Raw genomic sequence first — 55,552 nt, 5'->3', positions numbered from 1 at the left:
CAGCAGAATGAAGAAGTGCCCCAGGCGGGTCATGCCGTTGGAGTCTGCAATTTTTTGCATCAATTTCATGGCCTGGCGAATCGTGCGCTTACAGCGAAATTCGATGCCGTACTGCGCCCGCTCCAGTAACGGAGCCAGGGTCTTGAGCTCGGCGAACACTTGGTTGCCGCTTTCCAGCAACTCCTCGGTGAAGTTGACCAGCATGTCGCGCTTGGGCACCACCTCATCCTCCTCGACCTGGCTGATCCAGTTATGCGGCAGGTTGGGGCCGGTCAGAAACAGCGTCTCCGGGTAGAAGTTGCCGATGTAGTCCCCGACGAACACCTTGCCGGAACTGGCCACGATCAGGTGCAGCTCGTACTCCTTGTGGAAGTGCCAGCGCACCAGCGGGCAGGGAAAGCCATGCTCGCGGTAGATGATCGACAGACCGTTGTGGTCGTCCATCAGCTCATAGGAAGGGTCGGTGACTCTTGTTGTTTTGGTCATGCGGGTGCCGGGAGTCCGGGAATTGCCAAGGCCTTAATGTGCACCATTTACAGGATCGAGAACAGTCGGGTTCTCAAACGAACACCACCTGGACCCGACCTTCCTTGCGTGAGCGTGGCGCCGCCTTCACCACGATCTGCACATCACGGCCCAGACGGGTCAGACAGTCGATCATTTTCGTTTCACTGATTCCGCGAAACTGCCCCCGGAGCATCCCCGACACTTTGGGCTGCGGCATCCCGAGGATTTCGGCGGCCTGCGCCTGGGTCAGGTGCCTGGCCTTGAGGATACTGCCGATCTTCGCCGCCAGTTGGGCCTTGACCAGCATTTCGCCTGCGTCGGGCAGGCCCAGGTCGGCGTAGACATTGCCGCTGCCGTGTTCGATTTCAGTCATGTTTCAGTCCTTCCCAATGGGATTGCGCGGCCATGATTATGATTGAATTATACCTATATGGGTATCAAGTCAACCTGTCGCGGTCACGACGACAGCCCAGGACGGTGACTATCCGGGGCTGGGGTCATGAGTGCCATTGGGGAACTGTTACGTGATGCAAGCGCGAGTGTTTCAGGCCCGCTGACGGGCTCAGTGGGTGCGATTCTTCGCCTCGATCCACTGCGCCATGTACTGCGTGCTCTTGTGCTGATGGTGGCGCAGCATGGCGCCGGTGAAGTTGGCGGTGCGGTGGGCCTGCAGGTTGTCGCGGATCTGTTCGATGCGCTCGATCAGCGTTGCGCAATGGCGCTGGAAGCGGAATCGCTCGTCGAGGACTCGCCAGCCTGCGCGTTGCGCCTGTTCCCACAGGGTCCGGTCCTGATACAGGCGTACGGCTGCGTCGGCCAGGCCCTGGGCGTCGGTGGCGATGGCGCCGGGGAATGGCAGCTCGCCGTACATGGCTTCGGCGCCGATCGGCGTGGTGACGCTTGGCGTGCCGCAGGCCATGGCGTCCATGATCTTGCCCTTGATGCCGGCACCGAAACGTATCGGCGCCAGTGACACCCTGGCTGCGGACATCACCTGGAACGCATCTTCGGCCCAGTTCATGATGTGGAAACCCTGGGCGGCGTTATGCAGCGCGGTGGCCTTGGGCGGGGTGTAGGCACCGTAGACGTGCACCTGGGCCGTCGGCAATTGCTGGCGGATCAGTGGCCAGATTGCGTTTTTCAGCCAGAGCACGGCGTCCCAGTTCGGGGCGTGGCGAAAGTTGCCGATGGTCAGGAAGTGCGCGCGCTCATCGAACGGCTTGCCCTGGCTCGGTACATCGTGCACCAGCAGCGGGGCCCAGAGCAGCAAAGACTCGGACATGCCGAATTGCCGCGTCAGAAGCTCGATCTCCATGTCCGAGACCATCAGGCTCAGGTCGCTGCGGTAGATGGCGGCGATTTCCCGCTGGGCGATGTCGGTCCCGGCCATGTGCGAGAACAGGTTGTCCCGTGACATCGCGAAGTAATCGTTCAGCTCGGCATCCGGCTTGCCTTGCAACAGCTCCTTGACCAGTTGGTGGCGGGTGTGACGCATGCTCTGCAGGTCGGAGGTTTCAAGTACCCGCACGGCATTGGGGCAGTGGGTCTCCACTCGCCAGCCGAACTGTTCCTGCATCACGTATTGATCGAACAGCACGACATCGGGTTGAAGCTCGCTGATGAAGGTGTCGAAGCTGCTGTCATTGAGCTTGATCGCTACTTCGGTGATGCCCAGTGCCGCAAGGTCGGCCTTGTGCTCGCCTTCGGTGGCGGGGCTGGCGAAGGTAATCTGCCAGCCTTGCGCGAGAAAACAGTCGATCAATTGCATGACATGCCCGCTGGCCGCCGACGAGCGAGGTTCGGGCCACACGTAGCCGATGATCAGGACGTGGGTGTGGCGGGTCCGGGAGGGAGAGTCACTGGCCAAGGATGCTGTTCACTTTGTCGCGCAACTGGTCGATGGAAAAGGGTTTGCCGATCAGGTGGGTGCCTGGCGGAGTGTCGATGTTTTCCGCGTAGCCGCTGGCGAACAGGATCGGCAGGGCAGGGCGCAGGTCGGCCGCTTTGCGCGCCAGGTCAGTGCCCGGCATGTCGGGCAGGCCCTGGTCGGTCATCAGCAGGTCGATGGCCTTGGTCTGGTCTTGCAGAAACGCCAGGGCTTCGCCGCCATCGGCGGCCTCGAGCACATTGAATTCGAGCTCTTCGAGAACGTCGACGATCAGCATGCGGACGATGCTGTCATCTTCAACCACCAGGATCGTGCTGGCTGGGTCGGACATGAAAATTTCCTTGAGCATGAGGGCGCCGGACCGGGCGATTGATGCCCGATCTGCTAAACAATTAGGCCAGCGATTGTGACAAGTTCTGAGCGTCAACGACACAATTCAATTGAGTGTAGTGGCGAGATAAAATCATTCAAACGTATAGTAGTCATACTTTTGCGCCTGACCGAAGGTGGGAATGTTCTACCTTGTGTGTCAGAAACTGGAGTTTTTTGCCGACGATTGCGGCACACTCCGTCGTTTAGACGAATTTGTCCGGGCCTTTTGCGATGATCCAAACCTCTGCAGTCGATGAGCAACGTTTTCGCAAGCTGTTGAGCCGTAACGTCGGTCTACCCTTGGGGGTCGGCGTACTGAGTGCGGTGTTCTTCGTCGTCCTGATCAGCTACCTGCTGTCTGCCATCCAGTGGGTGGAGCACACCGACCGGGTCATCAACAACATCAACCGCTCGCTCAAACTGTCGATTGACATGGAAACCGGCATGCGCGGTTACCTGCTGACCGGCGACGAGCGCTTCCTGGATCCCTACGAAGTCGCCAAACCAGGGATCACGGCAGAATTGATCGGGCTCGAAGAGCTGGTGGCGGACAACCCGGATCAGGTCGACCGCCTCAAGCGCCTGGCCGCCCTGCAGAACACCTGGAATGACTTCGCCCAAGAGATGATTGACCTGCGGCGCAACAACGGCGATTACATCACCGCCGTGCAGACGCGCAAGGGCAAGCGCCTGACCGACGAAATTCGCGAGCAGTACGACCAGGCCGAAGCGGTGGAGCATCAGTTGCGTCTTAGCCGCAACGCCGACGTGACGCGCACTACGATCTGGACCGTATCGGTGTACATCGCCTTCATCCTGCTGGTCAGCGGGGTGCTGGCCTGGGTCGGGCGCCGCGACATGTCGGCGCTCTCGCAAAGTTACGCCGCTTACTTCAAGGCCCAACAGGAAGACGCCGAGCGCCTGGCGCACGTGGCCTGGCTGCGCAACGGGCAGAGTGAGCTGGCCGAACAGGTCATCGGGCAACTGACCCTGAACCTGCTGGGGCGCAACGTGCTGCATTTCTTTGCCCATTATCTGGGCGCGGTGGTCGCGGCCGTGTACGTTCGCCAGGAGCACGGCGGCCTGTTGCGCGTGGCGTCCTATGGGTTCTCGCGCCAGCAGGAGTTGCAGGAGCAGTCGATCTTCAGCGGCGAAGGCATGGTCGGCAAGGCCGCCGAGCAGAACCAGATCATTACCCTGCACGACCTGCCTCCCGATTACTTCAAGGTCACGTCGGGCCTGGGGGAAGGCTCGCCGCGCAGCGTCGCCGTGGTCCCGACCCGCAACGATGACCAGGTCAATGGTGTGGTGGAGTTGGGCTTCCTGCGCGAGCTGACGCCGCGCGACCTCGAGTTCCTGAAACTGGTGGCCGAAAACGTCGGCACCTCGATCGAGGCGGCGCGCTACCGTCAACGTCTTCAGGAAGTGTTGGCCGAAACCCAGCAGCTCAACGAAGAATTGCAGGTCCAGCAGGAAGAACTGCGCACCGCCAACGAAGAGCTCGAAGAGCAGTCGCGGATCCTCAAGGAGTCCCAGGCCCATCTGGAAACCCAGCAGGTGGAGCTTGAGCAGACCAATGAGCAACTGGCCGAACAGAGCCGGGCGCTGGCCGACCAGCGTGATGCGCTGGATCGCAACAACGAGGAGCTGAGCATCGCCCAGGTCGAACTCCAGGCCCGTGCCGACGAGCTTCAGCGTTCGAGCAAGTACAAGTCCGAATTCCTCGCCAACATGTCCCACGAGCTGCGCACGCCGCTCAACAGCTCGTTGATCCTGGCCAAGTTGCTGGCGGAGAACCCGCAGGAAAACCTCACCAACGAACAGGTGGTGTTCGCCGAGTCGATCTACTCGGCCGGCAACGACCTGCTGAACCTCATCAACGACATTCTCGACATCGCCAAGGTCGAGGCCGGCAAGCTGGACGTACGCCCGGAAAACGCCAGCATCAGCCGCCTGGTCGACAGCCTGCGCATGACCTTCGAACCGCTGGCCGCCGACAAGCACCTGCAGTTCTCGGTGGAGGTCCAGCCGGGCGCCCCGGTGGCGCTGTACACCGACCGCCAGCGTCTGGAGCAGGTGCTCAAGAACCTGCTGTCCAACGCCGTCAAGTTCACCGACACCGGCGCCGTCAGCCTGACGGTGTCGGGCCAGCCGGGCGGGGGCATTGCCTTCACCGTGCGCGATTCGGGCATCGGCATCGCCGAGCATCAACAGCAGATCATTTTCGAGGCCTTCCACCAGGCCGACGGCACCACCAACCGGCGTTTCGGCGGGACCGGCCTGGGCCTTTCGATTTCCCGTGACCTTGCCCATCTGCTGGGCGGTTCGATTTCCGTCACCAGTACGCCGGGGCAGGGCAGCGTGTTTACCCTGATCATGCCTGAGCAGTATGCCGAGAACGCCTCACCGCTGCCTGCGCAGACTGCACCTGTGGCATCGGCGCCGACTCCCGCGCCGGCTGCTCCTGCGCGCGAAGCGCAGGTTGTTGCCACTGCCGTGCCGGATGCCGAGTCGATCCCGCGCTTTGCAGATGACCGTGACAAGGTGCCGTTCACCAAGCGGTGCATTCTGGTGATCGAGGACGAGGTGCGTTTTGCCCATATCCTCTACGACCTGGCCCACGAGCTGGGCTATCACTGCCTGGTGGCCCATGCTGCCGACGAAGGCTTCGAGCTGGCGTCGGCCTTCATGCCGGATGCCATCCTGCTGGACATGCGCCTGCCAGACCATTCCGGGCTGACGGTCCTGCAGCGCCTGAAGGAAATGCCAAGCACCCGGCACATTCCGGTGCACGTGATTTCCGTCGAGGATCGCCAGGAAGCGGCGCTGCAAATGGGCGCCATTGGCTATGCGGTCAAGCCGACCACCCGCGAAGAACTGAAAGACGTGTTCGCACGTCTCGAAGCCAAGCTAACGCAGAAGGTCAAGCGGATCCTGCTGGTGGAAGACGATGCCCTGCAGCGCGACAGCATTGCCCGGCTGATCGGCGACGATGACATCGAAATCACCGCCGTGGGCTTCGCTCAGGACGCCCTTGAGCTGCTGCGCGAAAACGCCTACGACTGCATGATCATCGACCTGAAACTGCCGGACATGCTCGGCAATGACCTGCTCAAACGCATGTCCACCGACGAGATCTGCTCGTTCCCGCCGGTCATCGTGTACACCGGTCGCAACCTGACCCGCGAGGAAGAGGCCGAGCTGCTCAAGTACTCGCGCACCATTATCATCAAGGGCGCGCGCTCGCCGGAGCGCCTGCTCGACGAAGTGACGCTGTTCCTGCACAAGGTCGAATCGCAGTTGTCCAACGAGCGCCAGAAAATGCTCAAGACCGCCCGCAGCCGCGACCGCGTGTTCGAGGGGCGCAAGATCCTGGTGGTGGACGACGACGTGCGCAACATCTTCGCCCTGACCAGCGCGCTGGAGCACAAGGGCGCCGTGGTCGAGGTCGGCCGCAACGGCCTTGAGGCCATCGAAAGGCTCAAGGCGGTTGATGACATCGACCTGGTGCTGATGGACGTGATGATGCCGGAAATGGACGGTTACGAAGCCACCATTGAAATCCGCAAGGACCCGCGCTGGCGCAAACTGCCGATCATCGCCGTCACTGCCAAGGCCATGAAGGACGATCAGGAGCGCTGCCTGGCCGCAGGCTCCAACGACTACCTGGCCAAACCCATCGACCTGGACCGGCTGTTCTCGCTGATTCGTGTGTGGTTGCCAAAAATGGAACGTATCTGAATGGATTCGATCAACTGGATCACGCCCGTAGAAAGACCAGGTTTTACTGATGGCCCTTGAGCGAAACATAGACATTGAATTGCGCTTGCTGATCGAGGCGATCTACCTGAAATACAGCTACGACTTTCGTGACTACTCCGGCGCGTCGATCAAGCGACGCGTCGGCCATGCGTTGCGTCAGTTCGAGGTCAAGACCATTTCGGCGTTGCAGGAGCGGGTGCTGCACGACCCTTCGGCGTTCATGCAACTGCTGCAATTCCTGACGATTCCGGTCAGCGAGATGTTTCGCGACCCGACCCATTTCCTGGCGATCCGCCACGAAGTGGTGCCGCTGCTCAAGACCTACCCGTCGTTGAAGATCTGGATTGCCGGGTGCAGCACCGGGGAGGAGGTCTATTCGATGGCGATCCTGTTGCGCGAAGAAGGCCTGCTCGACCGCACCATCATCTATGCTACCGACATCAACCCCGCGTCCCTGGAGAAGGCCAAACAAGGCATCTACTCCATGGAGAACGTGCGCGTGTACAACGAGAACTACCTCAAGGCGGGCGGCAAGCGGCGGTTTTCCGAGTACTACACTGAAGCCTACGACTACGCGATCTTCGACAAGACGCTGCGGGAAAACGTGACCTTCGCCGATCACAGCCTGGCCACCGACAGCGTGTTTTCCGAAACACAATTGATCTCGTGTCGCAATGTGCTGATCTACTTCAACAAGAAGCTTCAGAACCGGGCATTCGGGCTGTTTCACGAATCCCTGGGCCATCGGGGCTTCCTGGTGCTGGGCAGCAAGGAAACTCTGGATTTTTCAGACTTCAAGGACCGGTTCGAGCCTCTGGTCAAGCAGGAACGGATCTACCGCAAATCATGAGAACGTCCTTTCCCGGCGCCGATGCCGATGCAGGTGTAGACAGGCCCGCGTTGCCAGCGGTCGATGCCATCGTGGTAGGCGCCTCCGCTGGCGGTGTCGAGGCCTTGCTGAAGATTTTCCGCCTGTTGCCCAAGGGCTATCGCTTGCCGATCATTACCGTCCTGCACCTGCCCGATGAGCGCCGCAGCCTGTTGGCCGATGTGTTCAGCGCCCATGTGCCGATCCCGGTAAAAGAAGCGGCCGACAAGGAACCCATCGCGCCGGGCACACTCTATTTCGCCGGGCCCGGGTATCACCTTTCTGTGGAGGCGGACCTGAGCCTGTCGCTGAGCCAGGAAGAGCGGGTTTTCTTCTCGCGTCCGAGCATCGATATCCTCTTCGAATCGGCCGCCGATGCTTACGATTCCAGGCTTGCGGGGGTGTTGCTGACCGGTGCCAACAACGATGGTGCGCAGGGCATGGCACGAATCAAGGAGTACGGTGGTCTTACCGTAGTCCAGGACCCGGCCAGCGCGCTGGTACGTACCATGCCCGATGCCGCGCTGGCCCTGCGCACACCTGATTTTCTCTTGCCCTTGCCCGATATCGGGCGGTTGTTGGTTGAGCTGGAACGAATTGCATGCTGACTGAAACCACTGCCAAACTGCTGATCGTCGACGATCTGCCGGAAAACCTGTTGGCCCTTGAAGCGCTCATCAAGCGCGAGGACCGCCAGGTCTTCAAGGCGCAGACCGCCGTCGAGGCGTTGTCGCTGCTGCTGGAGCACGAATTCGCCATGGCGATTCTCGATGTGCAGATGCCGGGCATGGACGGTTTCGAACTGGCCGAGCTGATGCGCAGCACCGAGAAGACCAAGAGTATCCCGATCATTTTCGTCAGCGCCGCCGCACGCGAGTACAACTACGCGTTCAAGGGTTATGAAAGTGGCGCGGTGGACTTCCTGCACAAGCCGCTGGATATCCATGCGGTCAAGAGCAAGGTCAACGTGTTCGTCGACCTGTACCGCCAGCGCAAGGCCATGAAGCAACAGGTCGAGGAACTGGAACGCAGCCGCCAGGAGCAGGAGGCGCTGCTGCGTGAGCTCAAGTCGACGCAGAATGAACTCGAGCACGCGATCCGCATGCGCGACGATTTCATGTCCATCGTGTCCCATGAAGTGCGTACGCCGCTCAACGGGTTGATTCTCGAAACCCAGTTGCGCAAGTTGCACCTGGCCAAGGACAACGCGTCGGCGTTCACCATGGACAAGCTCAAGGCCATGGTCGAGCGCGATGAACGGCAGATCCAGAGCCTGATTCGCCTGATCGAGGACATGCTCGACGTATCGCGTATCCGTACCGGCAAACTGTCGATCCGCACCACCGCGTTCGACCTGTCGGAGCTGGTGGTCAACCTGCTGGAAAGCTACGGGGCGCAGATCGCCGCCGCCGAAAGCGTGGTGACCCTGCATGCCAGCGAGCCGGTGATCGGGGTGTGGGACGAGTTCCGCCTTGAGCAAGTGGTGGCCAATCTGCTGACCAACGCCCTGCGATACGGCGCCCATAAGCCCATCGAGGTTCGGGTGTACTGCGAGGGTAACGAGGCGCGTGTTGAAATTCGCGACCAGGGCATCGGCATCAGTCCCGAGAACCAGAAACGGATCTTTCAGCAATTCGAGCGGGTGTCGGCCAGCCATGTGGTTGCGGGTCTGGGTCTTGGCCTGTTCATTTCCGACCAGATCGTCGCCGCCCACGGGGGTTCGATCACGGTGGAAAGCGAAGAGGGCAAGGGTTCGATGTTCCGCATCAGCCTGCCGCTTTGAACGCCTTCGGGCACCGGAAACATCGGGCCAGAGCGCTGCCGTCAGGTTGCCAGCACGCTCGCTTCGATCTGTCATGACCGCTGAGGTAAATAACTGATTTTTCTGCGCAACCTCCAGCGCGGGCCATGGTCGTAATGGCAGCTATTTACAAGATCGAAGGCGTCCCAATGAGCTCTGATGCAGAAAATGTCGTACTGATCGTCGAAGACGAGCCGCTGATTCTGATGCTGCTCTCCGACTATCTGTCCGGAGAAGGGTATCGGGTGTTGCAGGCGGAGAACGGTGAGCAGGCATTCGAAATCCTCGCCACCAAACCTCACCTGGATCTGATGATCACTGACTATCGCCTGCCGGGCGGTGTGTCAGGTGTGATGATCGCCGAGCCCGCGGTCAAGCTGCGACCGGAGCTCAAGGTCATCTTCATCAGTGGGTATCCTGCGGAGATTGTCGAGTCCGGCAGTCCGATTGCGCGCAAGGCGCCGATTCTGGCCAAGCCGTTCACAATGGACAGCTTGCATGCGCAGATCCAGCGGTTGCTCAATTAGTTGTTATTGATCGTTGTTTTGATCGTTCCCACGCTCCGCGTGGGAACGCCGGTTTTGACGCTCCGCGTCGGCTGGCGCCTTGACGTCGCACTCTGCGCCGCCTGAGCCATCGCGCACTTGAATCAACACCTTAAACACGCCACCTTCCCGTAGCAACGCGGTCTCTGTGCCTGGCCCCAATCCTGTAGGAGCGCGCTTGCCCGCGACGGCGTCCTTGAAATCGCCCGCCGGCAAGCCGTGCTGCTACAGGGCAGGGTGGTGGCGGTGTCGGCGACCGGGCCGGTCAATCGTCCAGGCTGATGATGCGTTCCCGGACGCAGAACAGGACCAGGCCCGCAACGTCGTAGATCTGCAGGCGTTTCATGATCTGGGAGCGGTGGGTTTCGACGGTCTTGACGCTCAGGCTCAGGCCGTTGGCGATTTCGCGGGTGGATTTGCCGCGCACGATCAGGCGCAGGATCTCCAGTTGGCGAGCCGTCAGGTTGTGGTTCTCCACCGGTTCCGCCCTGGTGTTCTGGGCGCTGACCAGTGCCTGGTTGATCACCGTGTGGGCAATGGCGGGGCTCAGGTAGCGCTCGTCGTTGCGCAGCGCGTCCAGTGCCTGCTCGATCTCGGTGGCAGTGGCATCCTTGAGCAGGTAGCCGTGGGCGCCGCCTTCCAGTGCGCGCATGATCATCTGCGGATCGGTGTGCATCGACAGGATCAGCACCTTGCTGTCCGGCAGTGCCTTGTGCAGGCGTTCGAGGGCATCCAGGCCGTTGCTGTCTCGCATCGAGATGTCGAGCAGGATGATGTCGGGTTTCAGGTCCAGGGTCATTTCCAGCAATTGCGCGCCATCGGCGGCTTCGCCGATGACCTGGTAACCGGGAATGTCAGACACCAGTGCGCGTACCCCCGCGCGGATCAGGGCGTGGTCATCGACCAGAAGAAGATTGCAGATCATGAATGCTTACTTATGTCAGCGCGTTCGCGGGCGCGGGGCGCCCAGGGGAACAGGGCTTGTATATGAGTGCCGTGGCCGGGCTGGCTGTCTACGGTCAGGTGGCCGCCCAGAAGCGTCGCGCGTTCGATCATGCCCGCCATGCCGCGCTGGCCTTGCTGGCCAGGGTTGCTGGCCGGGGAGAACCCCAGGCCATCGTCCGATACGCTCAACGCAAGGCCTTCGGGACGGCGCTGAATCCGCACCAGCAGATTGCGGGCCTGGGCGTGGCGCAGCATGTTGGTCACGGCTTCCTGGGTGATGCGAAACGCCGCGACGGCCATCTCCTCGGGGATTCCCGCCAGGCGCTGATGGCACTCCAGGCTCCAGAGGATCGAGGTGTCGGCCAGCGTGCGCAGCAGGTGTTCGCGCAGGCTGGCTTCAAGACCCAGGCTGGTCAGTTGGCGCGGATTCAGAATGGCCGACACGTCCCGAACCTTGGCCAGGGTCTCGTCCAGAATGTTGTTGAGCATGGCGCACTGAGGGTGCAGGTCCTGGGCGGCCCGGCGTTGCAGCCAGTCGCTCTGCATCTTCGCTGCGGTCAGCATCTGGCCGATGTCGTCGTGCAGCTCGCGGCTCAGGCGATGGCGTTCGGTCTCCTGGACCTGGAGCATATGCTGCGCCAGTTCCTGAGGCTGAAACTCGATGGTGTGGCTGGGACGGCTGATGCTGTAGCCAATGCTCAGGAAAACCAGGACGTTGAGCACCAGCAGGCCCCATGGCAGGCCGTTGCCGAAAAGGTAAACGCCGACATTGCATGCGCTTGCTGCCAGGCACGAGAGTGCTGCCCATCGTAATGCTTTGTTCGAGCCCAAGGCCCAGGACCTGGAAATACTGTTGCTGCCATGCATAGCGGATGAAGCCATCGGATTATTGTTGCGGATACCTGAGCAATAGTTGTCAGGCCACTTAAGGAGGTCAACAGAATGAAGCACAGCTGCTGGCCTGTTACGTGTATACAAAAAATCTGGGGTCGACGTTCAACAACGGTAATGCGCGTAAACACTTTCGGCGTTCATTCGCGGGCGCCGATCTTACCTTAAATGCTGACGTTAATAAGCCTTGAGTGTAAATAAGACCAGCAAGGTATTTGTCCGATTAGTCAGGATCTGACGGTGGAACGATGGTGCTAATTATTGGAGTTGGAAAAGCCCGGCAACAATAGGGGTGTCCTGCTTCAGAACTTCAGCGTGCCGCTTGCCGCGTCGCGAGGCAAGGAGGAAGTTGCAGGCATGTCGCGTTTGGCCATGTTCCAGTGATGGTGAAGATCAATTGTCGTTTTCAGGCATGTCGTCCAGGTTGGTGACATGCCGGCAGCGTCGAGACTGAAAAGGGTCAGCGTGCGCCGGTGTGGCCGACGTGCTCGTCTGGGGCCGGTTCGCGATGCACTAATTTGAGGGTAACGGGCCAGTCGACGGTCACGGTATTGCTGTTTTCGAGTGTACCTATGCCGCAGCAGCAGCCAAACTGTTCAAGCAGTTCGTGCTGCTCCTGATCGTCCAGCGGCAAGAGGCCCGTGACGGGGTCGATCAGCTCGATCTGCCACGACAACAGCGACAGGCACTGGCGCAGCGACACCAGTGCCTTGGGCTGCAAACGCCCGGTGGCGCCTGCGAAATACAGCAGGTAGCGCAACTGTCGGGAAAAGCCCGCGACCGGCGCCACGCTGGCAGCGTCGGCCAGGCCGGCGATGCGTTGCAGGGCGCCGAGCAGGGCTTCGATGGCGTCCTTGTCGTCGTTGATCAGTTCCAGGTGGCTCAGGCATTCGTCCGCGCGATCCAGCAGGCGTTGGCCGTCGTTGAGAAAATCACCGTGCAGTTGATGCCATTCATTGCCGTTCAGCATGTGAAATCTCCACTCTTCATGGCGGGCGATCCAGAGTCGCCGGGGGCGAGTGGCCCAAAGTTAATGTTGAAGGCAATTAAAAGTCTGTAGGGCGTTTCTGAAATTCTCAATTTTCTTGCAGCCAACGAGACGCGATCTTGCGCAAGTCCTCGTGTCGCAGGTCGGATCTGGCGGTCCGTTATCACTGTTCTTACGGGGGGATCGAGGGATTCCGCGAGCGCGACCACGTATCTGACTCCATTCATTCAATGAGAATGCCGTCACAATAATGGCAATTAGATACCGCGAATATCAGGTTTGCCCCGATGGCGGATAAGGAATGCCCCTAGGGGTTTCTCCGAGGGTGCAGAAAGAGTGCGGCTAAGAGCCACTATAGTCGATGATTTCCCGGGTCGGGATATTTCTCAGTAGAACATGATGTTAATGTGATATCAAATACGGCGTAAGGCGCTTATCTTCTGACTCAGGTTTGCGCAGCTGCTGCCGATAATGGCTATGCGGACTCACTTGAACCCTGCTCCAGGAGCAACAGATGGCTGGCATTCTCGACACGGTAGATCAACGTACACAGCTGGTGGGTGAGAACCGCCTGGAAATTCTCATGTTTCGCCTGGCAGGTCGACAACTGTTCGCGATCAACGTGTTCAAGGTTCAGGAAGTGCTGCAACTGCCCAAGCTGACCCTGATGCCGCAGCGCCACCCGTACGTCTGCGGCGTGGTTAACCTGCGCGGCCAGACGCTGCCGGTGATCGACCTGTCCCAGGCGATCGGCATGCGCCCGCTGGTTCCGGGTCCGTCGAGTACCATCATCGTCACCGAGTACAACCGCTCGGTCCAGGCGTTCCTGGTCGGCGGCGTGGACCGCATCGTCAACATGAACTGGGAGGCGATCCTGCCGCCGCCGGGCAGTGCCGGGCGCCAGCATTACCTCACGGCGATCAGCAAGGTCGACGACCAACTGGTCGAAATCATCGACGTCGAGAAAGTGCTCGCGGAGATCGTGCCCTACAGCGCCAAGGTGTCCCGCGACAAGCTCGATGATCCGGTGCTGGCGCGCGCTCGCGGCCGTGAAGTCCTGCTGGTCGATGACTCCAATGTGGCGTTGTCGCAGTTGCGCGATACGCTGGGTCAGTTGGGCGTGAAAATGCACGTGGCCAGTGACGGCCTCAAGGCGTTGAACATGCTCAAGGGCTGGGCGGACAGCGGCGAGGTGGTGACCGACAAGCTGCTGATGGTCTTCACCGATGCCGAGATGCCGGAAATGGACGGTTACCGCCTGACCACCGAGATTCGCAACGACCCGCGGCTGCGCGGGCTCTACGTGGTGCTGCATACGTCGTTGTCGGGGAGCTTCAACGAGTCGATGGTCAAGAAGGTCGGCTGCGACAACTTCCTGTCCAAGTTCCAGCCGGACAAGCTGGTGGATGTGGTGCGCGAGCGTCTGATGCTCGACAACTGAGTCACCAAGGTTTCAGGCCCCTCGCTGTATGGAGGGGCTTTTTTGTATCTGTACCGTTCGCGAAGGTGATGGCTCGTATAAAGTGGGGGCTTCCCGCTTCGTCACTTCAAGGACGCTTTCATGCTGCACCTTAGCGCGCTGTATCGGTATCCCCTCAAATCCTGCAAGGCGGAGCCTCTGCAACAGGCCAGTTTCGACGAGCTGGGGTTGAGCGGGGATCGACGCTGGATGCTCGTGGATGAAGCCACTGGCCGCTTCTTCACCCAGCGCGCCTTGCCGCACATGTCGCAGCTGTCGGTGTTGTGGAATGCTCGGGGCGGGGTGACCCTCTCGGCCCCGGGCACCTCGCCACTGGACGTCGCGCTGCCTGACGACGTCGAGGCCAACCTGCGCGGCGTCACCGTCTGGCGCGACACCCTGCGCGTGCCCGATGCCGGCGATGAAGCGGCGCAGTGGGTCAGCGAGTTCATCGGCAAGCCGACCCGCATGGTGCACATCCCCCACGCACGTGCGCGCTGGCTGCCCTCAGGCTATGGCACTGTGGATGACAAGGTCGGCTTTGCCGATGGTTTTCCGCTGCTGCTGATTGGTCAGGCTTCGCTGGACGACCTGTCGGCGAAAATCGGCCGGCCTCAGGAGATGCTGCGTTTCCGTCCGAACCTGGTGGTCGAGGGCAGCGAAGCTTTCGCCGAAGACGGCTGGAAACGCATTCGCATCGGTGACATGGAGTTTCGCCTGCTCAAGGGCTGCTCGCGCTGCATCCTCACCACCATCGACCCGGCCACCGGTGCGCGCAGCGAGGACCGTGAGCCGCTGAGCACGCTCAAGACCTATCGGGAGAAAGAGGGCGAGGTGTGGTTCGGGCAGAACATGGTCAATGACGGGCCCGGCACGCTCGAGGTGGGGATGCAGGTTGAGGTGTTGGAGTAGCTGACGTGCCTGGCTTGCCCCCAACATCTGTGGGAGCGGGCTAGCCCGCGAAGAGGGAGAGGCTTGCGCCGCGATGTTGTCTGACCCATCGCTTTCGCGGGCTAGCCCGCTCCCACAGAGTGACGTTACAAATCGTCGAAAAACCGCTCGTGCCAGTCAACCAGCGGCTGTGGCGCGTTGAGTTTCTGCCCGTAGATCACTGCATACGACAGCACGTTCTGCACGTACTGGCGGGTTTCGTCGAACGGGATGCTCTCGACCCAGACATCGAACGCCAGGTGGTTGGCGCCCTTGAGCCACTGCCGCACGCGGCCGGGGCCGGCGTTGTAGGCGGCCGAGGCGAGTACCCGGTTGCCGTTGAACTGCGCATGGACCTGGCTCAGGTACGCCGCACCCAACTGGATGTTCTTGTCCGGATCCAGCACCTGCGCCGGGGAGGCCAGCGGGATGCTGAACTTGCGCGCAGTCTCCTTGGCCGTGGCCGGCATCAGTTGCATCAGACCGCTTGCGCCGACACCTGAACGGGCGTCGTCCATGAAGGCGCTTTCCTGACGGGTGATGGCGAACACCCAGCTCGAATGCAGGCCGCGAACTTGCGCCTCGCGCACCAGGGTATCGCGGTGGGCCATCGGGAAGCGAATGTCCAGGTCGTCCCAGTACTGCGCCTGGCTGATGGTGCGAATGGCCGGGAAGTACCAGCGCATGTCGTAGGCCAGCTTGGCCTGGGCGACCATCTCGTCACGGGTGAAACGGCGTGTCACGTGATACCACTCGCGACGGCCATTGACCACTTCGCCACGCTCGTAGAACTCCAGCGCACGGCGCACGCCCGGCGTGTTGCGCACCTTGTTGATGGTGGCCTGGCTGAGCATCAACGGCTTGTTGTTGAGCATGTACGGCGTCTGGGTACGGTCGGCAGCGAGGAAACCGTAGAAATCACGCTCCCGGGACACGGCCTTGTACAGCGCCGGCAACTGCGGGTTGTTGGGCTGCGACAGCTCCAGGGAGCGAGCCTGCCAATAGCGCCAGCGGTTGGTGGTGGCCAGGTCCTGGGGCAGGCGCCGGGTCAGTTCGTAGGCATCGCCCCAACGGCCCAGGCGCAGCAACAGGCGCAGGCGCCATTCGGTGACGGTGTTGTCGCGCAGGTCCGGGTCATATTTGGTCATCAGGCCCAGGGCGCGGTCGTCGTAGCTGCGGGCCAGGGTCAGGCCGATTTCCTTGGCGATCTGCACCTGCTCTTCATGGGAGAAGCGCAGCACCGGCGAGTAGCTGTCGAGCAGCTCCATCGCCCGCTGCGGGTCCTGCTTGGCCAGGCGGCGCAGGCCCAGGCCGACCACATCGGACATGGCCTCGTCAGCCGGCATGAACTGCGCTTGGTTGTTGACCATCTCGGGCTTCTGCGCGACGGCAATCAGCAGGCGACCCTGAGGGGCGAGGGTGGTCATGCTGTTGACCAGTTGGTTGGCCAGCGCGTAGTTGCGTGCCTGGGCGGCCAGCTTGGCGCGTTGCCAGCGTTTCTGCTCGGTCAACTGGCCCTCTACCGCCCACTGGGTGAAGAAGGTGTCGCAGGCGGTTGGCAGGGTCTTGCCGGTCATCCAGATGCGCTCGGCGTTGGCGTAGCCTTCCGAGCGCAGGTTGTGACTGAGTTGGTAGCTGCCGTTGAGGCAGTCCAGTTCGACGAAATTGAGTTTCGGGTCGTAGTACTTGACGAAGGGCTGCCAGTCGCCCCGGGACGCGAGCAGGCGCAGCCAGCGCAACTTCATGAAGTTGGCCTGGGGCAGGTCACCATGTTCGGCCAGGAACCGTTCGACTTCCTCGTTGCTGGCGCTGTTCAGGCGCGCGGTGAGTTCGTCGTAGGCCAGGTAAGGCTCCAGCGGGTAATCGGCCAGCGCCGCGCCGTACATGCGGTACGGACCGGCATCGCCCTTGGCCAGGGCACGTTTGGCTTGATCGTAGTACTGGCGTTGGGTCGCAAGATCCACCGCGTGGACAGACTGGGCTGCGGTGGCCGACAGAAGCAGGCAGGACAAAAGGCTGAACAAACGACTGCGCATGAGACTTCCGTGCAGATGAACCGTGAAAAGTGCCGCTAGCTTAGCCTTTTGCCAGCGTGGGTTGAAGGGCAAAGGTGTTGAAGGGTGGGGTGTGGAAACAATTGCTTGCAGTTGGGGGGTGTGGGTTCAGTTTAGATTCTTACTCTGGTGCCCTTCGGGCCTGGTCGCGGGCAAGCGCGCTCCTACATTTTTTGCAACGTACGTCATTCTGAAGGACCGAGTGCGTAGTCTTGGTGATACACCAGAAAATTTCGCGCCGGGCGCCAAGGCTACCAACACGGTTCATCAGGCCATGGCGCGTTGCAACAAATGTAGGAGCGCGCTTGCCCGCGATAGGCCCGAAGGGCATCAACGTAACAATCTCAAACCTGGCACTCAAATCAACACCACAAACCAACACCACAAACCAACGACAACAACCCCTTACCAAACCCCCACAAACAACCCATCCAACCATTTGAACCCAACCCCGCCCATCTCAGGTAGAATGCGCGCCCGGTTTTTGGAGAAGCTCATGACCCTGCTCAAATTAAGCGATGTGTCCCTTGCGTTCGGCGCCATGCCGTTGTTGGACAAGGTGTCCTGGCAGATCGCCCGTGGTGAGCGGGTCTGCATCATCGGTCGTAACGGTACTGGCAAGTCCAGCATGATGAAGCTCGTCAAGGGCGTGCAATTGCCCGATGACGGCAGTGTCTGGCGGGCGCCTGGGCTGAAGATCGGCGAACTGCCCCAGGAGTTGCCGGTGGCCGATGGCCGTACCGTGTTCGACGTCGTGGCCGAAGGCCTGGACGGCGTTGGCGCCCTGTTGGCCGAATATCACCACCTGAGCCAGAACATCGTCACCGCTGAAGACCTCGACAAGCTGATGCACGTGCAGTCGGACCTCGAGGCCCGCGACGGCTGGCGCCTGCAGCAACTGGTCGACAGCACCCTCAGCCGCCTGCAGTTGCCGGCCGACAAGACCCTGGCCGAGCTGTCCGGTGGCTGGCGCCGTCGCGTGCTGCTGGCCCAGGCGCTGGTGGCCGAGCCCGACCTGCTGCTGCTCGACGAGCCGACCAACCACCTGGACATCGGCGCGATCGCCTGGCTCGAAGAGGCCCTGAAGGAATTCCAGGGGGCGGTGCTGTTCATCACCCACGACCGTTCCTTCCTGCAGAACCTGGCCACCCGCATCCTGGAACTGGACCGTGGCGGCCTGATCGACTGGAACGGCGACTACGCCAGCTTCCTGGTCCACAAGGAGGCGATGCTTGCCGCCGAAGAGACCGCCAACGCGCTGTTCGACAAGCGTCTGGCCCAGGAAGAAGTGTGGATTCGCCAGGGCATCAAGGCCCGTCGTACCCGCAACGAAGGCCGTGTGCGTGCCCTCAAGGCCCTGCGCGTGGAGCGTGGCGAGCGTCGCGAGCGCACCGGCAAGGCCAACATTCAGCTGGATACCGCCGAGAAGTCCGGCAAGCAAGTGATGGTGCTGGAGAACGTCAGCTTCGCGCACCCGGGTGGCCCGACCCTTATCAAGGACTTTTCCATGGTCCTGCAGCGCGAAGACCGCATCGGTCTGCTGGGTGCCAACGGCACCGGCAAGACCACGCTGCTCAAGCTGATGCTCGACAACCTCACGCCGACCGCCGGCAAGGTCGAGGTCGGTACCAATCTGGAAGTGGCCTATTTCGACCAGTTGCGTCATCAGCTGGATCTGGAAAAGACCGTGATCGACAACATTTCCGAAGGCCGCGACTTCATCGAGATCGACGGCCAGAGCCGTCACGTGTTGAGTTACCTGGGGGACTTCCTGTTCAGCCCGCAGCGTGCCCGCACGCCGGTCAAGGCGCTGTCCGGTGGCGAACGCGCACGGTTGCTGCTGGCCAAGCTGTTCAGCAAGCCTGCCAACCTGCTGGTACTCGACGAACCGACCAACGATCTGGACGTCGAAACCCTGGAGCTGCTCGAAGAGGTCCTTTCCAACTTCAAGGGCACCGTGCTGATGGTCAGCCACGACCGGGCATTCCTCGACAACGTGGTCACCAGCACCCTGGTGTTCGAAGGCGAGGGCAAGGTGCGCGAGTTCGTCGGTGGCTATCAGGACTGGATCCGTCAGGGCGGCTCGCCGCGCCTGCTGGGCGTGACTGAAGGCAAGTCCGGCAAGGCCGAGCTCAACTCCGCGGTGGTCGCCCCTGTAGCGCCCGCACCGGCGCCAGTGGCCGAAGCGCCGGCAGCGAAGAAGAAACTCAGCTACAAGCTTCAGCGCGAGCTGGAAGCACTGCCGGGTGAAATCGACGCCAAGGAGCAGCAGATCGCTGCCGTTGAGGCCGAAATCGCCGACGCCGGTTTCTACCAGCGCCCTGCGGCTGAAACCGCCAAGGTGCTGGCATCCCTCGAAACGCTGAACAAAGCGCTGGATGCACTGGTTGAGCGCTGGGCGGAGCTGGACGAGTAACGCTCGCGCGCAGCAATAAAAAAGCCCGATCCCCCTAAAGGGCTCGGGCTTTTTGTTGCGATAGCTCAGCAATGTAGCAGTCCGGCCGGGCGGCGCTCCGCTTGCCGGCGTCGGCGTCCTGAGGATCGCTGTCGCCGGCAAGCCGGACTGCTACGAGGGCAAACAGGTTACTCCACGCGCTTGACCAGGCGCACCGCCAGCACATCGCACGGCGCGCCGTGCAGGACGTCATTGGCGGTGGAGCCCAGCAGCAGCGACAGGCCATGACGGCCATGGCTGCCAACCACGATCAGGTCGACATGGTGCTGCTTGGCCAGTTGATGGATTTCCTGGCGTGGCTGGCCGTAGGTGAGGTGGCTGTCGCCGGTGTGCACGTCAGGGTATTTGAGTTTCAGGGCTTCGAGCTTTTCCTTGGCCTGGTCGAACTGCTGCTGTTGCAGTTGCGAAAGATCCATGGGGACGTCGCCACCGAAGGCCATCGCCATGGGTTCGACGATGTGCACCAGAGACAGCTTGGCGCCGCTGGCAACCGCCAGCTTGATGGCTTTCTTGATGACCGGATCGCACTCTTCAGTGAGGTCCACGGCTACCAGAATATGTTCATAGGACATGGGATGTTCCTTCTGAGGTTTGCGATGGTTTTAATTATGGCTCTTTTCACGCGCCTCATGGCACGCCGTTGTTTTTTCACGTCGCTCCCCGCGACAGGGGCATAGACATATGACGGTGTGGATAGTGCTGTCAATCGTTGCTGTCGTTTTAAGCCCTCTGGTCTGGCTGCGACCCTCCCGTTCCCAGAGCGGCCGGATGGCCATGCGCATGGAAGCGCGGCGCATGGGCCTGGCCATGCAACTGATCCCCCAGGAGTGGCCGCACTGGCTGCCTGTGGAGCCGCCAAGCCCGTGTGCGCAGTACCATCGGCCCCGCAGGAGTCGTGAGCCCGACAGCTGGGTCTATTGGCAAATGACGCCGGGGGAGTGGGTCAATCAATGGCGCGAGCCCTGTGCGGATATGCAATTGCTGGCCCATCTGCGCACGCTGCCCGGCGACGTCTACAAGGTCGAGGCAGGCAAGCAGTTGATCGCCCTATACTGGGCCGAGAAAGGTGAAACAGAAGTGTTGCAGCGCATTGCCGCAGTGTTGAAAGCGCTGGCCTGACAGGTTGCGCGACACAAATTGCAGGCATTAAAAAGCCCGATAACAACATCGGGCTGGGGTTTGGCCAGGCAGGCCGATAATTCCGGGTGCCCCGATCGCGGTGCAGAAGCGGTGCAAGGCCGCTGCTGCTGATCAGATTTGCTTCACACTCTCTCGCAAAAATGACCCGTCTTGAGGCGCAGTGCGCTGAATGTAGACGTTATTGGTGCATTTGTCTGCTGCGGCCCTCCAGATTTTTTCCAGAATTGCGCGCCGGTCGTCGCTTCCGGCGTTTAGTCACGTCTGCAAACATTGAACGCAATCATTTTTCTGAATGCTTGTTTATCAAATGTGTCTTTTGCCTGTGATTTGCCGCTTATGCCCGCTGTCTGGCGAATTGACAATTGCTGGAATATGGCAGAAGGTAGGCGCACCCAAATCAAACGGCCGTATGAATTGAGCGTTTGCCGTAGGAACGCTCTTACAGACGCCCGAATCGTGTCGACGGGGTACCTGGCTTTTGGTGGTCGCACCGACGGAAACGTCGTGTTTTTTGCCGGATTTCAGCGTCTGACGCGTATTGTTCAGCTTCCATATCGTGGAGATCAGTTGATGATTTACGAAGGTAAAGCCATCACGGTTAAGGCTCTTGAAAGTGGCATCGTCGAATTGAATTTCGACCTCAAGGGTGAGTCCGTCAACAAATTCAACCGCCTCACCCTCAACGACCTGCGCCAGGCCATCGAGGCCATCAAGGCCGACGGTTCGATCAAAGGCGTCATCGTCACCAGTGGCAAGGACGTGTTCATCGTCGGCGCCGACATCACCGAATTCGTAGACAACTTCAAACTGCCCGAGGCCGAACTGGTCGCTGGCAACCTTGAAGCGAACAAGATCTTCAGCGACTTCGAAGACTTGGGCGTCCCGACCCTGGCCGCCATCAACGGCATCGCGCTGGGCGGCGGGCTGGAAATGTGTCTGGCCGCGGATTTTCGTGTCATGTCCGCCACCGCCAAGATCGGCCTGCCCGAAGTCAAGCTGGGCATCTACCCGGGCTTTGGCGGCACCGTACGCCTGCCACGCCTGATCGGCGTCGATAACGCCGTCGAGTGGATTGCCTCGGGCAAGGACAACCGCGCCGAAGACGCCCTGAAAGTGGGCGCCGTGGATGCCGTGGTTGCTCCCGAGAAGCTGCGTGACGCAGCGCTGGACCTGATCAAGCGCGCCATCTCCGGCGAGTTCGATTTCAAGGCCAAGCGTCAGCCGAAGCTGGACAAACTCAAGCTCAACGCCATCGAGCAGATGATGGCCTTCGAAACCGCGAAGGGTTTCGTGGCAGGCCAGGCCGGCCCGAATTACCCGGCACCGGTCGAAGCGATCAAGACCATCCAGAAAGCCGCCAACTTCGGGCGTGACAAGGCGCTGGAAGTCGAAGCTGCCGGTTTCGTGAAGATGGCCAAGACCTCGGCTGCCGAGAGTCTGATCGGCCTGTTCCTGAACGACCAGGAACTGAAAAAGAAAGCCAAGATCTACGACGAAGTCGCCAAGGACGTGAAGCAGGCTGCCGTACTGGGCGCCGGCATCATGGGTGGCGGTATCGCCTATCAGTCGGCGGTCAAGGGCACGCCGATCCTGATGAAGGACATCCGCGAAGAAGCCATCGAGCTGGGCCTGGGCGAAGCGTCCAAGCTGCTGGGCAAGCGCGTCGAGAAAGGTCGCCTGACCCCGGCGAAGATGGCCGAAGCGCTCAACGCGATTCGTCCTACGCTGTCCTACGGCGATTTCGCCCATGTCGATCTGGTGGTCGAAGCCGTGGTCGAGAATCCGAAGGTCAAGCAGGCCGTACTGGCCGAAGTGGAAGGGCAGGTGCGTGAAGACGCGATCCTGGCTTCCAATACCTCGACCATCTCCATCAGCCTGCTGGCCAAGGCGCTCAAGCGTCCGGAAAACTTCGTCGGCATGCACTTCTTCAACCCGGTGCACATGATGCCGCTGGTGGAAGTGATCCGTGGCGAGAAGTCCAGCGAAGTCGCGGTGGCGACCACCGTGGCCTACGCCAAGAAAATGGGCAAGAACCCGATTGTGGTCAACGATTGCCCGGGCTTCCTGGTCAACCGCATCCTGTTCCCGTACTTCGGCGGTTTCGCCAAGCTGGTCAGCGCCGGTGTCGACTTCGTGCGCATCGACAAGGTCATGGAAAAGTTCGGCTGGCCCATGGGCCCGGCCTACCTGATGGACGTGGTCGGCATCGACACCGGTCACCACGGTCGCGACGTCATGGCTGAAGGCTTCCCTGATCGCATGAAGGACGACCGTCGTTCCGCGGTCGACGCGCTGTACGAGGCCAATCGTCTGGGCCAGAAGAACGGCAAGGGCTTCTACGCCTACGAGACCGACAAGAACGGCAAGCCGAAGAAGGTTGTCGACGCCTCGGTGCTCGAAGTGCTCAAGCCGGTCGTCTACGAACAACGTGAAGTCAGCGACGAGGACATCATCAACTGGATGATGATCCCACTGTGCCTGGAAACCGTGCGCTGCCTGGAAGACGGCATCGTCGAAACCGCAGCCGAGGCCGACATGGGCCTGATCTACGGCATCGGTTTCCCTCCGTTCCGTGGCGGTGCACTGCGTTACATCGACTCGATCGGTGTCGCCCAATTCGTTGCCCTGGCGGACCAATACGCTGATCTGGGCGCTTTGTACCACCCCACTGCGAAGCTGCGTGAAATGGCCAAGAACGGCCAGCGCTTCTTCGGCTAAGTGCCCAACGAACAGGTGAGAATATGAGCTTGAATCCCAGAGACGTCGTGATTGTCGACTTCGGTCGCACCCCGATGGGCCGCTCCAAGGGTGGCATGCACCGTAACACCCGCGCCGAAGACATGTCGGCGCACCTGATCAGCAAACTGCTGGAACGCAACACCAAGGTCGATCCTTCGGAAGTCGAGGATGTGATCTGGGGCTGCGTCAACCAGACCCTGGAGCAGGGCTGGAACATCGCGCGCATGGCATCGCTGATGACCCAGATCCCGCACACCTCCGCTGCGCAGACCGTCAGCCGCCTGTGCGGTTCGTCCATGAGCGCGTTGCACACCGCCGCCCAGGCGATCATGAGCAACAACGGTGATGTGTTCGTCATCGGCGGCGTCGAGCACATGGGCCACGTCGGCATGATGCACGGTGTCGACCCGAACCCGCACATGTCGCTGTACGCGGCCAAGGCCTCGGGCATGATGGGCCTGACCGCCGAAATGCTCGGCAAGATGCACGGCATCACCCGTGAAGCCCAGGATGCGTTTGGCGTGCGTTCGCACCGTCTGGCCCACCAGGCGACCGTGGAAGGAAACTTCAAGGACGAAATCATCCCGATGCAAGGGTATGACGAGAACGGCTTCCTGAAGATGTACGACTTCGACGAAACCATTCGTCCCGAGACCACCCTCGAAAGCCTGGCGGCGTTGAAGCCTGCATTCAACCCCAAAGGTGGTACTGTGACGGCCGGTACTTCGTCGCAGATCACCGACGGTGCTTCGTGCATGATCGTGATGTCGGGCCAGCGCGCCATGGATCTGGGCATCACGCCGATGGCGGTTATTCGCTCCATGGCAGTGGCCGGTGTCGACCCTGCAATCATGGGTTACGGGCCTGTTCCGGCGACCCAGAAAGCGCTCAAACGCGCGGGTCTGAGCATTGCCGACATCGACTACTTCGAGCTCAACGAAGCCTTTGCGGCACAGGCCCTGCCAGTGCTGAAAGATTTGAAAGTGCTCGACAAGATGGACCAGAAGGTTAACCTGCACGGCGGCGCCATCGCCTTGGGTCACCCTTTCGGTTGCTCGGGAGCGCGGATTTCCGGCACCTTGCTCAACGTCATGAAGCAGAAGGGCGGCACCCTGGGTGTGGCCACCATGTGTATCGGCCTGGGTCAGGGTATCTCGACCGTCTTTGAGCGCATCTAAGCGGTGTGAGGTTGAAAGCCGGGGCCAGGTGCCCCGGCTTTTGTATTTTTTACGAAACGTTTTTTGAAAGTTTTTTTCGGGTCATTCCCTGAGGTTCGCAGCATGCAGCTACAACCAGGTCTCTACCGTCACTACAAAGGCCCCGAGTACCGTGTTTTCGGTGTCGCGAAGCATTCGGAGACCGAAGAGGAAGTCGTGTTCTACCAAGCGCTGTATGGCGAATACGGCCTCTGGGTACGTCCCTTGAGCATGTTTCTGGAGTCGGTCGAGGTTGACGGGGAGCAAGTGCCGCGCTTTGCTTTGGTCACGGCCGAACCTGACCTTTTTCAGAGGTCATGAGGCAGGGCCTTGCAGTAGCCTGTGCTTGACCTCACCTTGTAGCCACTATATATAGCGGGGCCTCTGAGGCTCCAACGTCTTTTTTTCTCGCATTAGGAATTTTCCGATCCATGGGCAAATCGCTGGTCATTGTGGAATCCCCGGCTAAGGCCAAGACCATCAACAAGTATCTGGGCAGCCAGTACGTGGTGAAGTCGAGTATCGGCCATATCCGAGACCTGCCCACCAGCGGTTCGGCGAGTGCCGCCAAAGAGCCTGCTGCCAAGCGCGGCAAGACGGCGTCCGAAGCGCCTGCGCTGTCGCCCAAGGAAAAGGCCAAGCGCCAGCTCGTGGCCCGCATGGGCGTCGATCCCGATCATGGCTGGAAAGCCAAGTACGAGATCCTGCCTGGCAAGGAAAAGGTGATCGAGGAGCTGCGCCGCCTGGCCAAGGATGCCGACACCATCTATCTGGCGACGGACTTGGACCGCGAGGGGGAAGCCATTGCCTGGCACCTGCGCGAAGCCATTGGTGGTGACGACGATCGCTACAAGCGCGTGGTGTTCAACGAGATCACCAAGAAAGCCATCCAGGAAGCGTTCTCCCAGCCGGGCGAACTGGACATCGACCGCGTCAATGCCCAGCAGGCGCGCCGGTTCCTGGACCGCGTCGTGGGTTACATGGTCTCGCCGCTGCTGTGGCAGAAGATCGCCCGTGGCCTGTCGGCCGGCCGGGTGCAGTCGGTTGCGGTGAAACTGGTGGTTGAGCGCGAGCGCGAGATCCGTGCCTTCAATCCTGAAGAATACTGGGAAGTGCACGCTGACCTGGGGACCGCCAAGGGCGCCAAGGTGCGCTTCGAAGTGGCCCGCGAGAAAGGCGAGGCCTTCAAGCCGCTGAACGAAGCCCAGGCCATGGCGGCCCTGGAGAAGCTCAAGGTTTCGGCCTACAGCATCGCCAAGCGCGAAGACAAGCCGACCAGCAGCAAGCCGTCGGCGCCGTTCATCACCTCCACCCTGCAGCAGGCGGCCAGTAACCGTCTGGGCTACGGCGTGAAGAAAACCATGATGATGGCCCAGCGTCTGTACGAAGCGGGTTACATCACCTATATGCGTACCGACTCGACCAACCTGTCGGCGGACGCAGTGGCGATGGCCCGCACCTACATCGAAAGCGAGTTCGGCAAGAAGTACCTGCCCGACTCGCCGAACGTCTACAGCAGCAAGGAAGGCGCACAAGAGGCTCACGAAGCGATTCGTCCTTCCGACGTCAACACCCACCCGAGCAAGCTGTCGGGCATGGAGCGTGACGCCGAGCGCCTGTACGAGCTGATCTGGCGCCAGTTTGTGGCCTGCCAGATGCCGCCTGCGCAATACCTGTCTACCACTGTCAGCGTCACCGCCGGCGACTTCGAGCTGCGCGCCAAGGGCCGCATCCTCAAGTTCGACGGTTACACCCGTGTGCTGCCACAGATGAGCAAGCCGGGCGACGACGACGTGCTGCCGGACATGGCTCAGGGCGACAGCATGAAGCTGATCAAGCTCGACCCGACCCAGCACTTCACCAAGCCGCCGGCGCGCTACTCCGAAGCGAGCCTGGTCAAGGAGATGGAAAAACGCGGGATCGGTCGTCCTTCGACCTACGCTGCGATCATCTCGACCATCCAGGACCGTGGCTACGTGGCGCTGCACAACCGTCGTTTCTACTCGGAAAAGATGGGCGACATCGTTACCGAGCGCCTGTCCGAGAGCTTCTCGAACCTGATGGACTACGGCTTCACCGCCGGCATGGAAGAGAACCTCGACGACGTGGCTCAGGGCGAGCGTGACTGGAAAAACGTGCTCGACGAGTTCTACGGCGACTTCAAGAAGAAACTCGAAGTGGCCGAAGCGACCGGCAGCGGCATGCGTGCCAACGAGCCGGTGATGACCGACATCCCGTGCAAGGTCTGCGGCCGTCCGATGCAGATTCGTACCGCGTCCACGGGCGTATTCCTCGGTTGCTCGGGCTACAGCCTGCCGCCCAAGGAACGCTGCAAGGCCACCGTCAACCTGACGCCGGGCGACGAAATCGCCGAGGACGACGAGGGTGAATCGGAATCGCGCGTGTTGCGTGGCAAGCATCGCTGCCCGATCTGCAGCACCGCGATGGACGCCTACCTGCTCGACGAGAAGCGCAAACTGCACATCTGCGGCAACAACCCAGACTGCGCAGGCTACGAGATCGAAGAGGGCACCTATCGCATCAAGGGCTACGAAGGCCCGAGCGTGGAGTGCGACAAGTGTGGCGGCGAGATGCAGCTCAAGACTGGCCGTTTCGGCAAGTTCTTCGGCTGCACCAACTGCAAGAACACCCGCAAGCTGCTGAAGAACGGCGAAGCTGCACCGCCGAAAATGGACCCGGTGAAGATGCCGGAACTCAAGTGCGAGAAGGTCGACGACACTTACATCCTGCGTGACGGTGCCTCGGGTCTGTTCCTGGCGGCCAGCCAGTTCCCGAAAAACCGCGAGACCCGTGCGCCGCTGGTGCTGGAAATCGTGCCGCACAAGTCCGAGATCGATCCGAAGTACCACTTCCTGTGCGAAGCACCACAGAAAGACCCCGACGGCCGTCCGGCAGTGATCCGTTACAGCCGCAAGTCCAAGGAGCAATATGTGCAGACCGAAGTGGACGGCAAGCCGACCGGCTGGCGCGCGTTCTACGACGGCGGCACCTGGAAGGTCGAAGACAAGCGTTGATCGCGTGCGCCTGAGCCTGTCGGCTGGCGTACCCGTCTTGCGTTGAATCAGTCCCCCGGTGCGCTTGCGTAGCGGGGGATTTTTTTTCGCAAGGCGACCTGTCCCTATTCATCGAGGTGGAGGCCACGTTCATGGCTCGCGAACTCTATACACGTACCAACCAGAAGATCTTTTTCGCAGGGCTTGCCCTGGAAGCCATGGCCAAGGCCAAGGCCAGTGGCGCCATGAACGCCCAGGGCCTGGAGCAGGCTGAGCGTGAATCGGCGGTGTTTCACCTGTACGGCGCGCTGCTGGGCCTGTGTCACGAGATCGCCGGCTTCTATCGCTTGCCCCAGGCCAACTCGCCACGTGCCGAGGCGCTGTTGACCCCGCAGGTGCTGGAGTCGATACAGATTCCGGAGATGGCTGAGCTGGTGGAGTTGGCGCAGCAGCGCGAAACCTGGCTGGCGCAGCTGTTGGCGTCCTACAACGCGCTGTTCCAGCCGCCACGTGCCCCGAGCAAGCCAAAAGGTGACGTGACCCAGCCGTTGATCATCGCAGTGGGCGCAGAGGAGGAGCCGGAGCCCGAGTTGAGCCGTGAAGAAATGGAAAGCTGGCGGCAACAGCTCAAGGGGCTGGCCATTCGTTTCCGCGAAGGTCTGAGCGAGTGCTGAGCCAAACGTCTGATTGATCGATGGACTAGGGCATGCGTCATCAGGCTGTTACAATGGTCGTCTTTCGTGGAGAACTGTCCTGATGCCAACCTCTTTTCTGGAAATTGTCGAATTGCCTGACGGCCGCATCGAGTTGCGCCGTGCCGAGGATGAAGGGTCGTTGGTGACCTTGAATTTCTCCGAGGATGCCAAGGCATTTCTGCAAGGCCAACACGTCGAAGTCGCCAAGGCAATGCTGAGCGTCGGCGTGCAGATGGCTGGCCGCCTGGCTGAAGGCGAGCTGACCAAGGAAGAAGAGGGGCCTCGCGTCCTGCATTGATCCGGCCCGGGTCAAATGCGTGCTTCAAGGCTTCTCGTTCGCAGAAGCCTGGCTACACACCTTTTCCGATACTGACTGAACCCGCCGCTGTCACTCAGCCCAGGCGGATGTTCAGGCTTTGCGCATTTCCGATGCTCGCCGCGCTGATCAGTTGCTGACGGGCGGTGCCCGAAATCGGGTTGATCCAGCTGACGACGGTATGACTGCGGCCCAGGCGCAAGGCTTCGCGGGTCAGTTCCAGCGCGCTCTGATTGCCACGGGACTGCATCAGGATAATGCGCTCCCGGTTCAGCCCGGCGTCCCGCAGCCAGGCCTGGGTGACGCTCGAAGGCGGAGCGATGAGCGTCAGCCAGCGGTCGTTGGAGTCCTGGCTCAGATCCCGGAGGATAGGCGCCAGAAGGTTCAGGCAGTTCCCGGCAGCGCCGCGCAATGACAATTCACTGAAGACTTCCGCATCGTTGCTCCAGGGCTTCTGGACTACGTCGTCCAGGACCGGCACCTTGAGCAGCGGCGCGTCGAGCAGGTGCCCGACCGGGGCCATGAAGGCTTCGAACAGGGGCAGTTGTGCATGTTGTTGCGGTGTCTGGAACTGCATGGACGTTCTCCTTAGCGGCGAATCACGCCGACGCTCAGCCCTTCGATGACCAGGTCCTGATCTTTCAGGTTGACCTCGATGGGGGCGAAATCAGGGTTCTCGGCGATCAGCCAGACCTTGCTGCCTTCACGCTTGAAGCGCTTGACGGTGACTTCGTCGCCGATGCGCGCGACGACGATCTGGCCGTTGCGGGCTTCGCGGGTGGTGTGGACCGCCAGCAGGTCGCCGTCGAGGATGCCGACATCCTTCATGCTCATGCCGTGGACCCGGAGCAGGTAGTCTGCGCTGGGGTGGAAGAACGCCGGGTTGATGGCCAGGGATTCCTCGACGTGTTGCTGGGCCAGGATCGGTGCACCGGCAGCGACGCGGCCGATGATCGGCAGGCCGCCGGTGTCGTCGTTCTTGGCCTCGAAGCCCGGAATGCGGATGCCGCGGGAAGCGCCAGGGGTCATCTCGATGGCGCCCTTGCGTGCCAGGGCCTTGAGGTGCTCTTCGGCAGCGTTGGGGGATTTGAACCCCAGTTTCTGAGCGATTTCCGCACGGGTGGGCGGGTAGCCGTTGTCTTCGAGACAGCGTTTGATGAAATCCAGAATCTCGGCTTGGCGTGCTGTCAGTTTAATCATGTACGTCGCTCTGTCTTTTTATACAGTGACTGGGATTATATACAGTGATCGCGTCTTGGCAATCATCCTTTTATCCGGCGCATCCGATGATCGCGCAAAGATCCCTCGCGGACTTTGTCAGGCAGTGGCTGTAAGTGCCGATTTGTATGATTAAATGGCGTGACCGGACGGGCAGAAAACGAACGGGCAGGGTTGACAGGAAATCGCTTGAAACGTATGTTTCAAACAAGTGTTTGTCAGGCGAAGAACCATGGCTCAGTCGGAAACAGTTGAACGAATTCTCGATGCTGCAGAACAGCTGTTCGCCGAGAAGGGTTTTGCCGAAACGTCGTTGCGGCTCATTACCAGCAAGGCGTCGGTGAACCTGGCAGCGGTGAACTACCACTTCGGTTCGAAGAAGGCCCTGATCCAGGCCGTGTTCTCGCGTTTCCTGGGGCCGTTCTGCCTGAGTCTGGACAAGGAACTCGAGCGCCGCCAGGCCAAGCCCGAGCACAAGCCGACCCTTGAAGAGCTGCTGGAAATTCTCGTCGAGCAGGCCCTGGTGGTGCAACCTCGAAGCGGCAATGATTTGTCGATTTTCATGCGTCTGCTGGGGCTGGCGTTCAGCCAGAGCCAGGGCCACCTGCGCCGCTATCTGGAAGACATGTACGGCAAGGTTTTCCGCCGCTATATGCTGCTGGTCAACGAGGCCGCGCCGCGTATTCCGCCTATCGAGCTGTTCTGGCGCGTGCACTTCATGCTCGGCGCCGCAGCGTTCAGCATGTCCGGCATCAAGGCGTTGCGCGCCATCGCCGAGACCGATTTCGGCGTCAATACCTCCATCGAGCAGGTCATGCGCCTGATGGTGCCGTTCCTGGCCGCTGGCATGCGCGCCGAAACCGGGGTGACGGACTCTGCCATGATCAGCGCCCAGCTCAAGCCACGCAGCAAAAGCGCGACGCCGCCGACCCCCGCTAAAGTCTGATCGCTCTCGCAGTACGGTGCGGTGAATTTGCATCGCACCCCTCGATCCCTCACCATGCCGGTCTGAGCATTGGTTGTTGAAGGATCTTGGTATGAATTCTGGCCTGCAAGGCTCCCTGATGGTGGACGTCGCCGGTACCTGGCTGACCGCCGAAGACCGTCAGTTTCTGCGTCAGCCCGAAGTGGGCGGCCTGATTATCTTTGCCCGTAACATCGAAAGCCCTCGCCAGGTACGTGAGCTGTGCGCGTCTATCCGCGCCATTCGTCCTGACTTGCTGCTGGCGGTCGATCAGGAGGGCGGGCGGGTGCAGCGCCTGCGCCAGGGCTTCGTGCGTCTGCCAGCCATGCGCGCGATTGCCGACAACCCGAATGCCGAATTCCTCGCCGAGCAGTGCGGCTGGCTGATGGCAGCCGAAGTGCTGGCCGTCGGGCTGGACTTGAGCTTTGCGCCGGTGCTGGACCTGGATTACCAGCGCAGCGCGGTGGTGGGCAGCCGTTCGTTCGAAGGCGATCCCGAGCGTGCGGCGTTGCTGGCGGGTGCTTTCATTCGCGGCATGAACGACGCTGGCATGGCCGCCACCGGCAAGCATTTCCCGGGGCACGGCTGGGCCGAAGCGGATTCCCATGTGGCGATCCCCAACGATGAACGCAGTCTGGAAACCATCCGGGCCAACGATCTGGTGCCTTTTGCCCGCTTGAGCAAGCAACTGGCGGCGGTCATGCCGGCTCACGTCATCTATCCGCAGGTGGATTCGCAACCGGCAGGTTTCTCTCGGCGCTGGCTGCAGGACATTCTGCGCGGCGAGCTTGGCTTTGACGGGGTGATTTTCAGTGATGACCTGTCCATGGCCGGTGCCCATGTGGTGGGCGATGCCGCCAGCCGTATCGAGGCGGCCCTGACGGCCGGTTGCGACATGGGCCTGGTGTGCAACGATCGCGCTGCCGCAGAACTGGCCCTCAGTGCTGCGCAGCGGATGAAAATCACCGCCCCTGCGCGAATTGCCCGGATGCGTGGGCAGGGGCTAGCGACCATCGAATACCGTCAGCACCCGCGCTGGCAGGCCGCGATGGGTGCGCTGCGTGACGCCCAGTTGATCGACTGAGCCTCACCCGGGTCAGTTGGGGCGCAGTTGCAGGCGCCCCTGCTGATCGACCACTACCTTGTAGGCATCGTAAGTGTTCAGTGAAGGATGCTGCGTCTGTAGGCTGTGGGTATGCGCCGCCGTGACCACCATCACTTTCGCCCCGGCTGCTTCTGCCGCTGCGATACCCGCCGCCGCATCTTCGAATACCAGGCAATCCTCTGCCTTCACGCCCAGGCGCTGGGCACCCAGCAGAAAGCAGTCCGGCGCGGGTTTACCTCTCTCGACGTCTTCGGCGCTGACCAGCACCTGCGGCAGCGGCAGGCCGGCCGCGAGGATCCTGCGTTCGGCCAGTTGGCGCGGAGCGGAAGTGACCACAGCCCAGTGGTTGTCCGGGATCGCAGCGAGGAACTGCGCGGCGCCCTCAACGGCCACCACGCCCACGACATCTTCGATTTCCGCCTCGGTCAGCCGCTGCGCTTCCAGTTCCGGATCAACTCCCGGCAGGTTCAAACGGCGCAGGGTGTCGATGCAGCGCACCCCGTGAATGGTCGCGAGCAACTCCTGGACATTGACGCCCTTGCTCAGCGCCCATTGCGTCCAGACCCGCTCGGCGGCCACGGTGGAGTTGGTCAGAGTGCCATCCATGTCGAACAGGAAGGCGGCGAATGAGTGCTGCTCTGGCATGCATGCTGTCCTTTTATGAAGCGCTGTCGTTCAGTCGATTCGCGAGCCTAGCATGCACTGCACAGAGAGTCTGTCAGTAGCGGCGCCAGTGCCCCGGCATCCACAGCCATTGATTGCCAGCCCAGCGGTAGTGTCCCGGCACCCATTGTGCGCCGGGGGCGGGCATCACGGGCACGACCTCTACAGGCGGCGGTGGGCGGCGCGGGTGAACCGGCTCGACGACACAGCCGGACAATGTGAGGGTGAAGGCGGTGGCCAGCAGGGCGGCCTTGGTGAATCGCAACATGGGAAATCCTTGTGTCGACCTGGCCCGCACCTGATTGGTGGGGCGTACAGGGATTTAACGTTGCGTGGCGCAGAATCCGTCGCCGGTTTTTACTCTTTCATCGCGTTGCGTGGCAGCGCCTGACGCCGGTTGACCATCGCCTCGGCCAGTTTCTGGCGTTCATCGGCCGGCAAGGTGGCGGCGAAGTCGGCCAGAGTGGCGTCAACGCGGGTGCGCAGGCTGATGTCGGCGGTGCGGGCGCGGTCCAGGTCGGCGTCCAGCGCATCGCGATCCAGCGCTGCAGATTGCAGGCGCTGCACGACATCGGCGTGGGCCTGACGGCTGGCGACGATCAGCGCCTGGTTTTGCGCGCGGGTTTCACGCAGCAGGCGGCGCAACTGATGGCGACGGGCTTCGGGCAGTTGTGCCAGCGCCTGATGCAACCCGTGTTGCACCACGCTGCGGGGAGGGTGCGGGCGGTTGGACCATTGATACCAGCCGCCCGCAAGGCCGCCGATCAGGAACACGTTGGTCAGCACCGAGGCGATCAGCAGGGTTTTGAAGCGAGCGGGGGCCTGGCTCATTGATCGTTCTCCTCGGCATCCAGGCCCTGGAAGAGCTCGACATCGCCATGGTCGAAGATGCTGGGCAATACCTCGGGGGTGCTGGTGAGCGGCAGGCTGAGGGAAACCACCAGCATCCCCGCGGCTGCACCGGCAAGGCCCACGCCGACGATGCCAAGGCTCGACAGCCATTCCCAATGCCGACGCCAGAACGATGAAGAGGCCGGGGTGAAGGCCGCCGCCAGCACTGCGCGAACCAGCAACGGATCAGGGGTGGCCGCGCGATGAGTGTCCAGTTGCCGGTCGAGCCAGGCCGCCTGCCGCAGCGTTTCATGCACGCTTGTTTCCCCCGAAGCCAGCAGGCGACGGGCATCTTCCTGTTCGGCTGCCGGCCAGTGTCGCAGGTCCGCCCCGTAGGCGTCGGCCAGATGGGCAAAGCGTTCAGGCGTCATGGTTTTCCTCTCCCTGGGCTGGCCTTGCGCTGCTGCGGGGCAAGGTCTGACTCGGCTAAATAAGTGCGCAAGTTGCGCCGGCCTCGTGACAAAAGACTTTCCAGCGCCTCGACGCTGATCTGCATCAGCGCTGCGGCTTCGGTGTTGGGCAATTCCTGGTAATACTGCAAAACGATGGCCTCACGCTGGCGGTCCGGCAAGGCGGCCAGTGCTGCGGCCATTTGTGCGTGCTGCGCCTGGGTTTGCAACTGCTCCTCGGGTAGCGGCGCGCTGTCCGGGACTTCGGCGAGGAAGTCGTCTTCGAGCAGCGGCATGCCCTTGCGGCTGCGCAGGCGGTCGTAGCACAGGTTCAACACGACGCGGTGCAGCCAGGTGTCGAAGCGCGCCTGGCCGGTGCGCCAGCCCGCCGCATGTTTCCACAACCTGAGAAAGCTTTCCTGGGCGACATCCCGGGCTTCTTCGGCATCGCCCAACAGGCGGCTGGCCAAGGCGAGAAGGCGAGGGAGCTTGCGTGACACCATCTCCTTGACGGCCTCCGGTTCGTTGTTGCCGACGCGGGCCAACAACTCAAGGTCCGGATCAGTTTCGTTCAATATGGCGTGTCTCGGTCCGGTTACTGGGGCAGCCACGCCATGTTCAAGGCTGGCGGGGAGGGCGTTGAAATATCTTGTTACTACTGACCGCATCCCCGCCAATGGTTCACCGCACCCAGCGACCTTCTATCCAGTACCAGTTCGGACCGCGCGCCACCCAGTGGCCCGGCTGCCAGCGCGCATTGGGTCGCACGCGCTGCCAGTGCCCGGGCGCCCAGACATAGCCCCGGCCCTCCCAGCGCCAGTGACCGCGGTCCCAGGCATATCCGGGCCGCCCGCCCGGAACCGGCTCCATGCGCATGGGGGGTGGCGCCTGGCGAATGATGATTTCCTGCGCGTAGGAGGGGGTGCTCGCCAGTGCCGCGAGTGCGACCGGGATGAGCAGGGCGTAACCTAATCTGGCCAGAGATCGTGGGACTCTCATGACAACTCCTTCATGCCTGCACGCGAAAGTGAGTGCAGCTGAAGGGTTCAACGCAGGCGCTGGAAAAATCCGTCGCAGGCAGTGCGAAAAAAATGGGAGGATCGAAAGGAAGGGAGGGGTGCTAGCGCCATATGACGTTGATAGTCAACGGGAAAGGGTTCAGAAAGTTGTCCACGGAAATAGTGAATATCTCTGTGGATAACTGTCTGTAAGCCCTTGGGTGCAAGGGCTTGGTCAATATGGTCGATTAATGAACAGCTCTTTCTATGGCCTCGATACAGCCGGTCAATTGTCAGAAAACTGTTCCGCCAGGCTGATCGGCGTCATGGGTTTTTCCGAGCACAGCTCAGGATTCGGCCCACTCTACATCCGTGAGGCCCAGTTGCTCGGCCTTGGGTTTGCTGACCTTAGGCACCTTGTCAGAACGATATTTGGGGATCTGGCCAAAGCCTGCGTCCACTGACGCCCAATGCCATGCAGAAGCGCTGTCCATGGCTTCGGCGCTGATATAGAAGCTTTTGTATTTTCCATGCAGCAGATAATCGATTCTGAAATGCTTGTACTGTCCCACTCTCGTAAACCTCCCTATCAGTCGCTCACACTTCACTGAGTCGCCAGGGCCAGGAAAATTCAGTCGAATTGATCCGTTGGGGTGCAAACGGTGGGTATTGGTACAGACGAAGGGGGCCAGTGTTGCAGATGCAGGCAAATGGATGGTCGGCCACGCTGACCCAAGCCTCGTAGCAGCACGGCTTGCCGGCGGGAGCGGCCTCAAGATCGCCAACGCCGGCAAGCCGGACTGCTACGGGAAGGTGGCGTGTTTAGATTTTGATCTTGATCTTCGAACGCGATGGCACAGGCGCCGCCGAACGCGACGTAAAGGCGCCAGGCCGAGCGCAGGCGTCGTGGAGGGGGATGAGCGGCAGGACGGCGCGAAAGCTGTGCGGGCCAGGGACGGCCCATCACAGCGTGCCCCCGGAACGGCGCCGGAGTCGAGGGAAGTCCGAAGGACCCCAGCCAGGAGCAAATGGTTTGCCTACTTTCCCGAAAGAAAGTAGGTCGTCCGTAAGGGGCGAAACCCTAAGCCAAAAACCCCCGCGAAACCGGATATACACCCGATCCCAAAGTCACCCAAAGACGCTGAGCGTCGCACAAGCCATTCCCACGCAGAGCGTGGGAACGATCAACTTCCAGGCCTTACTTGGTCAAAAACTTGAACACGGTCGTCTGGCTATACGCCTTGCCCGGATCCAGCCGCGTGGACGGGAAGTTCTTCTGGTTCGGCGAGTCCGGATAGTGCTGCGTCTCCAAGGTGAACGCGCCCCAGTGCGGATAGATCTTGCCGCCCTTGCCTTTGACCGTGCCATCCAGGAAGTTGCCGGTATACAGCTGTACCCCCGGCTCGCTGGTAAAGAGTTGCAGACGACGACCCGATTTCGGATCGCTCACGTCCGCAGCAAGCGCCGCCACCTTGCCCTTGGTGTCCAGCACCCAGTTATGGTCATAACCGCCCTGGGTAGGCTCGGCGAATTTCAGCTGCTGGTGGTCTTCGCGGATGCGCTTGCCAAAGGCCACGGGCTTTAGGAAGTCCATCGGCGTGCCTGCCACCGGTGCGATCTCGCCGGTTGGAATCAGCTTCTCGTTGACCGGTGTGTAATGGCTGGCGTGAACGATGGCCACCTGATCCAGAATATCGCCGTTACCCGCACCCGCCAGGTTGAAGTAACTGTGGTTGGTCAGGTTGAGCACCGTCGGTTTGTCGGTCGTGGCGTGGTACTGGATGCGCAGTTCGTTCTTCTCGTTGAGGCTGTAGGTCACCTCGGTTTTCAGCGTACCGGGAAAGCCCATCTCGCCGTCCGCCGACACATAGGTCAGCTTGACCCCGACCCAGCCCTTGTCCTTGACCTGTTCGGCCTTCCAGATCTGCTTGTCGAAGCCCTTGGTGCCGCCGTGCAAGGCGTTGGTCTTGTCGTTCTGCGGCACCTGATAGGATTTGCCGTCCAGGCTGAACTTGCCGTCCGCCAGACGGTTGCCGAAACGGCCAATGGTGGCACCAAAGTAGGACGTGCCCTTGAGGTAGCCATCCAGATCATCGAAACCGAGCACCACGTCTTCTGTCTTGCCATTCTTGTCCGGTACCAGCAACGACTGCAGCGTGCCGCCATAGGTGATCACCGTGGCCTGCATCCCCAGGCTGTTGCGCAGGGTGTATTTCTCGACCGTGGTGCCGTCCGGCATCTTGCCGAACGCTGCGTGTTCGCTGGTGAGGCCCGTTGCGCCGTTGGCTTGCAGGGCGGCGGCCAGCAGGGTCAGTCCGATAGCAGGGATAAGCGTCTTCCTCATTGCGTCCTTCCTTTTTTGTTATTGAGCAGCGACGGCTGTAGGAGTGAGCTTGCTCGCGATGGCGTTCGTTCAGTCGGCTCCGTTTACAGGCTCGGACCCCATCGAGAGCAGGCTCATTCCTACATTGGTAATACTATTTTGGCTTCCTGTGACGGTATTTCTGTTTTATAGATCAAAAACACTCGATTTAAAAATTAATTGTAATACTATTTAGCTCAACTAAAGCTCGACTCCAGTCGCGAATCAGGTGTAGACCAGCTTTCGCCACTTGTACAGCCGTTTGACAGTCAATCATATGATGATTAGCCTCGATCTGCGGAAAGCACCGCAAAAAGGGGTAGGGCATGAGCAACAGTTTTCACGCCTCGACCGTAGACCGTCTCGGCGCCTGGATTGCTCAAGGCAGTGTGCCGCCGGGGCAGGCACTGAAGGTTGAAGCGGCGTTGGGCGAGGAGTTCGGGGTCAGTCGTACGGTGATCCGCGAGGCCATCAAGACGTTGGTGGCCAAGGGCATGCTGGAAGTCGGCCCGAAGGTCGGGACGCGGGTGTTACCGGTGCGCAGTTGGAACCTGTTCGACCCGCAGGTGGTCGGCTGGTTGGCAGCCAAGGGTTTGCCAAAGAGTTTTGTGATGGACCTGCTGGATCTGCGCCGGGCTATCGAACCGATGGCGGTGCGTTGGGCGTGTGAGCGGGCAACCCCTGCGCAGATCGCCGAGATTCAGGCGGCGTATGGCCTGCTGGCGGACAGCGTGGCGGACATGGGCGATTACAACCATGCCGACCAGCGCTTCCATGAGGCGGTGCTGGCGGCCAGCCATAACCAGTTCATCGAGCAGATGCTGCCGGCGCTGGGTGCACTGCTGGCGATTTCTTTCGAGGTTTCCTCGGCGGTGCCGGGCGAATTGGGACGTACGCTGCCGCTGCACAAAGACCTGGCGGACGCCATCGCCACCCGGGATGCAGCGCGAGGGGTCTGGGCCTGCATGAGCCTGATCGAGAACGCCTGCGAGGTGATTTCCCGCTCGCTGAGCGACTGAGCGACAACAGCTGTTCAAGACGGGCTGCGGCCCTGGACAAGAATAAAAACAGGACATTGGCATGAAGTGGCTTGCGGTCTGTGACCAGCGTTTCAAATTGGCCGAAGGGCCGTTCTGGGATCAATCCCGGCAGAACCTGTACTGGGTCGACATCGCCGGGTTTCGCGCCCTGCGCCTGCACCAGGGGCAGGTGCGGCACTGGCAATTCAACGAGCCGGTCTCGGCATTCATCCCCACCACTCAAGGCGATGCGCTGGTCACCCTGGCCAGTGGCGTGTACCGCCTCAACCTTGAATCCAGCGCCGATGCGCCTGGTCTGGCGCTGTTCTGCGAGGCTGATCCGGTGCCGGGCAACCGCGCCAACGAAGCCCGTTGCGACAGCCAGGGGCGGCTGTGGCTGGGCAGCATGCAGAACAATCTGGACGCCAAAGGCGGCGACGTACCGCTGGAACGCCGCTCCGGCGGACTTTTCAGGGTCGATGCCCGTGGCCAGTCAACCCCGCTGCTGGGCGGGCAGGGCATCGTCAACACCCTGCTCTGGGCCGATGACGACAGCTCGCTGCTGACCGCTGACAGCCTTGACGGTGTGATCTACCGCTACCCGATACTGACCGATGGCTCTCTGGGCGAGCGGCGCATCTGGGCAGCGCAGCATGTGCGCGGCGTGCCCGATGGCTCGGCGATGGATGCCCAGGGCTATGTCTGGAACGCCCGCTGGGGTGGGCACTGCATCATCCGCTTCGCGCCCGACGGCAGCATAGACCGGATAGTCGAAGTGCCGCTCAGTCACCCCACCAGTTGCGTGTTCGGCGGCCCCGACATGACCACCCTGTTCGTCACCAGCGCCAGGCCTTCCAGCGGAGCGCTTGAACTGGATGGCTGTGTGTTGAGCGTTGAAACCGGCATTCAGGGGCTGGCCTGCCAGCGCTTTGCCGGCTGAGGATTTCGGACTGCAAGCGAGTGTCACGGGCAGTGTGACACTCGGTTACATAGACTGCATTGATAATATGATATGACTGTTTTCAGTCGAAACGACCGTCAGGCCTTCACGCTTTCCGGTCGCCACGACACTCACTGCTGGACGCTGTAGCTAGTCAATAAAAATAAGGAGTTAGCTATGTTGAGTCGCCATGGGATTCGCTCCCTGTGCTGTGCTGCTGTTGCCACCGCTATCGTTGGAATGAGCGGCGGCGCCATCGCTGCCGACAAGGTCAAGATCGGCTTTCTGGTCAAACAGGCCGAAGAGCCATGGTTCCAGACCGAATGGCAGTTCGCTGAAAAGGCCGGCAAGGATCACGGTTTCGAAGTCATCAAGATCGCCGTTCCCGACGGCGAGAAAACCCTCACCGCCATCGACAACCTGGCTGCCAACGGCGCCAAGGGTTTTGTCATCTGCCCGCCTGACGTGTCCCTCGGCCCGGCCATCGTCGCCAAGGCCAAGGCCAACGATCTGAAGGTCATGGCCGTGGACGACCGCTTCGTCGACGCCAAGGGCAAGTTCATGGAAGACGTGCCGTACCTGGGCATGGCCGCGTTTGAAGTGGGCCAGAAGCAGGGCGCTGCCATGGCGACCGAGGCGCAGAATCGCAAGTGGGACTGGAAGGAAACCTACGCGATCATCAACACCTACAACGAGCTGGACACCGGCAAGAAGCGCACCGACGGCTCGGTCGATGCCCTGAAGAAAGCCGGCCTGCCTGAAGATCACATCCTCTTTACCCCGCAAAAGACCCTCGACGTGCCGGGCAGCATGGACGCCACCAACGCGGCCTTGCCTAAACTGCCAAGCGGCGCGAAAAACCTGATCGTCGGCGGCATGAACGACAACACCGTGCTCGGTGGCGTGCGTGCGACCGCCGGTGCAGGCTTCTCCCCGGACAACGTGATCGGGATCGGCATCAACGGCACCGACGCCATCGACGAGCTGAAAAAGCCGAAGAGCGGCTTCTTCGGCTCGATGCTCCCAAGCCCGGACAAAGAGGGCTACAACACCGCCCTGCAGATGTACGAGTGGGTCACCACTGGCAAGGAGCCGCCTAAATACACCGCCATGGACGACGTGACGCTTATCACCCGTGAGAACTTCAAGGACGTGCTGACCAAGATCGGTCTGTACAAGTAATCCCTGGCGACAATCTGCAAGGCCTCGCTTCACCCCAGGGTGGAGCGAGTGGGAGGTGGTTCATGCAACAGGCTTCTGCACCACAGGTACAGCAACAACAGGCGGGCGGCAGCCTGCGTTTCAACGGGATCGGCAAGACCTTTCCGGGGGTCAAGGCGCTGTCCGACATCAATTTCGAAGCCCGCCCCGGCAGTGTTCATGCGCTGATGGGCGAGAACGGCGCGGGCAAATCGACGCTGCTCAAGATTCTCGGCGGCTCGTATCAGCCCAACAGCGGCGACCTGCAGATCGGCGATCAACACCTGGCGTTCAAGTCCACGGCTGACAGCATTGCCGCCGGTGTCGCGGTGATTCACCAGGAACTGCACCTAGTGCCGGAAATGTCGGTGGCGGAGAACCTGCTGCTGGGGCACATGCCCAATCGTTTCGGGTTGGTGAATCGTCGGGCCATGATGCGCCGCGCGCGCGAACTGCTCAAAGGCCTGGCCGATGAAATCGATCCGGGCACGCGTCTGGGCGATCTGTCCCTCGGGCAACGGCAACTGGTGGAAATCGCCAAGGCCATGTCGCGCAATGCCCACGTCATCGCGTTCGACGAACCCACCAGCAGCCTTTCGGCGCGCGAGATCGACCGCCTGATGGCGATCATCGTCAAGCTGCGGGACGAGGGTCGGGTGATTCTGTATGTCTCCCACCGCATGGAAGAAATCTTTCGCGTGTGCGACGCGGTCACCGTCTTCAAGGACGGACGTTTCGTACGCACTTTCGAGGACATGGCCGACCTGGACCACGACCGACTGGTGACCTGCATGGTCGGCCGCGACATTCAGGACATCTACAACTACCGCCCGCGCCAGCACCAGGGGCCAAGCCTGCGTGTCACCGGTCTGTTGGGGCCTGGCTTGCAGGAGCCGGTGAGTTTCGCGGTGGATAAAGGCGAAGTGCTGGGCTTTTTCGGCCTGGTCGGCGCTGGGCGCACCGAGCTGTTTCGCATCCTCTCCGGATTGACCAGGAGCCAGGCCGGCACCCTGCAACTGGACGGCAAGCCGCTGAACCTCCGGTCGCCCCGCGACGCCATCGCCGCCGGGGTGTTGCTGTGCCCCGAGGACCGCAAGAAAGAGGGCATCGTGCCGCTTTCCAGCGTGGCCGAGAACATCAACATCGGCGCCCGCCCGCGGCATGTGCACCTGGGTTGCCTGATCCAGGGACGCTGGGAGCGGGACAACGCGAAGACCCAGATCCGCTCGATGAACGTCAAGACGCCATCACCCGAGCAGCAGATCATGTTCCTGTCCGGCGGCAATCAGCAAAAGGCCATTCTGGGCCGCTGGCTGTCGATGCCGATGAAGGTGCTGTTGCTGGACGAGCCGACTCGCGGCATCGACATCGGCGCCAAGTCCGAGATCTATCAGATCATCCATAACCTGGCCGCCGAGGGGATCGCGGTGATCGTGGTGTCCAGCGATCTGATGGAAGTCATGGGCATTTCCGACCGTATTCTGGTCATGAGCGAAGGCGCCATCACCGGCGAGCTTTCTCGTGACGAGGCCAACGAACAACGGTTGTTGCAACTGGCACTGCCGCGCACTCGCGGCTGACACCGGGTCAAGACAGTGAAAAATAAAAACGAGGTGCGTATGTCTACCGAAACCAGCCTGACGGCTCCCCGCCAGGGCATGAACATGCGTCGATTCTTCGACGACTGGGCCATGCTTCTCGCCGCATTGGGCATCTTTGTGCTCTGTGCCTTCCTGATCGACAACTTCATGTCTCCGCTGAATATGCGCGGGCTTGGGTTGGCGATTTCCACGGTCGGCATCGCTGCCTGCACCATGCTGTTCTGTCTCGCGTCCGGGCATTTCGACCTCTCGGTCGGCTCGGTGCTGGCCTGTTCGGGGGTGATCGCCGGGATCGTGATCCGTGACACCGACAGTGTGTTTTTCGGGGTCTCAGCGGCCCTGGTCATGGGGCTGGTGGTGGGGCTGATCAACGGCATCGTGATCGCCAAGCTGCGGATCAACGCGTTGATTACCACCCTGGCGACCATGCAGATCGTGCGCGGTCTGGCCTACATCTTTTCCAACGGTAAAGCGGTGGGCGTGGGTGACGAAGGCTTCTTCGTATTCGGTAATGGCCAGTTGTTCGGCGTGCCGGTGCCGATCCTGATCACCATCGTCTGCTTCGTGTTCTTTGGCTGGTTGCTGAACTACACCACCTACGGGCGCAACTCGCTGGCGATCGGTGGCAACCAGGAAGCTGCATTGCTGGCGGGTGTGCACGTGGACCGCACCAAGATCATCATCTTCGCGGTGCACGGCCTGATCGGCGCGCTGGCGGGCGTGGTGCTGGCTTCGAGGATGACCTCCGGGCAACCGATGATCGGGCAGGGCTTCGAGCTGACGGTGATTTCCGCGTGCGTGCTGGGCGGGGTATCGCTCAGTGGCGGAATCGGGATGATTCGTCACGTGATCGCGGGGGTGTTGATCCTGGCGATCATCGAGAACGCCATGAACCTGAAAAACATCGATACCTTCTATCAGTACGTGATTCGCGGGACGATTCTGTTGCTGGCGGTGATCATCGACCGGTTGAAGCGCCGCTGACATCACCCGAACCGTTGCAGTCCGGCTTGCCGGCGTCGGCGCTCTCCAGGACGCCGTCGCGGGCAAGCGCGCTCCTACAGGAATGAGGCCGCAAGGCTCTGCTCGACCCACCTGCAGAACCCAAGCATCGCGGTGTCGCTCATCATCGGGCCGATGAGTTGAATCCCCAGTGGCAACCCCTGATCGCCGACCCCCACGGGCAGATTCAGGCTCGGCAAACCCAGCAGGCTCCAGATCCGCGAGAACAGTGGATCCCCCGTGCGCTCCAGCCCAAGGTCGGCCTCGCCGCAGGCGCTGGGTGTGAGCAGCAGGTCATAATCGGCAAAGCCCCGCCCCAACTGATGCCGCGCCGACGCCACCTGTGCCCGGTGCTGCACACTCTGTTCAAAGGTCACGCGCGACCCACGCTCAAGCATCGCGACCAGTCTGTCGCTCAACAGCTCGCCATGATTCAGACGCTCATCGGCCAGCGCCTTGAATGCCTCGCCACACATCACCTGATCGTGCACCTCGACCAGGGCTGCCACTGAATCGGCCAGGGTCACATCGACCATGTGCACCCCCTTGGCTGCCAGCGTCCGCACCGTGGATTCGAACGCCTGTTGCGCCGACGCACTGGCCTTGTCCCAATAGGGTGAGCGACACACGCCGATACGCGGCTTGCGATCAACGGGCAACTGACGCCACTGCGGCGCGTTGGCCATCACTGACGTCAGCAGGGCCACGTCATCGACACAGCGACCGAATCCACCCACGGTGTCCAGCGATTCGCTCAGGCTCTTGACCCCGGCGCGGGAGATCAGGCCGAAGCTGGGTTTGAAACCCACCACGCCACAATAGGCCGCAGGCCGAATCACCGAAGCTGCGGTCTGCGTCCCCAACGCCAACGGCACCATGTGCGCACCGACGGCGGCCGCCGAGCCGCTGGATGAACCGCCGGGTGTGTGATCCGGGTTGTGCGGATTGCGCGTCGGGCCAGGGCTGAAGGTCGCGAATTCGCTGGTGACGGTTTTGCCCAGCACGATCGCGCCGGCGTTCCGGCACAGAGCGACGGCTGCGGCGTCATGATCCGGCCGGTGCGTCTGGTAGATCGGCGAGCCGTAGCCGGAGGGAAAATCCCGAGTGTCGAACAGATCCTTCACCCCCAGCGGCAAACCGTGCAGAGGGCCGCGCAACGGGCCGCGATCCAGCGCCCGTGCCTGCGCCATCGCGCTAGCCCCATCGTACTGGCGCCACGCCAGAACCTGTGGTTCGCGCGCCTCGATGCGCTCCAGGCACGCGCCCAGCAGCGCCTCGGCGCTGAGCGTCCGGGTCTGCAGCAGGCGGGCGGCTTCGCTGGCGGTGAGCTGGGTCAGGTCATGGGGAGTCATGGGCGCGGCACTGTCCGGTTGTTGTTCTGATGAAGCCGGATCATGCCGCAGGCAATGCGCGGTGTACACCGGGCACGCAGGGGAGGTCAGCTGAGCCGTGAGGTTTCGAAAATCAGCCGGATGGACGCCTGGGCCAGGGCCTGGGCTTCGTTGCGGAAGGTATCGAGTTCCGTCTTCACGGCATGGTCGTCAATGTCGTTTGCCTGGGATTCGATCAGAATCGTGATCTGGAACAGGGCCTCGATCAGTCCGTGCAGGTTACGATGCAGCTGATGCGTGACCTTGCTCATGTGTTCATTCGTGGCCGCGCCGTGGGGCGGCATGAGCGCCTGGGCGATGGTGTCTCCGGGACGTGAGCGGGTGCCGGTCAATACGTAATAGATATCGACGCCAGCTTCGGCGATTCGCAACAGGTAGTCGGCTTTCGGAGAGCGGGCACCGCTTTCATAGTTGCCCTGGGCATTGGTCTCGACGCCACCAAGGGTGCCCAGTGCGCTTTGCGACAGTTTCAGGCGAGTGCGTTCTTCGCGAAGTCTCGGGCCAATCCCTGTCATGTGTTTCTCCCCGCTGGCAGTGTTGCAGGCGGTGTCGCCCGCAAAAAGCCGGCAGCACGCACGATTTACAATCACGCTAAAGATGTATGGACGTTTAATTAATCAACTTCATGAATATGCCATGAATTGGTGCATTAAAGCCGTCTATCGGCTCCAAGACAAGTGTAAGTATTCGATTGGATCCTGATGTATACAAACGTTTGGAGTGTTTTTTTATGAAACGGGCGTATGGCAGTGGTGGGGTGTAAATTATACTCGTTCGCGTACATGTACAGCTTTATTCATGTTTTCTCGATGTTTATATCTAAATAGAAAGACTATTCATTCAATTAGATACTTTATCGACACTCGTTTGAGTGTCAATAAGTTATTGAGTAACATCACGAAGGGCAGCGGGTACCCGGTTGCCGGCCCCAGTCGGTCGCGGTTTTGGCAATGATGTCCGCCAGCGAGGAAAGCGCTTTCTGGTGGGCCAGCACCAGATTTTCGATGCCCGGCCCCGCAGGTTGACGCACCACGCTACTGCACGTCAGCGTCTGGCGGTGGCCATTGTTTTGATTAGAGCGAATACTCAAGTTCCAGACTACATCGATCATCGCATATTGGCCGATGATCGACTCGAAGCGCCGAACATCGGTACGAATGGACAATACAGGTAGTTCGTTCTGTTTGGGTAATCCTGCCAGATCTCGAACTCCGAAACGACGTTCTAATTCTCCCGTAAGTGCATCATGGAACTCATCGCCCAGTGGCGCGCCCCAGCGATCGTTCTCCAGAATCGCCAGGCTGCCGTCGCCCTGGCGCACGACCAGCGGGGGCTGATCGACCTGAACGGCCATCAGCACCGGCTGCATTTCGAACTGGAACGGCACCTGTGCGTGAGTGGCCTGGGTCTGGGTCGCAGGGGCTATCAAAGTATAGTAATGGGTGGGCGTGGACGAACAGGCGCCAAGGCCCAGGGCGCACGCCAGGGCCAGCAGGTGGTTACGCACGGTCATTGTGCAGGCTCCGGAGCAATTTCACGGGAAGAGGACGAACCTTTGTACGAGCCGGGCGCAGCATCGCCGGATCGACCGCGGATCAGTGATTCGGGATGGCGGCTGAGGAAGTCGGTGAGGACCCGGACCGAGCGTGCGGTGCGCTGGACTTCTTCCATGGCCTGGCCCAGTTGCAGCCGCGCCGGGGAATCATCCGACAGCGTAGCGTTGGCCGTGCCGATGGTCTTCTGAGCCTGCGCCAGGGTGCCGGTGACTTGTGGCAGGACCTGGCCGTTGACGTTCTTCATGGTCTTCTGCAGTTCGATCAGGCTGCCATTGAGGTTGTTCGCCAGGTCGTCGATCGGAATCTTGCCGAGCTTGTCGACGAAGGCCTGCAACTGTTCCTGCAGCTTGTCGAAGCTGCCGCCCACGGTTGGAATCTCCAGCGGACGAGCCTTGGCGTTATAGGCGATTTTCGGTGCCTTGGGGTCGAAATCCATGGCCACGTAAAGCTGGCCGGTCAGCAGGTTGCCGGTACGAATCTGCGCCCGCAGACCGCGCTCGACAAAACCGCCCAGGATTCTCGAGGTCTGCTCCTCTTCGTCGCCGCCACCGGCCTGTTCGCGCAGTTTGTCGTTGGCCGCGCCCAGGCGTTGCGGGTAAATCACCGCGCCGACCACGCCGGGGAAGGTGCGGGTGGCCGGGTCGTAGTCCAGGTCCACCGAGACCACGCGGCCGATGTTCACCCCCAGGAAGTCCACCGGGGCATTGACCACCAGGCCGCGCAGGGACTGGTTGAAGCGCATGCGGATGTATTTGGGATCGCCGTCGGGCGGCGCCAGGGCGGTGGCCTGGTCTTCGAACAGCTTGAACTCGGCGTTGCTGTCGGCAGGCTTGGCGTCCGGGCTGTACTTGGGTTCGCGAAAGGCGATGCCGCCGGAGATGATCGAGGTCAGCGACTGCGTCGATACCTTCAGACCGGCCGCACCGATGCTGACGTCCACGCCGCTGGCGTTCCAGAAGCGCGAGTCGGTCAGCACGTACTGATCGTTTGGCGAGTTGACGAAGATCTCGATGTCCACGCCCTTGCCGTCTTTTGCCAGTTCGTAGGCCACCACCTGGCCTACCTGGATCCGACGGAAGTAAATGGGCGAGCCGATGTCCAGCGACCCCAGGTCATCGGTGTGCAGGATGAAGCGCTTGCCCTTTTCGCCAAAGGTCACCGGCGGCGGGGTCTCAAGGCCGGTGAAGTCCTTTTTGGTTTCCTCGGAGCTGCCCGCGTCGGCGCCGATGAAGGCACCGGACAGCAGGGTATCGACCCCCGAAACACCGTGGGCACCGATGCGCGGGCGCACCACCCAGTATTGCGTGTCGGCGCGGGTGAAGGGAGTGGCCGACTGATTCAGATCGATGGTGGCCAGTACGTGAGTACGGTCCTCGCTCAGGGCGATATCGGAGACGGTGCCGATGACCACGTTCTTGTACTTGACCTGGGTTTTCTTGGCCTCCAGGCCTTCGGCGGTCAGGAAGCTGACCACCACCTTGGGGCCGACGTTGAGGAAGTCATGGATGACCATCGACAGGCCTATCACCCCGGCCACGATCGGTACCAGCCAGACCAGGGAAATACGCGCCTTGCGGGCCTTGACTTGCGGTCGCCCAGGGGCCTGCGCCGACGGGGGTAGGGTGTTCTCAGACATCTTCAACCTCTGCATCCCAGATCAACCGGGGATCGAAACTCATGGCGGCAAACATCGTCATCACCACCACCAAACCAAAAAACAGGATGCCCAGCCGCGGCTCGATGGTGCTCAAGCCGCGGAACTGGACCAGCGCCGCGACCAGGGCGACCACCAGCACGTCGAGCATCGACCAGTAGCCGATCAGCTCGATGAAGCGATAAAGCCTGGAGCGCTCGCGCATGGCCCACTGGCTGCGGCGCTGACAGGTGTAGAGCAACATGCCCAGCACCAGGAACTTGATGCACGGCACCAGCACGCTGGCGATGAAAATCAGGATGGCAATGTCCCACGAGCCGCCCTCGGCGAACTCGATCACACCGCTCATGATGGTGTTCTCACTGGACCGGCCTAGCAGGGTGGTGAACATCACGGGCAGGGTATTGGCTGGAATATAGAAGATCAGCCCGGCGATCAGGAACGCCCAGGTGCGCACCATGCTGTTGGGTTTGCGCGTGTGCACCGCCGATTCGCAGCGCGGGCAGACATGGGTATCTTGCGGGCAGACATAGCCGCACACATGGCAAAGGGTCACGTTGCGCTCGCGGGCGAAGGGAATGCCGTTCATTCGGGCTGCACCCCCAGCTCGTCCCACAGCCTTCTGATGTCCTTGCCGGCGATCAGCACGATCAGCACCATCAGCATCGCCATGGCCCACAGCCCGACGCCGGGATGCACGTCGAGCATGCCCGCCAGCTTGATGATGGCCACCAGGATCCCCAGCAGACACACCTCCAGCATGCTCCAGGGGCGCAGGTGCTCCAGGGTGCGCATGCAGGTCTTGAAGCCTGGAGCGATCTCGTTGCGATGGGCGTGCACCAGCACCCAGAACAGCAGGGCGATCTGCAGCGCCGGGGCCAGGATGATCGCCAGCCCCGCGACCAGCGCGATCAGGGTGATCTGCCCCTGGGCCAGCGCCTCGACCGAGCCCCAGAGCGTGACCTCGTTGTACAGGCCTTTCATGCTGATGCTGATCACCGGAAACACATTGGCGAAGATGAACAGGATGCCGGCGGCGATGCTCAGCGCCAGCATCTGCTCGATGCTCATGCGATGGCCGCGATCGAGCACCGCAGCGCAGCGCAGGCAATAGGCAGATTCGCCCTTGCTCAGGGGGTGGGCCTCATAGAGCGAGTCGCAGTGCTCGCAGATGATCCACTGGGCGGGATCGTCTACTGGTGGAGGCGTTGGATACATGGACAGCACGCTGATAGGTTCGATTGAGACATTGACCACATTGCCATCATCCGGTTCGATGCCAAGTTGTCGGTATTGGTGAATCAAAGCACGTTTTCGCACCCTGCCCGTGGTTGAGCTGTTGCGGTGTGTGTGGTCGGGGACAGACAAGTGTAACGCGCTGCGGCCCCGCGCGCTCCGTCCGATGCACATTGGACATCCGCTCGCCGCACCGACTAGGATCGATGCCTTGAGCCAGGGTCGGTGGGGTAGGGTGATGTCTGCATGGCGGTTGAACAGTTTATGGATGGACCAGCTCGACGAGCCGCTGACGCCCAGGGCATCGCTGCAACAGGATCTGGATGTCGATGTGGCGATCATCGGCGCCGGGTACACCGGGTTGTGGACGGCTTACTATCTCAAGCGCCACGCCCCGCAACTGAACGTCGCCATTGTCGAGGCGCAGACCGCAGGCTTTGGCGCCTCGGGGCGCAACGGCGGCTGGGTCATGGGCAACCTGCTGGGCGATGACCGGATGCTGGCGGGGTTCTCGGCAGAAGATCGCCGCGCCTCCTACGATTTGCTGTTCGGCATCCCCGATGAGGTCAAGAGCGTCATCGACCGCGAGGGCATCGACTGTGATTATCGCAAAGGCGGCGCATTGTACTGCGCGGCGCGTTACCCCGAGCAGGAAGCCAGCCTGCGGGCCTATCTGGACAAGCTCTACAAACAGGGACTGACCGAGGCCGACTATCGCTGGCTCACTCCTGAGCAATTGAGTTCGCAGCTGCGGATTGCCCGTGCCTACGGCGCCATTCATTTCTCCCACCTGGCGACCGTTCAGCCGGCCAGACTGGTTCGTGGCCTGGCGCGGGCGGTCGAGGCGCTGGGCGTGCCGATCTATGAAAATACCCCGGCCACCGACTGGCAGGCCGGGCAGGTCACAACCGCCTATGGCCGGATTCGCTGCCGTTGGGTGGTGCCTGCGGTGGAGGGGTATGCGGCCAGTATGCCCGCTCTGGCCCGCTATCAATTGCCGGTGCAGAGCCTGATTGTCGCGACCGAACCCTTGCCTGCGAGCGTCTGGGATGAAATCGGCCTGAACCAGGGGCAAGCGTTTGGTGAGAGCAGCAGGCAGGTCACCTACGGCCAGCGCTCGATGGACAATAGGCTGATCTTCGGCGCCCGTGGCGGCTATCAGTTTGGGGGCCGCCTGCGGGAAAACTTCGATCTGAGCACCAGCGAAGTCGAACTGCGGCGCTACCTGTTCGGCGAGTTGTTCCCGCAGTTGAAGCAGGTCCGTATTACGCATTCCTGGGGCGGCAACCTGGGGATGTCCCGGCGGTTTCACCCTCACATGCTGTGTGATCGGGCGAATGGAATCGCCTTGGCCGGTGGTTACGGCGGGGAGGGTGTGGCGGCGAGCAACCTGGGCGGACGCACCCTGGCCGACCTGATCCTTGAGCGCGACACGCCGCTGGTTCAGCAGCCCTGGGTGATTCGCGAAGGTGGGCTCAAGGCCCTGAAAGCCTGGGAGCCGGAACCCTGCCGCTGGCTGGGCTACAACGCGATCATCCGCAGCTTCGTCAGCGAAGACCAGACTCTGGCCGACCCTGCGACACCGGCCTGGCGACGCAAGATCGCCATGGGTGTGGCGGATTTCATGGAAGGGTTCATGAAGTAACCCGACGCCCATAAGATCGCCGTCGCGGGCAAGCGCGCTCCTACAGGAATGAGGCCCGACCCCGCCCGTAGCAGCACGGCTTGCCGGCGGGGGCGTGCGCAAGATCGACCCGAGGCCAGCCGACTAGAGCCTGGCCCAGAAATCCTCGGCGAAATCACTCAGCGCCATGGTCGGCCTGAACAGGCGGATTTCCACTGGAATGTCCCAATGCTCATCCAGCGCCCGGACCAGTTTACCGCTGCTGATTTCAGGTTCAGCCAGGGTCCTGGGCAGCCAGGCGATGCCTTTGCCTTCAAGTGCCATCGACAACAACACCGCCGCCAAATGGGAGGTGAACACCGTGTGCACGTTCGGCGGCTGAGGCTCCTTGCGCAGGCGTGCCGAGACGATGCGGCCCAGGCCCGATTCAGCGGTGTAGCCCAGCAGTGAAAGCGGCGTGTCGGCGGCAATCGCCTGCACCTGCTGCCCCTGCAATGGCATCAGTAAATCGCTGCCCACCACCTTGGAATGAAAGGATTCGGCGGGAAATTGCGGCGGCACTTCCGGGTGCTGGTGACACAGCAAAAACTGCACCTCGCCGCCCAGCAACATCTGCTCGCAGACCCGCATGTTGTCCGAATGCAGCCGGATCGCTTCGATGGGGCTGGTCCGTTCGGCCGCTCGCACCCACCCCGGGAAAAACGTGAACGAAAGCGAATGAGTGGCCGCGAAATGCAGCGAACGCGCCTGCTTACCGGCGACTTCGCGGGCTTCCTGGCGCATTTGATACAGGCGCCGGGTCATCTCCTGGGCACTGCCGAGCATGTGCCTGCCGGCCTCGGTCAGGGTCGCGCCCTGGGTCGTGCGCTCGAACAGATCGACCCCGACCCAGGTCTCCAGCGCGCGGATCCTGCGGCTGAATGCTGGCTGCGTGACATGGCGTAATTCGGCGGCACGGGAGAAGTTGCCGCTCTGCGCCAGCGCATTGAAATCTTCCAGCCAGACCAATTCCATCGTGATGCCATCCGCGCATTGAGTGCCGCGTTTTTAGCATTGGCCGCGCGCAAAGGTCCAGCCCTAGAGTGGCCCCGTCAACCGCTGCACCTCTTTCGAAAATAACAGGAGTGACCCATGCGCATCGTCGACATTCGCGAGAAAACCGTCTCCATTGCCTCGCCCATTGCCAACGCCTACATCGACTTTTCCAAGATGACCTGCTCGGTGGTGGCGGTGGTCACGGATGTGATTCGCGACGGCAAACCGGTGATCGGCTACGGCTTCAACTCCAATGGCCGCTATGGCCAGGGCGCCCTGATGCGCGATCGTTTCCTGGCCCGGGTGCTGGAAGCCGACCCTGAATCGCTGATCGACCAGGAACACAATAATCTGGACCCGTTCGCCATCTGGAAAACCCTGATGACCAACGAAAAACCGGGCGGTCACGGCGAGCGTTCGGTGGCTGTGGGCACCATCGACATGGCAGTGTGGGACGCCGTGGCCAAGATCGAGGGCAAGCCACTGTATCGCCTGCTGGCTGACCGTTATCGCAACGGCGTGGCCGACGACAAGGTCTGGGTGTATGCCGCAGGCGGTTACTACTACCCCGGCAAGGACCAGAGCAAGCTCAAGGCCGAGATGCAGAGCTACCTGGATCGAGGCTACGACGTAGTGAAAATGAAAATCGGCGCGGTGCCGCTGGCCGAGGATCTGCGCCGTATCGAAGCGGTGCTGGAAGTGGTGGGCGACGGTCAGCGCCTGGCGGTGGACGCCAACGGCCGTTTCGACCTCAAGACCGGCATCGCCTACGCCGAAGCGATTCGCCCTTACAACCTGTTCTGGTACGAGGAAGTGGGTGATCCGCTGGACTACGCGCTGCAAGCAGAGCTGGCCAACCACTACGACCTGCCGATGGCCACCGGCGAAAACCTGTTTTCCCATCAGGATGCGCGCAACCTGCTGCGCCACGGTGGCATGCGCCCGGACCGCGACTTCCTGCAGTTCGACTGCGCACTGTCCTACGGGCTCGTGGAGTACCTGCGTACTCTGGATGTGATGCAGGAACTGGGCTGGTCGTCGCGCCGCGTGGTGCCCCACGGCGGTCACCAGATGTCGCTGAACATCGCCGCCGGCCTGCACCTGGGCGGCAACGAGTCGTACCCCGACGTGTTCCAGCCGTTTGGCGGCTTTGCCGATGGCATCCGGGTAGAGAACGGCTACGTCGGCCTGCCGGACATCCCGGGCGTGGGCTTCGAAGCCAAGTCGGCGCTGTATGCGGTGATGCGCGAGCTGGGTGAGGGCGCCTAAGTCCTGCTCATTCCACTTTGTAGGAGCGCGCTTGCCCGCGACCACGATCTGACAGCGATGAATGGATCGATTGATACGGCGCCGTCGTCCGAATGCGGCCCAGAGCAAGCGCGCTCCTACAAGACAAGCATCTCAAGCAACTGTCCTTTCCCCTCATACAAAAACAACAGTGAGGCATCCCATGGAACAGGCTTCGACACGCTGGTACAGCCAGCTCTACGTTCAGGTACTGATCGGCATCGTCATCGGCGGTGCGGTCGGCTTCTTTCTTCCCGATATCGGCGCCAAGCTGCAACCCCTCGCCGACGGCTTCATCAAACTTATCAAGATGCTGCTGGCGCCGATCATTTTCGGCACAGTGGTGGTGGGCATCGCCAAGATGGGCAGCGTCAAGGAAGTGGGGCGCATCGGCGCCAAGGCGCTGATCTATTTCGAAATCCTCTCGACCCTGGCGCTGGTGATCGGCCTGGTGGTGGTCAACATTCTCAAGCCCGGCGTGGGCATGAACATCGACATCAACACCATCAACGGCAGCGCGATCACTGGCTACACCCAGGCTGCGGCGGCCCAGGGCGGGGTGGTCGAGTTCTTCATGAACATCATCCCCACCACGCTGTTCGACGCCTTCGCCAAGGGCGCGATGCTGCAGGTGATTCTGGTCTCGGTGCTGATGGGCGTGGCGCTGGTGCAGATCGGCGAGCCGGTCAAACCGCTGGTCAACGTCATCGACATGCTGCTGCAAAGCCTGTTTCGGGTGGTGGCGATGGTCATGCGCCTGGCTCCGCTGGGTGCGGGGGCCGGCATGGCGTTCACCATCGGCAAGTACGGCATCGGTACGCTGTTGTCGCTGGGGCAACTGCTGGTGGCGCTGTATGCCACGACACTGATCTTCATCGTGGTGATCCTGGGCGCCGTGGCGCGCTGGTCGGGGCTGCCGCTGATGCAGTTTCTGCGCTACTTCAAGGATGAAATCCTGGTCACCCTCGGTACCTGCTCAACCGAGGCGGTGCTGCCGCGCATGATGGTCAAGCTCGAGAAGCTGGGCTGCGAAAAATCCGTGGTCGGCATGGTCCTGCCCACCGGTTACACCTTCAACTCGGACGGCACCTGCATCTACCTGACCATGGCGGCGATTTTCGTCGCCCAGGCCACCAACACCCCACTGACCCTGTGGGATCAACTGACGGTGCTGGGCGTGTTGCTGCTGACCTCCAAAGGCTCGGCGGGCGTGGCCGGGGCCGGCTTCGTGACGCTGGCAGCGACGCTGTCGGTGTTCCACGGTATCCCGATGATCGGCCTGGTGCTGTTGCTCGGCGTCGATCGCTTCCTCAACGAGGCGCGAGCCGTCACCAACCTGATCGGTAACGGCATCGGCACGATTGCCATCGCCAAGTGGGACGGCTCGTTCGACAAGGCCCAGGCGGCCCGTGAAATTGCCGCCATGAATGAAGGCTCGGCCAAGGGGGACAAGCGCGTCGATTCAGTGGTCACTGCCCGCGTCGGAAAGTCGCAGGTGTAGGGCGCAAGGGCTGGCGGTCGGCGGGTGTCCGCTGCCCGCTACACAGCCGTGTTACAACTTGAAATGACCTGCGATGGTAGACTTGCGCCACTTCAAATGAGGAGCGACAGACGTGCGCAAGATGGCAATGATGGTGGCGGTGTTGATGCTGGCAGGCTGCGATGCTGGAAAACCAGCGCCGACGCCCAAGGTGTCAGCCGCTGACTCGGTCGCGGAAGCACCGACCCCGGCCTCGGATCAGTGGACCATTCGCGTTCATTTGAAAGAAGCCCTGAGCGACATGAGCTACTGGCTGGTCGAGCACCATTACCCCATGTATGTGGTCAAGGTCGATGGCAAGGAAGTGGTGATGATCGGTCCGTTCGACTCGAAGGACGCCGCTGAAAAATCCAAGACCGACATCGACGCCGCCCTGGTCAAGGGGCATCGTCTGTCGCAGCTGGAAGTGATCCCGCCCAAGCCGTAATCTTCCGCCGGGGATCATCGTCCGACCAATTACCGTTACTTGTCCGGCCGGTCGCCGTAACGTGTCCGGCCGGTCGCCGTAACGTGTCCGGCCGGTCGCCGTAACGTGTCCGGCCGGTCGCCGTAACTTGTAGGAGCGCGCTTGCCCGCGACCGCGATCTGACAGCGATGAATGTATCGACTGACACGACGCCTTCGCGGGCAAGCGCGCTCCTACAGGGATTGTCCGGGTCGTATCAACGACGGCCCAGCAACAAACCGACCACCAGGCCGAAGCCGGCCGAGATCGCCACAGTCTGCCATGGGTGGCCGCCGATGTAGGTTTCGGTAGCTTCGACCGCAGGCTTGGTGCGATCACGCACGCTGCCCACCGAATCCAGCGCCTGCTTGAGTTTCAGGCTCAACTGCGCACGCATGGTTTCTGCCTCTTCGCCGACCAGCGCGGCGCTGTCCTTGAGCAGTTTGTCGGACTCTTCGATCAGGGCCGCCAGTTCGCTGAATGCCTGATCCTTGATCTGTTCGGCGGCGGTCTGGGAAGCGGTTTTACGAGCCATGGCTATTTCCTTTCAGTTGAGAATGGCAGTGAGCAATGGAGTCCTGGCGCTTCGAAAAAGTTGCAGGGCATTTCAAGCCCGAGGAAAAAAGTGCGACGAATGAAGGCAAGCTTCTGTCCGCTCGGGTGTAAGATGCTGTCGCTTTTCGATCGTCAGTCAACGGCGAGCGAGTGTTCTGTTTTTGCACATCGAGGTAGACGTCATGAGTTTCAACCTGGCCAACAAGTCCCTTGCCGAGCGCGCAGAGATCGAGGACGAAAAGTCCCGTCTGTTCGAGCTGTGGCAGAGCAACCTGGGCAAGTCCAAGGGTGAAGCCGCCCGGCTGATGGGCG

General features: G+C 61.4%; 54 protein-coding genes (2 of these 54 only partly in view). 27 read left to right on the top strand and 27 right to left on the bottom strand.

Annotated elements, in window-relative coordinates; all coding sequences use genetic code 11:
• From ACIPOO_RS24615 to ACIPOO_RS24600, 4 genes are all read right to left on the bottom strand, one after another.
• Nucleotides 1-486: the 5' portion of an AraC family transcriptional regulator gene (locus tag ACIPOO_RS24615; RefSeq protein WP_274133363.1), read on the bottom strand. Its footprint begins 420 nt before the window's first position; the window shows 486 of its 906 coding nt (coding positions 1-486); the start codon lies at nt 484-486; its stop codon lies off the left edge, out of view.
• Nucleotides 487-559: 73 nt separating this feature from the next.
• Complete coding sequence (locus tag ACIPOO_RS24610; protein WP_400610427.1) at nt 560-880, bottom strand: helix-turn-helix domain-containing protein; 321 nt, start codon at nt 878-880, stop codon at nt 560-562.
• Nucleotides 881-1,069: 189 nt separating this feature from the next.
• On the bottom strand, nt 1,070-2,374 hold the full coding sequence (locus tag ACIPOO_RS24605) for a glycosyltransferase (RefSeq protein ID WP_400610425.1): 1,305 nt from the start codon (nt 2,372-2,374) through the stop codon (nt 1,070-1,072).
• The gene (locus ACIPOO_RS24600; RefSeq protein WP_274133361.1) at nt 2,364-2,726 is read right to left on the bottom strand and encodes a response regulator; all 363 of its coding nucleotides are present in this window, start codon (nt 2,724-2,726) and stop codon (nt 2,364-2,366) included. The genes ACIPOO_RS24605 and ACIPOO_RS24600 overlap by 11 nt, the downstream gene beginning before the upstream one ends.
• A 272-nt stretch (nt 2,727-2,998) precedes the next feature.
• Here ACIPOO_RS24600 and ACIPOO_RS24595 point away from each other — a divergent pair, with 272 nt between their 5' ends.
• From ACIPOO_RS24595 to ACIPOO_RS24575, 5 genes are all read left to right on the top strand, one after another.
• Complete coding sequence (locus ACIPOO_RS24595) at nt 2,999-6,508, top strand: response regulator (protein ID WP_400610423.1); 3,510 nt, start codon at nt 2,999-3,001, stop codon at nt 6,506-6,508.
• A 49-nt stretch (nt 6,509-6,557) separates the two neighbouring features.
• Nucleotides 6,558-7,379, top strand: coding sequence for a protein-glutamate O-methyltransferase CheR (locus ACIPOO_RS24590; protein WP_274133359.1), 822 nt, complete (start codon nt 6,558-6,560; stop codon nt 7,377-7,379).
• Complete coding sequence (locus ACIPOO_RS24585; protein ID WP_274133358.1) at nt 7,376-8,005, top strand: chemotaxis protein CheB; 630 nt, start codon at nt 7,376-7,378, stop codon at nt 8,003-8,005. The genes ACIPOO_RS24590 and ACIPOO_RS24585 overlap by 4 nt, the downstream gene beginning before the upstream one ends.
• Nucleotides 7,999-9,180, top strand: a complete 1,182-nt coding sequence (locus ACIPOO_RS24580; protein WP_274133357.1) for a hybrid sensor histidine kinase/response regulator — start codon at nt 7,999-8,001, stop codon at nt 9,178-9,180. The genes ACIPOO_RS24585 and ACIPOO_RS24580 overlap by 7 nt, the downstream gene beginning before the upstream one ends.
• 167 nt (nt 9,181-9,347) lie before the next feature.
• The gene (locus tag ACIPOO_RS24575) at nt 9,348-9,725 is read left to right on the top strand and encodes a response regulator (RefSeq protein ID WP_274133356.1); all 378 of its coding nucleotides are present in this window, start codon (nt 9,348-9,350) and stop codon (nt 9,723-9,725) included.
• A gap of 283 nt (nt 9,726-10,008) precedes the next feature.
• On the opposite strand, the gene ACIPOO_RS24570 is transcribed toward ACIPOO_RS24575, so the two are convergent.
• The 3 genes from ACIPOO_RS24570 to ACIPOO_RS24560 form a co-directional block, all read right to left on the bottom strand.
• Nucleotides 10,009-10,668: a response regulator gene (locus ACIPOO_RS24570; RefSeq protein ID WP_400610420.1), complete on the bottom strand. Its 660-nt coding sequence runs from the start codon at nt 10,666-10,668 to the stop codon at nt 10,009-10,011.
• Nucleotides 10,665-11,555, bottom strand: coding sequence for a sensor histidine kinase (locus ACIPOO_RS24565; protein ID WP_274133411.1), 891 nt, complete (start codon nt 11,553-11,555; stop codon nt 10,665-10,667). Before ACIPOO_RS24565 ends, ACIPOO_RS24570 begins: the two co-directional genes overlap by 4 nt.
• Nucleotides 11,556-12,039: 484 nt before the next feature.
• Entirely contained in the window at nt 12,040-12,549 is a 510-nt protein-coding gene (locus tag ACIPOO_RS24560) for a hypothetical protein (RefSeq protein WP_400610418.1), read from the bottom strand.
• Nucleotides 12,550-13,081: 532 nt separating this feature from the next.
• Here ACIPOO_RS24560 and ACIPOO_RS24555 point away from each other — a divergent pair.
• Together ACIPOO_RS24555 and ACIPOO_RS24550 are read left to right on the top strand one after the other, a co-directional pair.
• A complete protein-coding gene (locus ACIPOO_RS24555) occupies nt 13,082-14,008 on the top strand; it encodes a chemotaxis protein CheV (RefSeq protein WP_274133353.1) in 927 nt (308 codons plus the stop codon).
• 120 nt (nt 14,009-14,128) lie between these two features.
• Nucleotides 14,129-14,938 (top strand): MOSC domain-containing protein, encoded by an 810-nt coding sequence (locus ACIPOO_RS24550; RefSeq protein ID WP_400610416.1) that lies wholly within the window; start codon nt 14,129-14,131, stop codon nt 14,936-14,938.
• A gap of 125 nt (nt 14,939-15,063) precedes the next feature.
• Here the strand turns inward: ACIPOO_RS24550 and ACIPOO_RS24545 are convergent, their stop codons facing one another.
• The gene (locus ACIPOO_RS24545; RefSeq protein WP_400610414.1) at nt 15,064-16,992 is read right to left on the bottom strand and encodes a transglycosylase SLT domain-containing protein; all 1,929 of its coding nucleotides are present in this window, start codon (nt 16,990-16,992) and stop codon (nt 15,064-15,066) included.
• Between the two features lie 514 nt (nt 16,993-17,506).
• Between ACIPOO_RS24545 and ACIPOO_RS24540 the strand changes: the two genes are divergently transcribed.
• Complete coding sequence (locus ACIPOO_RS24540; protein ID WP_400610412.1) at nt 17,507-19,426, top strand: ATP-binding cassette domain-containing protein; 1,920 nt, start codon at nt 17,507-17,509, stop codon at nt 19,424-19,426.
• Between the two features lie 167 nt (nt 19,427-19,593).
• On the opposite strand, the gene ACIPOO_RS24535 is transcribed toward ACIPOO_RS24540, so the two are convergent.
• Nucleotides 19,594-20,037, bottom strand: a complete 444-nt coding sequence (locus tag ACIPOO_RS24535; RefSeq protein WP_274133349.1) for a universal stress protein — start codon at nt 20,035-20,037, stop codon at nt 19,594-19,596.
• A 109-nt stretch (nt 20,038-20,146) separates the two neighbouring features.
• On the opposite strand from ACIPOO_RS24535, the gene ACIPOO_RS24530 reads away from it, so the two are divergent.
• From ACIPOO_RS24530 to ACIPOO_RS24500, 7 genes are all read left to right on the top strand, one after another.
• Nucleotides 20,147-20,584, top strand: coding sequence for a hypothetical protein (locus ACIPOO_RS24530; RefSeq protein WP_400610409.1), 438 nt, complete (start codon nt 20,147-20,149; stop codon nt 20,582-20,584).
• Between the two features lie 591 nt (nt 20,585-21,175).
• The gene (gene fadB, locus ACIPOO_RS24525) at nt 21,176-23,323 is read left to right on the top strand and encodes a fatty acid oxidation complex subunit alpha FadB (protein ID WP_400610407.1); all 2,148 of its coding nucleotides are present in this window, start codon (nt 21,176-21,178) and stop codon (nt 23,321-23,323) included.
• A 23-nt stretch (nt 23,324-23,346) separates the two neighbouring features.
• Complete coding sequence (gene fadA / locus ACIPOO_RS24520) at nt 23,347-24,522, top strand: acetyl-CoA C-acyltransferase FadA (protein WP_274133346.1); 1,176 nt, start codon at nt 23,347-23,349, stop codon at nt 24,520-24,522.
• Nucleotides 24,523-24,624: 102 nt separating this feature from the next.
• Nucleotides 24,625-24,861, top strand: a complete 237-nt coding sequence (locus ACIPOO_RS24515) for a DUF1653 domain-containing protein (protein WP_400610405.1) — start codon at nt 24,625-24,627, stop codon at nt 24,859-24,861.
• Between the two features lie 110 nt (nt 24,862-24,971).
• The gene (topA, locus tag ACIPOO_RS24510) at nt 24,972-27,575 is read left to right on the top strand and encodes a type I DNA topoisomerase (protein WP_400610403.1); all 2,604 of its coding nucleotides are present in this window, start codon (nt 24,972-24,974) and stop codon (nt 27,573-27,575) included.
• A 131-nt stretch (nt 27,576-27,706) separates the two neighbouring features.
• A complete protein-coding gene (locus tag ACIPOO_RS24505; protein ID WP_400610401.1) occupies nt 27,707-28,228 on the top strand; it encodes a DUF6586 family protein in 522 nt (173 codons plus the stop codon).
• An 82-nt stretch (nt 28,229-28,310) separates the two neighbouring features.
• Complete coding sequence (locus ACIPOO_RS24500) at nt 28,311-28,547, top strand: hypothetical protein (RefSeq protein WP_093467610.1); 237 nt, start codon at nt 28,311-28,313, stop codon at nt 28,545-28,547.
• A 94-nt stretch (nt 28,548-28,641) separates the two neighbouring features.
• Here ACIPOO_RS24500 and sulA read toward each other — a convergent pair whose 3' ends face one another.
• Together sulA and lexA are read right to left on the bottom strand one after the other, a co-directional pair.
• A complete protein-coding gene (gene sulA, locus ACIPOO_RS24495; RefSeq protein ID WP_400610399.1) occupies nt 28,642-29,142 on the bottom strand; it encodes an SOS-induced cell division inhibitor SulA in 501 nt (166 codons plus the stop codon).
• Nucleotides 29,143-29,153: 11 nt separating this feature from the next.
• A complete protein-coding gene (gene lexA, locus ACIPOO_RS24490; RefSeq protein WP_274133339.1) occupies nt 29,154-29,765 on the bottom strand; it encodes a transcriptional repressor LexA in 612 nt (203 codons plus the stop codon).
• Nucleotides 29,766-30,015: 250 nt separating this feature from the next.
• Here lexA and ACIPOO_RS24485 point away from each other — a divergent pair, with 250 nt between their 5' ends.
• On the top strand, nt 30,016-30,729 hold the full coding sequence (locus ACIPOO_RS24485) for a TetR/AcrR family transcriptional regulator (protein WP_274133338.1): 714 nt from the start codon (nt 30,016-30,018) through the stop codon (nt 30,727-30,729).
• Nucleotides 30,730-30,832: 103 nt separating this feature from the next.
• Nucleotides 30,833-31,831, top strand: coding sequence for a beta-N-acetylhexosaminidase (gene nagZ, locus ACIPOO_RS24480; RefSeq protein ID WP_400610457.1), 999 nt, complete (start codon nt 30,833-30,835; stop codon nt 31,829-31,831).
• A 12-nt stretch (nt 31,832-31,843) separates the two neighbouring features.
• On the opposite strand, the gene ACIPOO_RS24475 is transcribed toward nagZ, so the two are convergent.
• From ACIPOO_RS24475 to ACIPOO_RS24440, 8 genes are all read right to left on the bottom strand, one after another.
• A complete protein-coding gene (locus ACIPOO_RS24475; protein WP_400610396.1) occupies nt 31,844-32,497 on the bottom strand; it encodes an HAD-IA family hydrolase in 654 nt (217 codons plus the stop codon).
• 73 nt (nt 32,498-32,570) lie between these two features.
• The gene (locus ACIPOO_RS24470; protein ID WP_274133336.1) at nt 32,571-32,783 is read right to left on the bottom strand and encodes a hypothetical protein; all 213 of its coding nucleotides are present in this window, start codon (nt 32,781-32,783) and stop codon (nt 32,571-32,573) included.
• Between the two features lie 89 nt (nt 32,784-32,872).
• On the bottom strand, nt 32,873-33,346 hold the full coding sequence (locus tag ACIPOO_RS24465) for a periplasmic heavy metal sensor (RefSeq protein ID WP_274133335.1): 474 nt from the start codon (nt 33,344-33,346) through the stop codon (nt 32,873-32,875).
• Nucleotides 33,343-33,777, bottom strand: coding sequence for a hypothetical protein (locus tag ACIPOO_RS24460; protein WP_274133333.1), 435 nt, complete (start codon nt 33,775-33,777; stop codon nt 33,343-33,345). The genes ACIPOO_RS24465 and ACIPOO_RS24460 overlap by 4 nt, the downstream gene beginning before the upstream one ends.
• The gene (locus tag ACIPOO_RS24455; RefSeq protein WP_400610393.1) at nt 33,774-34,370 is read right to left on the bottom strand and encodes an RNA polymerase sigma factor; all 597 of its coding nucleotides are present in this window, start codon (nt 34,368-34,370) and stop codon (nt 33,774-33,776) included. The genes ACIPOO_RS24460 and ACIPOO_RS24455 overlap by 4 nt, the downstream gene beginning before the upstream one ends.
• Before the next feature lie 106 nt (nt 34,371-34,476).
• Complete coding sequence (locus ACIPOO_RS24450) at nt 34,477-34,794, bottom strand: YXWGXW repeat-containing protein (RefSeq protein WP_274133329.1); 318 nt, start codon at nt 34,792-34,794, stop codon at nt 34,477-34,479.
• Nucleotides 34,795-35,140: 346 nt separating this feature from the next.
• Nucleotides 35,141-35,365 (bottom strand): DUF6555 family protein, encoded by a 225-nt coding sequence (locus ACIPOO_RS24445; protein WP_274133327.1) that lies wholly within the window; start codon nt 35,363-35,365, stop codon nt 35,141-35,143.
• A gap of 626 nt (nt 35,366-35,991) precedes the next feature.
• Nucleotides 35,992-37,137 (bottom strand): aldose epimerase family protein, encoded by a 1,146-nt coding sequence (locus ACIPOO_RS24440; protein WP_274133325.1) that lies wholly within the window; start codon nt 37,135-37,137, stop codon nt 35,992-35,994.
• Between the two features lie 344 nt (nt 37,138-37,481).
• On the opposite strand from ACIPOO_RS24440, the gene ACIPOO_RS24435 reads away from it, so the two are divergent.
• The 5 genes from ACIPOO_RS24435 (at nt 37,482) to araH (ending at nt 42,899) form a co-directional block, all read left to right on the top strand.
• Complete coding sequence (locus ACIPOO_RS24435) at nt 37,482-38,174, top strand: FadR/GntR family transcriptional regulator (protein ID WP_400610390.1); 693 nt, start codon at nt 37,482-37,484, stop codon at nt 38,172-38,174.
• A 61-nt stretch (nt 38,175-38,235) separates the two neighbouring features.
• Nucleotides 38,236-39,114 carry an SMP-30/gluconolactonase/LRE family protein gene (locus ACIPOO_RS24430; RefSeq protein ID WP_400610388.1) on the top strand — a complete coding sequence of 293 codons (879 nt, stop codon included), beginning with the start codon at nt 38,236-38,238 and terminating at the stop codon, nt 39,112-39,114.
• Nucleotides 39,115-39,291: 177 nt separating this feature from the next.
• Entirely contained in the window at nt 39,292-40,296 is a 1,005-nt protein-coding gene (locus ACIPOO_RS24425; protein ID WP_274133318.1) for a substrate-binding domain-containing protein, read from the top strand.
• 62 nt (nt 40,297-40,358) lie between these two features.
• A complete protein-coding gene (araG, locus tag ACIPOO_RS24420) occupies nt 40,359-41,894 on the top strand; it encodes an L-arabinose ABC transporter ATP-binding protein AraG (RefSeq protein WP_274133316.1) in 1,536 nt (511 codons plus the stop codon).
• A gap of 39 nt (nt 41,895-41,933) precedes the next feature.
• A complete protein-coding gene (gene araH / locus ACIPOO_RS24415; protein WP_400610386.1) occupies nt 41,934-42,899 on the top strand; it encodes an L-arabinose ABC transporter permease AraH in 966 nt (321 codons plus the stop codon).
• 74 nt (nt 42,900-42,973) lie between these two features.
• On the opposite strand, the gene ACIPOO_RS24410 is transcribed toward araH, so the two are convergent.
• The 6 genes from ACIPOO_RS24410 to ACIPOO_RS24385 form a co-directional block, all read right to left on the bottom strand.
• Nucleotides 42,974-44,269, bottom strand: coding sequence for an amidase (locus ACIPOO_RS24410; protein ID WP_400610383.1), 1,296 nt, complete (start codon nt 44,267-44,269; stop codon nt 42,974-42,976).
• Between the two features lie 86 nt (nt 44,270-44,355).
• Complete coding sequence (locus ACIPOO_RS24405) at nt 44,356-44,823, bottom strand: helix-turn-helix domain-containing protein (RefSeq protein ID WP_400610381.1); 468 nt, start codon at nt 44,821-44,823, stop codon at nt 44,356-44,358.
• 380 nt (nt 44,824-45,203) lie between these two features.
• A complete protein-coding gene (locus ACIPOO_RS24400; RefSeq protein ID WP_400610379.1) occupies nt 45,204-45,821 on the bottom strand; it encodes a membrane integrity-associated transporter subunit PqiC in 618 nt (205 codons plus the stop codon).
• Nucleotides 45,818-47,500, bottom strand: a complete 1,683-nt coding sequence (locus tag ACIPOO_RS24395; protein WP_400610377.1) for an intermembrane transport protein PqiB — start codon at nt 47,498-47,500, stop codon at nt 45,818-45,820. Before ACIPOO_RS24395 ends, ACIPOO_RS24400 begins: the two co-directional genes overlap by 4 nt.
• On the bottom strand, nt 47,493-48,107 hold the full coding sequence (locus ACIPOO_RS24390; protein ID WP_274133304.1) for a paraquat-inducible protein A: 615 nt from the start codon (nt 48,105-48,107) through the stop codon (nt 47,493-47,495). Before ACIPOO_RS24390 ends, ACIPOO_RS24395 begins: the two co-directional genes overlap by 8 nt.
• On the bottom strand, nt 48,104-48,736 hold the full coding sequence (locus ACIPOO_RS24385) for a paraquat-inducible protein A (RefSeq protein ID WP_400610455.1): 633 nt from the start codon (nt 48,734-48,736) through the stop codon (nt 48,104-48,106). Before ACIPOO_RS24385 ends, ACIPOO_RS24390 begins: the two co-directional genes overlap by 4 nt.
• A gap of 256 nt (nt 48,737-48,992) precedes the next feature.
• Here ACIPOO_RS24385 and ACIPOO_RS24380 point away from each other — a divergent pair, with 256 nt between their 5' ends.
• A complete protein-coding gene (locus ACIPOO_RS24380) occupies nt 48,993-50,399 on the top strand; it encodes an NAD(P)/FAD-dependent oxidoreductase (protein ID WP_400610374.1) in 1,407 nt (468 codons plus the stop codon).
• Between the two features lie 123 nt (nt 50,400-50,522).
• Here the strand turns inward: ACIPOO_RS24380 and ACIPOO_RS24375 are convergent, their stop codons facing one another.
• Nucleotides 50,523-51,392: a LysR family transcriptional regulator gene (locus tag ACIPOO_RS24375; RefSeq protein ID WP_274133300.1), complete on the bottom strand. Its 870-nt coding sequence runs from the start codon at nt 51,390-51,392 to the stop codon at nt 50,523-50,525.
• 117 nt (nt 51,393-51,509) lie between these two features.
• On the opposite strand from ACIPOO_RS24375, the gene ACIPOO_RS24370 reads away from it, so the two are divergent.
• The 3 genes from ACIPOO_RS24370 to ACIPOO_RS24360 all read left to right on the top strand — a co-directional run bounded on the left by ACIPOO_RS24370 (nt 51,510) and on the right by ACIPOO_RS24360 (nt 54,667).
• Entirely contained in the window at nt 51,510-52,682 is a 1,173-nt protein-coding gene (locus ACIPOO_RS24370; protein WP_400610372.1) for a mandelate racemase/muconate lactonizing enzyme family protein, read from the top strand.
• A 181-nt stretch (nt 52,683-52,863) separates the two neighbouring features.
• Nucleotides 52,864-54,201: a C4-dicarboxylate transporter DctA gene (gene dctA, locus ACIPOO_RS24365; RefSeq protein WP_274133296.1), complete on the top strand. Its 1,338-nt coding sequence runs from the start codon at nt 52,864-52,866 to the stop codon at nt 54,199-54,201.
• A gap of 112 nt (nt 54,202-54,313) precedes the next feature.
• Complete coding sequence (locus ACIPOO_RS24360) at nt 54,314-54,667, top strand: SPOR domain-containing protein (RefSeq protein WP_274133294.1); 354 nt, start codon at nt 54,314-54,316, stop codon at nt 54,665-54,667.
• Nucleotides 54,668-54,902: 235 nt separating this feature from the next.
• Here the strand turns inward: ACIPOO_RS24360 and ACIPOO_RS24355 are convergent, their stop codons facing one another.
• Complete coding sequence (locus ACIPOO_RS24355) at nt 54,903-55,220, bottom strand: YqjD family protein (RefSeq protein WP_274133292.1); 318 nt, start codon at nt 55,218-55,220, stop codon at nt 54,903-54,905.
• A gap of 202 nt (nt 55,221-55,422) precedes the next feature.
• Here ACIPOO_RS24355 and ACIPOO_RS24350 point away from each other — a divergent pair, with 202 nt between their 5' ends.
• Nucleotides 55,423-55,552 carry the 5' portion of a hypothetical protein gene (locus ACIPOO_RS24350; RefSeq protein ID WP_400610369.1) on the top strand. It continues 128 nt past the right edge of the window, so the window shows 130 of its 258 coding nt (coding positions 1-130); its start codon is at nt 55,423-55,425; the stop codon falls past the right edge of the window.

The sequence above is a fragment of the Pseudomonas sp. NPDC090201 genome (assembly GCF_044746825.1).
Taxonomy (GTDB): Bacteria; Pseudomonadota; Gammaproteobacteria; order Pseudomonadales; family Pseudomonadaceae; genus Aquipseudomonas; species Aquipseudomonas putida_AD.
The sequence above is the reverse complement of the archived record's forward strand: the minus strand, read 5'-3'. Positions and strand labels throughout refer to the sequence as shown.

Excerpts from the sequence above, each read along its gene's own strand:
- ACIPOO_RS24545 (WP_400610414.1), bottom strand. The coding sequence starts at position 16,992 with ATGCGCAGTCGTTTGTTCAGCCTTTTGTCCTGCCTGCTTCTGTCGGCC.
- dctA (WP_274133296.1), top strand. The coding sequence starts at position 52,864 with ATGGAACAGGCTTCGACACGCTGGTACAGCCAGCTCTACGTTCAGGTA.
- ACIPOO_RS24505 (WP_400610401.1), top strand. The coding sequence starts at position 27,707 with ATGGCTCGCGAACTCTATACACGTACCAACCAGAAGATCTTTTTCGCA.
- ACIPOO_RS24465 (WP_274133335.1), bottom strand. The coding sequence starts at position 33,346 with ATGAGCCAGGCCCCCGCTCGCTTCAAAACCCTGCTGATCGCCTCGGTG.
- ACIPOO_RS24550 (WP_400610416.1), top strand. The coding sequence starts at position 14,129 with ATGCTGCACCTTAGCGCGCTGTATCGGTATCCCCTCAAATCCTGCAAG.
- ACIPOO_RS24425 (WP_274133318.1), top strand. The coding sequence starts at position 39,292 with ATGTTGAGTCGCCATGGGATTCGCTCCCTGTGCTGTGCTGCTGTTGCC.
- fadA (WP_274133346.1), top strand. The coding sequence starts at position 23,347 with ATGAGCTTGAATCCCAGAGACGTCGTGATTGTCGACTTCGGTCGCACC.
- ACIPOO_RS24600 (WP_274133361.1), bottom strand. The coding sequence starts at position 2,726 with ATGTCCGACCCAGCCAGCACGATCCTGGTGGTTGAAGATGACAGCATC.
- topA (WP_400610403.1), top strand. The coding sequence starts at position 24,972 with ATGGGCAAATCGCTGGTCATTGTGGAATCCCCGGCTAAGGCCAAGACC.
- ACIPOO_RS24450 (WP_274133329.1), bottom strand. The coding sequence starts at position 34,794 with ATGAGAGTCCCACGATCTCTGGCCAGATTAGGTTACGCCCTGCTCATC.
- fadB (WP_400610407.1), top strand. The coding sequence starts at position 21,176 with ATGATTTACGAAGGTAAAGCCATCACGGTTAAGGCTCTTGAAAGTGGC.
- ACIPOO_RS24560 (WP_400610418.1), bottom strand. The coding sequence starts at position 12,549 with ATGCTGAACGGCAATGAATGGCATCAACTGCACGGTGATTTTCTCAAC.
- ACIPOO_RS24395 (WP_400610377.1), bottom strand. The coding sequence starts at position 47,500 with ATGTCTGAGAACACCCTACCCCCGTCGGCGCAGGCCCCTGGGCGACCG.
- ACIPOO_RS24380 (WP_400610374.1), top strand. The coding sequence starts at position 48,993 with ATGTCTGCATGGCGGTTGAACAGTTTATGGATGGACCAGCTCGACGAG.
- araH (WP_400610386.1), top strand. The coding sequence starts at position 41,934 with ATGTCTACCGAAACCAGCCTGACGGCTCCCCGCCAGGGCATGAACATG.
- ACIPOO_RS24530 (WP_400610409.1), top strand. The coding sequence starts at position 20,147 with ATGACGGTGTGGATAGTGCTGTCAATCGTTGCTGTCGTTTTAAGCCCT.
- ACIPOO_RS24470 (WP_274133336.1), bottom strand. The coding sequence starts at position 32,783 with ATGTTGCGATTCACCAAGGCCGCCCTGCTGGCCACCGCCTTCACCCTC.
- ACIPOO_RS24385 (WP_400610455.1), bottom strand. The coding sequence starts at position 48,736 with ATGTATCCAACGCCTCCACCAGTAGACGATCCCGCCCAGTGGATCATC.
- lexA (WP_274133339.1), bottom strand. The coding sequence starts at position 29,765 with ATGATTAAACTGACAGCACGCCAAGCCGAGATTCTGGATTTCATCAAA.
- ACIPOO_RS24485 (WP_274133338.1), top strand. The coding sequence starts at position 30,016 with ATGGCTCAGTCGGAAACAGTTGAACGAATTCTCGATGCTGCAGAACAG.
- ACIPOO_RS24575 (WP_274133356.1), top strand. The coding sequence starts at position 9,348 with ATGAGCTCTGATGCAGAAAATGTCGTACTGATCGTCGAAGACGAGCCG.
- ACIPOO_RS24595 (WP_400610423.1), top strand. The coding sequence starts at position 2,999 with ATGATCCAAACCTCTGCAGTCGATGAGCAACGTTTTCGCAAGCTGTTG.
- ACIPOO_RS24405 (WP_400610381.1), bottom strand. The coding sequence starts at position 44,823 with ATGACAGGGATTGGCCCGAGACTTCGCGAAGAACGCACTCGCCTGAAA.
- araG (WP_274133316.1), top strand. The coding sequence starts at position 40,359 with ATGCAACAGGCTTCTGCACCACAGGTACAGCAACAACAGGCGGGCGGC.
- ACIPOO_RS24535 (WP_274133349.1), bottom strand. The coding sequence starts at position 20,037 with ATGTCCTATGAACATATTCTGGTAGCCGTGGACCTCACTGAAGAGTGC.
- ACIPOO_RS24585 (WP_274133358.1), top strand. The coding sequence starts at position 7,376 with ATGAGAACGTCCTTTCCCGGCGCCGATGCCGATGCAGGTGTAGACAGG.
- ACIPOO_RS24475 (WP_400610396.1), bottom strand. The coding sequence starts at position 32,497 with ATGCCAGAGCAGCACTCATTCGCCGCCTTCCTGTTCGACATGGATGGC.
- ACIPOO_RS24555 (WP_274133353.1), top strand. The coding sequence starts at position 13,082 with ATGGCTGGCATTCTCGACACGGTAGATCAACGTACACAGCTGGTGGGT.
- ACIPOO_RS24590 (WP_274133359.1), top strand. The coding sequence starts at position 6,558 with ATGGCCCTTGAGCGAAACATAGACATTGAATTGCGCTTGCTGATCGAG.
- ACIPOO_RS24435 (WP_400610390.1), top strand. The coding sequence starts at position 37,482 with ATGAGCAACAGTTTTCACGCCTCGACCGTAGACCGTCTCGGCGCCTGG.
- ACIPOO_RS24355 (WP_274133292.1), bottom strand. The coding sequence starts at position 55,220 with ATGGCTCGTAAAACCGCTTCCCAGACCGCCGCCGAACAGATCAAGGAT.
- ACIPOO_RS24515 (WP_400610405.1), top strand. The coding sequence starts at position 24,625 with ATGCAGCTACAACCAGGTCTCTACCGTCACTACAAAGGCCCCGAGTAC.
- ACIPOO_RS24580 (WP_274133357.1), top strand. The coding sequence starts at position 7,999 with ATGCTGACTGAAACCACTGCCAAACTGCTGATCGTCGACGATCTGCCG.
- ACIPOO_RS24390 (WP_274133304.1), bottom strand. The coding sequence starts at position 48,107 with ATGAACGGCATTCCCTTCGCCCGCGAGCGCAACGTGACCCTTTGCCAT.
- ACIPOO_RS24375 (WP_274133300.1), bottom strand. The coding sequence starts at position 51,392 with ATGGAATTGGTCTGGCTGGAAGATTTCAATGCGCTGGCGCAGAGCGGC.
- ACIPOO_RS24500 (WP_093467610.1), top strand. The coding sequence starts at position 28,311 with ATGCCAACCTCTTTTCTGGAAATTGTCGAATTGCCTGACGGCCGCATC.
- ACIPOO_RS24400 (WP_400610379.1), bottom strand. The coding sequence starts at position 45,821 with ATGACCGTGCGTAACCACCTGCTGGCCCTGGCGTGCGCCCTGGGCCTT.
- ACIPOO_RS24370 (WP_400610372.1), top strand. The coding sequence starts at position 51,510 with ATGCGCATCGTCGACATTCGCGAGAAAACCGTCTCCATTGCCTCGCCC.
- ACIPOO_RS24460 (WP_274133333.1), bottom strand. The coding sequence starts at position 33,777 with ATGACGCCTGAACGCTTTGCCCATCTGGCCGACGCCTACGGGGCGGAC.
- ACIPOO_RS24565 (WP_274133411.1), bottom strand. The coding sequence starts at position 11,555 with ATGCATGGCAGCAACAGTATTTCCAGGTCCTGGGCCTTGGGCTCGAAC.
- ACIPOO_RS24540 (WP_400610412.1), top strand. The coding sequence starts at position 17,507 with ATGACCCTGCTCAAATTAAGCGATGTGTCCCTTGCGTTCGGCGCCATG.
- sulA (WP_400610399.1), bottom strand. The coding sequence starts at position 29,142 with ATGCAGTTCCAGACACCGCAACAACATGCACAACTGCCCCTGTTCGAA.
- ACIPOO_RS24410 (WP_400610383.1), bottom strand. The coding sequence starts at position 44,269 with ATGACTCCCCATGACCTGACCCAGCTCACCGCCAGCGAAGCCGCCCGC.
- ACIPOO_RS24440 (WP_274133325.1), bottom strand. The coding sequence starts at position 37,137 with ATGAGGAAGACGCTTATCCCTGCTATCGGACTGACCCTGCTGGCCGCC.
- ACIPOO_RS24430 (WP_400610388.1), top strand. The coding sequence starts at position 38,236 with ATGAAGTGGCTTGCGGTCTGTGACCAGCGTTTCAAATTGGCCGAAGGG.
- ACIPOO_RS24610 (WP_400610427.1), bottom strand. The coding sequence starts at position 880 with ATGACTGAAATCGAACACGGCAGCGGCAATGTCTACGCCGACCTGGGC.
- ACIPOO_RS24570 (WP_400610420.1), bottom strand. The coding sequence starts at position 10,668 with ATGATCTGCAATCTTCTTCTGGTCGATGACCACGCCCTGATCCGCGCG.